The sequence below is a fragment of the Sinorhizobium fredii USDA 205 genome (genome assembly GCF_001461695.1).
In the GTDB taxonomy this organism is placed as follows: domain Bacteria; phylum Pseudomonadota; class Alphaproteobacteria; order Rhizobiales; family Rhizobiaceae; genus Sinorhizobium; species Sinorhizobium fredii.
On record NZ_AUTC01000115.1, the window covers coordinates 1 to 56,860 of the forward strand.

Annotated in this window: 55 protein-coding genes and 1 pseudogene (1 of these 56 cut by a window edge); 38 read left to right on the top strand and 18 right to left on the bottom strand. The window is 63.7% G+C overall.

Translation table 11 applies throughout. The features are described 5' to 3' along the window. Window positions 1–666, bottom strand: a 666-nt coding sequence (locus N181_RS11680; protein WP_425353306.1) for a DUF7133 domain-containing protein, incomplete at its 3' end; no start/stop codon positions are given. Window positions 667–740: 74 nt separating this feature from the next. On the opposite strand from N181_RS11680, the gene N181_RS31590 reads away from it, so the two are divergent. Continuing rightward, window positions 741–950, top strand: coding sequence for a TetR family transcriptional regulator (locus tag N181_RS31590; protein WP_272949688.1), 210 nt, complete (start codon window positions 741–743; stop codon window positions 948–950). A gap of 114 nt (window positions 951–1,064) precedes the next feature. On the opposite strand, the gene N181_RS11685 is transcribed toward N181_RS31590, so the two are convergent. Beyond that, window positions 1,065–3,140, bottom strand: a complete 2,076-nt coding sequence (locus N181_RS11685; protein ID WP_037395919.1) for a tripartite tricarboxylate transporter permease — start codon at window positions 3,138–3,140, stop codon at window positions 1,065–1,067. A 196-nt stretch (window positions 3,141–3,336) separates the two neighbouring features. Between N181_RS11685 and N181_RS11690 the strand changes: the two genes are divergently transcribed. Continuing rightward, complete coding sequence (locus N181_RS11690; RefSeq protein ID WP_037395918.1) at window positions 3,337–4,287, top strand: LysR family transcriptional regulator; 951 nt, start codon at window positions 3,337–3,339, stop codon at window positions 4,285–4,287. A gap of 91 nt (window positions 4,288–4,378) precedes the next feature. After that, complete coding sequence (locus tag N181_RS11695) at window positions 4,379–5,200, top strand: alpha/beta fold hydrolase (RefSeq protein ID WP_080577540.1); 822 nt, start codon at window positions 4,379–4,381, stop codon at window positions 5,198–5,200. Between the two features lie 166 nt (window positions 5,201–5,366). On the opposite strand, the gene N181_RS11700 is transcribed toward N181_RS11695, so the two are convergent. The 7 genes from N181_RS11700 to N181_RS11730 are packed head-to-tail and all read right to left on the bottom strand — an operon-like array spanning window position 5,367 to window position 12,058. Beyond that, on the bottom strand, window positions 5,367–6,623 hold the full coding sequence (locus tag N181_RS11700) for an AbrB family transcriptional regulator (RefSeq protein ID WP_234885906.1): 1,257 nt from the start codon (window positions 6,621–6,623) through the stop codon (window positions 5,367–5,369). Between the two features lie 2 nt (window positions 6,624–6,625). Then, the gene (locus N181_RS11705; protein ID WP_050984067.1) at window positions 6,626–7,390 is read right to left on the bottom strand and encodes an isochorismatase family protein; all 765 of its coding nucleotides are present in this window, start codon (window positions 7,388–7,390) and stop codon (window positions 6,626–6,628) included. After that, window positions 7,383–8,219, bottom strand: coding sequence for an ABC transporter permease (locus N181_RS11710; RefSeq protein ID WP_037395917.1), 837 nt, complete (start codon window positions 8,217–8,219; stop codon window positions 7,383–7,385). The genes N181_RS11705 and N181_RS11710 overlap by 8 nt, the downstream gene beginning before the upstream one ends. A 9-nt stretch (window positions 8,220–8,228) precedes the next feature. Next, window positions 8,229–9,020 (bottom strand): ABC transporter ATP-binding protein, encoded by a 792-nt coding sequence (locus N181_RS11715; protein ID WP_080577546.1) that lies wholly within the window; start codon window positions 9,018–9,020, stop codon window positions 8,229–8,231. A 23-nt stretch (window positions 9,021–9,043) separates the two neighbouring features. Further along, window positions 9,044–10,015 carry an ABC transporter substrate-binding protein gene (locus N181_RS11720; protein WP_037395914.1) on the bottom strand — a complete coding sequence of 324 codons (972 nt, stop codon included), beginning with the start codon at window positions 10,013–10,015 and terminating at the stop codon, window positions 9,044–9,046. A gap of 40 nt (window positions 10,016–10,055) precedes the next feature. Then, window positions 10,056–11,252 carry an LLM class flavin-dependent oxidoreductase gene (locus N181_RS11725; protein WP_037395912.1) on the bottom strand — a complete coding sequence of 399 codons (1,197 nt, stop codon included), beginning with the start codon at window positions 11,250–11,252 and terminating at the stop codon, window positions 10,056–10,058. Then, a complete protein-coding gene (locus N181_RS11730; RefSeq protein WP_037395936.1) occupies window positions 11,249–12,058 on the bottom strand; it encodes an alpha/beta fold hydrolase in 810 nt (269 codons plus the stop codon). The genes N181_RS11725 and N181_RS11730 overlap by 4 nt, the downstream gene beginning before the upstream one ends. A 272-nt stretch (window positions 12,059–12,330) precedes the next feature. Between N181_RS11730 and N181_RS11735 the strand changes: the two genes are divergently transcribed. From N181_RS11735 to N181_RS11825, 19 genes are all read left to right on the top strand, one after another. Continuing rightward, on the top strand, window positions 12,331–13,203 hold the full coding sequence (locus tag N181_RS11735) for an alpha/beta hydrolase (protein WP_050994651.1): 873 nt from the start codon (window positions 12,331–12,333) through the stop codon (window positions 13,201–13,203). Window positions 13,204–13,237: 34 nt separating this feature from the next. Beyond that, window positions 13,238–14,149: a LysR substrate-binding domain-containing protein gene (locus N181_RS11740; RefSeq protein ID WP_037395910.1), complete on the top strand. Its 912-nt coding sequence runs from the start codon at window positions 13,238–13,240 to the stop codon at window positions 14,147–14,149. Window positions 14,150–14,255: 106 nt separating this feature from the next. Continuing rightward, window positions 14,256–14,891 (top strand): NADPH-dependent FMN reductase, encoded by a 636-nt coding sequence (locus N181_RS11745; RefSeq protein ID WP_037395908.1) that lies wholly within the window; start codon window positions 14,256–14,258, stop codon window positions 14,889–14,891. Between the two features lie 73 nt (window positions 14,892–14,964). Next, window positions 14,965–15,735, top strand: coding sequence for a DUF899 family protein (locus tag N181_RS11750; protein WP_037395906.1), 771 nt, complete (start codon window positions 14,965–14,967; stop codon window positions 15,733–15,735). Window positions 15,736–15,887: 152 nt separating this feature from the next. Continuing rightward, complete coding sequence (locus N181_RS11755; RefSeq protein ID WP_080577538.1) at window positions 15,888–16,769, top strand: MBL fold metallo-hydrolase; 882 nt, start codon at window positions 15,888–15,890, stop codon at window positions 16,767–16,769. A gap of 52 nt (window positions 16,770–16,821) precedes the next feature. Beyond that, window positions 16,822–17,097: a LysR substrate-binding domain-containing protein gene (locus tag N181_RS11760; protein WP_037469714.1), complete on the top strand. Its 276-nt coding sequence runs from the start codon at window positions 16,822–16,824 to the stop codon at window positions 17,095–17,097. A gap of 505 nt (window positions 17,098–17,602) precedes the next feature. Next, a complete protein-coding gene (locus tag N181_RS11765) occupies window positions 17,603–18,343 on the top strand; it encodes an NYN domain-containing protein (protein WP_037395932.1) in 741 nt (246 codons plus the stop codon). A 379-nt stretch (window positions 18,344–18,722) separates the two neighbouring features. Beyond that, window positions 18,723–19,430: a helix-turn-helix domain-containing protein gene (locus tag N181_RS11770; RefSeq protein WP_050994650.1), complete on the top strand. Its 708-nt coding sequence runs from the start codon at window positions 18,723–18,725 to the stop codon at window positions 19,428–19,430. A 129-nt stretch (window positions 19,431–19,559) separates the two neighbouring features. Beyond that, window positions 19,560–20,435: a hypothetical protein gene (locus N181_RS11775; protein WP_037395900.1), complete on the top strand. Its 876-nt coding sequence runs from the start codon at window positions 19,560–19,562 to the stop codon at window positions 20,433–20,435. Between the two features lie 174 nt (window positions 20,436–20,609). Further along, window positions 20,610–21,179: a hypothetical protein gene (locus N181_RS11780; protein WP_037395928.1), complete on the top strand. Its 570-nt coding sequence runs from the start codon at window positions 20,610–20,612 to the stop codon at window positions 21,177–21,179. Between the two features lie 42 nt (window positions 21,180–21,221). Then, entirely contained in the window at window positions 21,222–21,683 is a 462-nt protein-coding gene (locus N181_RS11785; protein ID WP_037395898.1) for a hypothetical protein, read from the top strand. Window positions 21,684–21,788: 105 nt separating this feature from the next. Then, a complete protein-coding gene (locus N181_RS11790; protein WP_037395896.1) occupies window positions 21,789–22,022 on the top strand; it encodes a hypothetical protein in 234 nt (77 codons plus the stop codon). A gap of 341 nt (window positions 22,023–22,363) precedes the next feature. Then, window positions 22,364–22,804, top strand: a complete 441-nt coding sequence (locus N181_RS11795; RefSeq protein WP_037395894.1) for an acetyl-CoA carboxylase biotin carboxyl carrier protein — start codon at window positions 22,364–22,366, stop codon at window positions 22,802–22,804. Continuing rightward, the gene (gene accC, locus N181_RS11800; RefSeq protein ID WP_037395892.1) at window positions 22,804–24,186 is read left to right on the top strand and encodes an acetyl-CoA carboxylase biotin carboxylase subunit; all 1,383 of its coding nucleotides are present in this window, start codon (window positions 22,804–22,806) and stop codon (window positions 24,184–24,186) included. Before N181_RS11795 ends, accC begins: the two co-directional genes overlap by 1 nt. Then, entirely contained in the window at window positions 24,183–24,641 is a 459-nt protein-coding gene (locus N181_RS11805; RefSeq protein ID WP_037395890.1) for a hypothetical protein, read from the top strand. Before accC ends, N181_RS11805 begins: the two co-directional genes overlap by 4 nt. Further along, a complete protein-coding gene (pxpB, locus tag N181_RS11810; RefSeq protein ID WP_037395888.1) occupies window positions 24,638–25,348 on the top strand; it encodes a 5-oxoprolinase subunit PxpB in 711 nt (236 codons plus the stop codon). Before N181_RS11805 ends, pxpB begins: the two co-directional genes overlap by 4 nt. After that, window positions 25,345–26,343 (top strand): 5-oxoprolinase subunit C family protein, encoded by a 999-nt coding sequence (locus N181_RS11815; protein ID WP_037395886.1) that lies wholly within the window; start codon window positions 25,345–25,347, stop codon window positions 26,341–26,343. Before pxpB ends, N181_RS11815 begins: the two co-directional genes overlap by 4 nt. Before the next feature lie 39 nt (window positions 26,344–26,382). Continuing rightward, entirely contained in the window at window positions 26,383–27,150 is a 768-nt protein-coding gene (locus N181_RS11820) for a 5-oxoprolinase subunit PxpA (RefSeq protein ID WP_037395884.1), read from the top strand. Window positions 27,151–27,193: 43 nt separating this feature from the next. Further along, entirely contained in the window at window positions 27,194–28,396 is a 1,203-nt protein-coding gene (locus N181_RS11825) for a pyridoxal phosphate-dependent aminotransferase (protein WP_037395882.1), read from the top strand. A gap of 73 nt (window positions 28,397–28,469) precedes the next feature. On the opposite strand, the gene N181_RS11830 is transcribed toward N181_RS11825, so the two are convergent. Further along, entirely contained in the window at window positions 28,470–29,375 is a 906-nt protein-coding gene (locus tag N181_RS11830; RefSeq protein WP_037395880.1) for a LysR substrate-binding domain-containing protein, read from the bottom strand. Window positions 29,376–29,656: 281 nt separating this feature from the next. Here N181_RS11830 and N181_RS11835 point away from each other — a divergent pair, with 281 nt between their 5' ends. The 6 genes and pseudogenes from N181_RS11835 (at window position 29,657) to N181_RS11860 (ending at window position 34,336) form a co-directional block, all read left to right on the top strand. Beyond that, window positions 29,657–30,427 (top strand): SDR family oxidoreductase, encoded by a 771-nt coding sequence (locus tag N181_RS11835; RefSeq protein WP_037395878.1) that lies wholly within the window; start codon window positions 29,657–29,659, stop codon window positions 30,425–30,427. Beyond that, window positions 30,420–31,127, top strand: coding sequence for an amino acid ABC transporter permease (locus N181_RS11840; RefSeq protein WP_037395876.1), 708 nt, complete (start codon window positions 30,420–30,422; stop codon window positions 31,125–31,127). The genes N181_RS11835 and N181_RS11840 overlap by 8 nt, the downstream gene beginning before the upstream one ends. Further along, complete coding sequence (locus tag N181_RS11845) at window positions 31,124–31,882, top strand: amino acid ABC transporter permease (protein ID WP_037395874.1); 759 nt, start codon at window positions 31,124–31,126, stop codon at window positions 31,880–31,882. The genes N181_RS11840 and N181_RS11845 overlap by 4 nt, the downstream gene beginning before the upstream one ends. Then, entirely contained in the window at window positions 31,879–32,643 is a 765-nt protein-coding gene (locus N181_RS11850; RefSeq protein WP_037395872.1) for an amino acid ABC transporter ATP-binding protein, read from the top strand. The genes N181_RS11845 and N181_RS11850 overlap by 4 nt, the downstream gene beginning before the upstream one ends. Window positions 32,644–32,676: 33 nt before the next feature. Next, window positions 32,677–33,512, top strand: a pseudogene (locus N181_RS11855) (ABC transporter substrate-binding protein). Window positions 33,513–33,661: 149 nt separating this feature from the next. Then, complete coding sequence (locus tag N181_RS11860; RefSeq protein ID WP_037395868.1) at window positions 33,662–34,336, top strand: 4-carboxy-4-hydroxy-2-oxoadipate aldolase/oxaloacetate decarboxylase; 675 nt, start codon at window positions 33,662–33,664, stop codon at window positions 34,334–34,336. Between the two features lie 251 nt (window positions 34,337–34,587). Here N181_RS11860 and N181_RS11865 read toward each other — a convergent pair whose 3' ends face one another. Beyond that, on the bottom strand, window positions 34,588–35,664 hold the full coding sequence (locus N181_RS11865; RefSeq protein ID WP_037395866.1) for a class I SAM-dependent methyltransferase: 1,077 nt from the start codon (window positions 35,662–35,664) through the stop codon (window positions 34,588–34,590). Between the two features lie 159 nt (window positions 35,665–35,823). On the opposite strand from N181_RS11865, the gene N181_RS11870 reads away from it, so the two are divergent. Further along, window positions 35,824–36,876: a GlxA family transcriptional regulator gene (locus N181_RS11870; protein WP_037395864.1), complete on the top strand. Its 1,053-nt coding sequence runs from the start codon at window positions 35,824–35,826 to the stop codon at window positions 36,874–36,876. A gap of 61 nt (window positions 36,877–36,937) precedes the next feature. On the opposite strand, the gene N181_RS11875 is transcribed toward N181_RS11870, so the two are convergent. Further along, a complete protein-coding gene (locus N181_RS11875; protein WP_080577532.1) occupies window positions 36,938–38,689 on the bottom strand; it encodes an adenylate/guanylate cyclase domain-containing protein in 1,752 nt (583 codons plus the stop codon). Window positions 38,690–38,953: 264 nt separating this feature from the next. Here N181_RS11875 and N181_RS11880 point away from each other — a divergent pair, with 264 nt between their 5' ends. Both N181_RS11880 and N181_RS11885 read left to right on the top strand, forming a co-directional pair. Continuing rightward, a complete protein-coding gene (locus N181_RS11880; RefSeq protein ID WP_050994649.1) occupies window positions 38,954–39,526 on the top strand; it encodes a DinB family protein in 573 nt (190 codons plus the stop codon). Window positions 39,527–39,588: 62 nt separating this feature from the next. Continuing rightward, window positions 39,589–40,143, top strand: a complete 555-nt coding sequence (locus N181_RS11885) for a dienelactone hydrolase family protein (RefSeq protein WP_060563393.1) — start codon at window positions 39,589–39,591, stop codon at window positions 40,141–40,143. Window positions 40,144–40,174: 31 nt separating this feature from the next. Here the strand turns inward: N181_RS11885 and N181_RS11890 are convergent, their stop codons facing one another. After that, a complete protein-coding gene (locus N181_RS11890) occupies window positions 40,175–41,509 on the bottom strand; it encodes a pyridoxamine 5'-phosphate oxidase family protein (protein ID WP_050984068.1) in 1,335 nt (444 codons plus the stop codon). Further along, window positions 41,506–41,982, bottom strand: coding sequence for a hypothetical protein (locus N181_RS11895; RefSeq protein WP_244427713.1), 477 nt, complete (start codon window positions 41,980–41,982; stop codon window positions 41,506–41,508). Before N181_RS11895 ends, N181_RS11890 begins: the two co-directional genes overlap by 4 nt. 129 nt (window positions 41,983–42,111) lie before the next feature. Here N181_RS11895 and N181_RS11900 point away from each other — a divergent pair, with 129 nt between their 5' ends. Then, window positions 42,112–43,656 carry a flavin-containing monooxygenase gene (locus tag N181_RS11900; RefSeq protein ID WP_050994648.1) on the top strand — a complete coding sequence of 515 codons (1,545 nt, stop codon included), beginning with the start codon at window positions 42,112–42,114 and terminating at the stop codon, window positions 43,654–43,656. A gap of 173 nt (window positions 43,657–43,829) precedes the next feature. Here the strand turns inward: N181_RS11900 and N181_RS11905 are convergent, their stop codons facing one another. Further along, window positions 43,830–47,438, bottom strand: coding sequence for a hydantoinase B/oxoprolinase family protein (locus N181_RS11905; RefSeq protein ID WP_037432470.1), 3,609 nt, complete (start codon window positions 47,436–47,438; stop codon window positions 43,830–43,832). A gap of 105 nt (window positions 47,439–47,543) precedes the next feature. Here N181_RS11905 and N181_RS11910 point away from each other — a divergent pair, with 105 nt between their 5' ends. Together N181_RS11910 and N181_RS11915 are read left to right on the top strand one after the other, a co-directional pair. Continuing rightward, on the top strand, window positions 47,544–48,128 hold the full coding sequence (locus N181_RS11910) for a winged helix DNA-binding protein (protein WP_037432467.1): 585 nt from the start codon (window positions 47,544–47,546) through the stop codon (window positions 48,126–48,128). A 149-nt stretch (window positions 48,129–48,277) separates the two neighbouring features. Next, the gene (locus tag N181_RS11915; RefSeq protein ID WP_037432465.1) at window positions 48,278–48,730 is read left to right on the top strand and encodes a potassium channel family protein; all 453 of its coding nucleotides are present in this window, start codon (window positions 48,278–48,280) and stop codon (window positions 48,728–48,730) included. A 34-nt stretch (window positions 48,731–48,764) separates the two neighbouring features. Here the strand turns inward: N181_RS11915 and cax are convergent, their stop codons facing one another. The 3 genes from cax to N181_RS11930 form a co-directional block, all read right to left on the bottom strand. Continuing rightward, complete coding sequence (gene cax / locus N181_RS11920; protein ID WP_037432464.1) at window positions 48,765–49,910, bottom strand: calcium/proton exchanger; 1,146 nt, start codon at window positions 49,908–49,910, stop codon at window positions 48,765–48,767. 204 nt (window positions 49,911–50,114) lie between these two features. Beyond that, complete coding sequence (locus N181_RS11925; protein WP_037395854.1) at window positions 50,115–51,080, bottom strand: DUF2950 domain-containing protein; 966 nt, start codon at window positions 51,078–51,080, stop codon at window positions 50,115–50,117. 21 nt (window positions 51,081–51,101) lie between these two features. After that, window positions 51,102–52,502 carry a DUF3300 domain-containing protein gene (locus N181_RS11930; RefSeq protein WP_060563395.1) on the bottom strand — a complete coding sequence of 467 codons (1,401 nt, stop codon included), beginning with the start codon at window positions 52,500–52,502 and terminating at the stop codon, window positions 51,102–51,104. A 268-nt stretch (window positions 52,503–52,770) separates the two neighbouring features. Between N181_RS11930 and N181_RS11935 the strand changes: the two genes are divergently transcribed. The 4 genes from N181_RS11935 to N181_RS11950 form a co-directional block, all read left to right on the top strand. Next, window positions 52,771–53,559, top strand: coding sequence for a pseudouridine synthase (locus N181_RS11935; RefSeq protein WP_037395831.1), 789 nt, complete (start codon window positions 52,771–52,773; stop codon window positions 53,557–53,559). Between the two features lie 202 nt (window positions 53,560–53,761). After that, entirely contained in the window at window positions 53,762–54,739 is a 978-nt protein-coding gene (locus N181_RS11940) for a tripartite tricarboxylate transporter substrate-binding protein (protein WP_037395829.1), read from the top strand. Window positions 54,740–55,082: 343 nt separating this feature from the next. After that, window positions 55,083–55,544 (top strand): tripartite tricarboxylate transporter TctB family protein, encoded by a 462-nt coding sequence (locus tag N181_RS11945; protein ID WP_037395846.1) that lies wholly within the window; start codon window positions 55,083–55,085, stop codon window positions 55,542–55,544. A gap of 10 nt (window positions 55,545–55,554) precedes the next feature. After that, on the top strand, window positions 55,555–56,860 hold the 5' portion of the coding sequence (locus N181_RS11950; protein WP_037395827.1) for a tripartite tricarboxylate transporter permease. It continues 200 nt past the right edge of the window; the window shows 1,306 of its 1,506 coding nt (coding positions 1–1,306); it begins with the start codon at window positions 55,555–55,557; its stop codon lies off the right edge, out of view.

Genomic DNA, 56,860 nt, shown 5'->3' on the forward strand with positions numbered 1-56,860 from the left:
GCTGAGCGAACCGACGCCGATGAAAAGCTTTCGTCCATCGCCGCTCGCAAGCAGGCTTCGCGTCCAATGCCCGCCGGCCTTGAAGTCCGTAACCTTTCGCCCTGTCGCGCTGATACGCGTGTCGCCCGTTTTATACGGGAACGCAACCACCCCGTCTGTGTTGCCGACATACAACGTAGCGCCCAGCAACGCCATGCCAAACGGCTGATTGAGGCCGTCGAGAAATACCGAACGTATTTCGGCCACGCCGTCGCCATCCGCATCACGCAACAGCGTGATGCGGTTCGGACTTGCGCCCACTGCGGCGGCGCGCTTCATTGTGCTGAACATGGCGTAGTCGAAGGCAGATTTGATGCCCCCCGGCTCGCTCAGTGCCTCAGCGACCAGTACGTCGCCATTCGGCAACACGTGAATCCAACGGGGATGTTTGAGCCCGGCCGCAAATGCGTTCACCTTGAGCCCGGCTGCCGCAGTCGGCTTTTGCTCCGCGGTCCATCCCTTGGCTGTCGGCATCTTCAGGGTCGGAATGCCCTGCGGCTTGGCTCTCGGGATTTTCGGTGCGCTGCCATAGGCCGGTTCCAGAGAATCACCGTCCTGGCGCCGCAAAAGGATTACCACGGCGCCGATCAGTGCGACCAGTCGACCGAAAATGTCTGATAGGCCCATGTATCCTCCTAACCCTGATACGCACGCTACCCGAAGCGCCTGCGGGTTGGTATCCTCAAACGGCATTGTTTTTTGTGGACACTTCGCCGGGTAGAGCGCGCGCTACCTCCGTCGCTCAGGCCTATCTCGCGACGGGGATGTTGGAATTGCGTGAAAAGGCTTCGGTATCCGGTGGGGCCGTGGCGCATCATTTTCCGGCAAAGCGCGAACTCGGATTGGCGGTTATCCGCGATCGAGTGGCGGAGACCGTGCAGCGCACATGGTCTGAGCCGCTTCGGGCCTGAAGCGGCCCTCTGATTAGGCCACGAGCCTGCAGCGACCTTTGTCCTTCGGAAGAAGGCAAAGCAAAAGGCCGGAGCGTCGCCGCTCCGGCCCTTTCGAGTGCGTTCCGGGCTGCGTCAGATGATGTCGGAGACCATGGTGCGCAATTGCGGGAAGGCGTCGCCCAGATAGGACTGCGGCCATGGCATCACGAGCAGCTTGTCGAACAGGATAAACATGGCGGTCCAGATGACGAGCGAGATCACCAGCGTCCGGATCCAAGGCTGCCTGCCCTCGAAGCGCATGTAGCTGATCATGTAGACGAGCAGCGTCGGCAACAGGCCGATCAGCATCGTTCCGACATAGACCGAGAACACCCAGGCGGCCATGACGCCCATGCGCGAATAGAGCGCCGGGTCCGACATTGCCTCCAGCGGGTCGGCGTCGTGAGCCCGGCGAGGCTTGATGATCACCTCGCCGGCACGCTGCCGCATGTAGACGCCGATCCCCGCACAGATCACCACGATGAGGCCGACCGCCGAGACGGTCTGCGGCATGAGCTTGGCGGCAAGCGCCCACTCGGTCGAGGTGGCGAGCGCGGTGGAAAAGAGGATCGCAGCGAGGACCCACATGCCCGGCAGCATGATCCGGTCGACCGCGGAGACCGGGCCGGCTGGCTCCCTCGGCGCCGCCGGTTCGCTGACGGCCGCACCAACAGCAACCGGAACGGCTCCGCGGCGCTTCATGAAGAACCGGAGGGCGCTGTAGATGAAGAAGACGACCGGGATCATCAGGATGAAGATCACGCCCGGGCGATAGAGCCAGTCGGAACCGTAGCGGCTGGTCGAGATGAACAGATACTGCTCCACCAGATCGCCGAGCACCAGGCCGAGAAGCACCGGGGCACGGGCCCAGCCGAAGCGCTTCATCGCCCAGCCGATCACCGAGAAGATCAACAGGACGATGATGTCGCCGATGTCGCGGGTCGCCGAATAGGCGCCGATGAAGACGATGGCGAGAACCGTCGGCACCAGGATCGCGGCCGGCACCAGCGCCAGCTTGGCAAGCTGCGACACGAACGCGAAACAGATCAGGACGCCGACGATATTGGCGATCATCAGGCTCCAGACGATGGTATAGGTGATGTCGAGCTGCTCGGTCAGCAGTTTCGGACCCGGCTGGATGCCGTGCATCATGAAGGCGCCGAGCAGGATCGCCATGGTGGCGCTGGCCGGAATGCCGAAGGCGAGCGTCGGGATGAGCGCGCCGCCCTCGCGGGAATTGTTGGCCGCCTCGCAGGCAATGACGCCGCGCACGTCGCCGGTGCCGAAGGTCTTGGTGCCGTCCTTGACGGATTTCGCCGCCGAACCATAGGCGATCCAGTCGATCGCCGGGCCGCCGAGGCCGGGAACGGAACCGAGGATGGCGCCGAGCCAGGAGCTCTGGAAGACGAGACGGATATTCTGAATCGCGTCTTTGACGCCGCGGAACTGGTCGCGCAGGATGCTTTCGCTCTTGTGCATCGCCACGGCCTGGCGTGCCGCGCCGAGCTCGAGCAGCTCCGGGACGGCGAACAGCCCGAGCACGAGCGCCTCGAGGGGCACGCCCTCCCACAGATAGAGCGAGTCGAAGGTCCAGCGCAATTCGCCGGTCTGCGCCTCATCGCCGACCGAGGCGATGACGACGCCGAAACAGGCCGCCACCAGGCCCTTCATCATATTGCCCTGGCTGACGGCGGCGACGAGCGTCAGGCCGAGAATGCAAAGCGCCAGCAGTTCCGGCGTGCCGAAGGCCATCATGAACGGCCTGAGGATCGGAATTGCCAGGCCCAGCAGGATCGCCCCGAAAATACCGCCGATCAGCGAGGCGGTATAGGAGGCGCCGAGTGCGCGTCCGGCTTCGCCGCGGCGCGCCATCGGATAGCCATCCATCACCGTCGCCGCCGAACCGGCCGCTCCCGGCACGCCGATCAGGATCGACGGGATCGTATCGGCCGTCGGCGTCACCGCCCACATGCCGATCAGGAAGGCCAGCGCCGTATAGGGGTCCATCGTGTAGGTGAACGGCAGAAGCAGGGCCATGCCCGCCAGACCGCCGATGCCGGGAATGACCCCGATGAAAAGGCCGAGCACGCAGCCCAGCATGATGATCATGAAGCGGATCGGGTCGAATATGACCGTGAACGCCATCATGGCCTGTTCCAGAAGATGCATGAGTCCTCCACCGCCTCGCTGTCCGCAAGGCTCATTCTACGGAAACAGCGGCGCGGGCGTCCCTTCCTCCCGGAAGAAAACAAAAATGGCGCGCGACCTGTTCCCTCGTCAGCGCTTGTGTAGTACTGTATTCTTGTATGACAATGTTGGACTGACCGGGCGACCGTGGCAAATTCAAAAAGCGAAGAGTAATATCATGCCGATGAATTTGGCGAATATCGACCTGAAGCTTCTCGTCGTCTTCGATGCGATGATGGCGGAGGGCAGCGTCAGCCGCGCCGCTTCACGTCTCGGCATGTCGCAGCCGGCGCTGTCCAACGCACTCAATCGCCTCCGGCTGCTCCTCAACGACCGGCTTTTCCTGCGCACGGCCGAGGGCATGCGGCCAACGCCGCGCGCGATCGAAATCTCAGGTCCGATCCAGTCGGCCATGCGCCAGATCGAGGAGGCGCTGGAGCCGACTGCCTTCGAGCCCCAGGACCCGGATTGGACCTTCAGCCTCGCCGTCTCCGACCATGCATCGGTAGTCCTGCTGCCGCTCTTGATCGAGCACATCGCCCGCATTGCGCCCCGGGTCAGTGTCAATATCCAGTCGCGGCCCAACGAGGAACTGCCGGTCCTGCTCGACAACGGCGAGATCGATCTCGCCGTCGGCGTGATCCCGAACCTGCCGCGCCGCTTCAAGCACATGGCTCTCTTCGAAGACCGCTATCGTTGCATGATGCGGCAGGGCCACCCGCTCGCCGGCCGCCCGATCACGCTGGAGGAGTTTCTTAGCGCAGACCAGCTCTCGGTCAAACCGGGTATCAGCGACATCAGCCGCGTCGACCGGCTGCTTGCCGAGGCCGGCCTGAAGCGACGCGTCGCCACGACCGTCCATCAGTTTCTTGCGGCGCCCGCGATCGTTTCCCGTTCCGATCTCATCGTGCTGGTTTTCGAGAAGATGGTGCCCATCTTCGACCCGTCCCGTTTTTATTTCTGTCCCGTCCCCGTGCCGAACATGCAGGTGGCGGCCACCGCCGTCTGGAGCGACGTGCATAGCGACCTTCCCGCCCATAAATGGCTGCGGCGTCAGCTTGCCGTCGTCGCGCGGCAGCTTGCCGCAGAGTATGGCGGCGACGACACGGCCATCTCAGCCGCCGGCTGAAGGCGAAACCAATGGACTGTTGTCTCACGCGCAAGTCTCATTTATATGTCTGTCATACAATATGACATCAATAGACCCGGAGGATATCAACGTGAGCGACAACACCAACAGCATCGCCGTGACCCGCGACGGCACAAGGCTCTCCTACCGGCTGGTGAAGGGTAACGGGCAAGGCCGCGTCGTCCTGGTGCACTCGCTTGCCATGGACAAGGCCTTCTGGGAGCCGACTGTGTCGGCCCTTGACGGTTTTGCCGATGCGCTGATCTTCGATTGTCGCGGCCACGGCGCCTCGGACCAGCCGGCAGGTCCCTACAGCGTCGAGCTCTTCGCCAATGACGTCGCCGACCTGATGGATCATGTCGGCTGGAGATCGGCCGTCGTCGCCGGCGCATCGATGGGCGGCTGCGTCACGCTGGCCTTTGCCGCTCACTATCCCGAGCGTGTCGAGGCGCTCGGCCTTTTCGACACCACCGCCTGGTACGGCGAAAACGCCCCGAAGGCCTGGGCCGAGCGCGCCGACAAGGCGCTGGCCGAAGGCATGGCGGCGCTCGTCGGCTTCCAGAAGACCCGCTGGTTCAGCGACGGCTTCCGCGAAGCCAATCCGGATGTCGTCGAAAAGGCGATCGGCGTCTTCCTCAACAACGAGCTGCCGGCTTACGCCGCGACCTGCGCCATGCTCGGCAATGCCGATCTCCGCGCCGCCCTTCCCCAGTTCGATTTCCCTTGCCGCGTCGCCGTCGGCACCGAGGACTATGCGACACCGCCGGAGATGGCCCGCCATATGGCCGAGAGCATTCCCGGCGCCTCGCTCTTCATCCTGGAGGGCGTGCGGCATTTCACGCCGCTCGAGATCCCATCCACCATCGCCGGGCACCTCAAGGAATTGGTCAAGGCTGGCGCTCCAGGGTCGTAAGGCCTCCAGGGGAACAACTCGGTCCTTCCGTCCGATCGCAGGGACGAAGAGTCTGTTCAGCCCAAGGACTTGGGCTGACTAGATTCCTCTGACCAGCACAGGTATGAGGCTGGGGGGCCGCGAGGATGATCGCTCGGCGGAGGTCGCAACCCTCCGCGCGATTTCGTTACCCATCCTTCTTGGCCAGCTTGCTGCGCTTCAACAGTCGGGCGAGAAATGTCGCGGAGACCGCGACGAAGAAGACGCGCAGCACGTGATGCGTCGCGACGAAGGCGACGTCGACGTGCAGCGACAGGGCCATGAGGCTGGTTTCGGTCAACCCGCCTGGAGAATAGGCGAGCAACAGGCTCAGGATCGGGCTTCCCGTCAAATGCGAAACAAGCAGCGCGCAGCTCGTGCTGGCCGCCACGAGGAAGGCTGTCGATCCGACCGACAGCCGCAAGATATGCAGGATGCTGGATTTCTTCACGCCCGCGAAGCTGCAGCCGAGGGCGCTGCCGAGGACGAGCTGGGCGAAAGCGATAATCTCCCAGGGTGCATGGAATGCCGAGACGCCGGCCAGATGGATGGCGGCGCTCACCAGCATCGGTCCCATCAGGAAGGGCGACGGCATCGACAGAAGCCGTCCGAGAATCGCGCCGCACAGGCCCGTGCCGAACAGCCACAATTCGGCGCTGACCGGCGCCTCCAGGATCGACGCGCCGGAGCGGGTGGTGCCGGTGAGCGCCTGGCCGCCGACGAAGGAAAGGACGAAGGGCAGCGTCAGAACCACGAGCATGATACGGCTCGAATGGACGAGCGCGATCGCCCTTGTATTCGCGCCATAGACATCCCCGAGCGCCGTCATTTCGACAAGCCCGCCCGGCATGCCGGAAAAGAATGCGGTCCAGTGATCGAAGCCGCCGACGCGCCGGAAATAGAAATAGCAACAACCCGCCGTCACGGTCACGAAGAGCATCAGAATGCCGAGGCCCGGCAGCCAGTCGATCATGCTGAAGGCCATGTCCGGCGTGAAGCCGGAGCCGAGCACGACGCCGACCAGCATCAGCATCGGCGGCCGGACGATGCCGGGCACGGCAACCGGCATGTTGAAGAGCGACGCAATCAGGCAGGCGACCAGCGAGCCAAGCATCCAAGGGAGCGGCAAGTGGAAATAGAAGAAGACGCATCCGCCGACGAAGCCGATCGCCAGAGCCGACAAAAGCTTGCGATAGGGGAATTTGCTTGGCAAAAACCGAGCCAGGAATGATCGCATCGGCTTTCCTCCAGCCTCCTCTCGTCGCAAGGGCCCACCATACGGAAGCGAGGTGGCAACGTCCGAGATCGTCGTGGTCATCACGCCGCTGTCTCTTGCCAGGAAATCCGCCATGTCCGATGTATCGGTCCCGTGATCGTCGCCGCGCATATCCTGAACGCCAGGCATCGTCAGGCCTTGCCAAGGCTGCCGGCCGGCAGATCGAAGAGGCCGGATTCCAGCCCTTCCATGAATGTCCGCACCTCGCCGCTCGGCAACACGTCGGCATATTTTGAATTCATGTCGAAGAGGCTCATCGCATGGCTTGCCTGGCAGCGCTCGAAGCAACCGTCCTCGACCACGGTGACGCGCAAGTTATGGCTGAAGGCATCGACGACCGTCGCCCGAACACAGCCGCTCGTCGCCGTGCCCATCACGATCAGGCTGTCGCATTTCAGGAGGAAGAGATAATCGATCAGATTGGTGCCGTGAAAGGCACTGGGCTTCTGCTTGTGGATGACAATATCGCGGGGTGCCGGCGCGATCTGCGGCATGATCGTGTTGCCGTCGAGTTCGGCCGTCGGACGCTCCCGGCTGCGGCTGTTCTTCCAGAGCCAGGAGCCGCGGTCCCATTTGTCCTCCCGCTCCCCGCCGGTCGTGTAGATGACCGGCAGCCCCTTGGATCGGGCAAGTTCGATGAGGTCGGACACGATCGGAAGCGCGTCCCATGCCTCTTCGCCGCCGGATTGACGCCAGCGCAGGATCGCATTCTGCACCGGCTCCCGCCGGTCGCCGCAAAAGGCGTAGTTGACGTCGACGACCAGAAGCGCCGGCCTTGTGCCGAAGCCTTGGCGGGCTCCGTAACCCGCAATACCGATGACCTCCCGGTCACGTTCCGTCAGGAACTGGTCCCAGACGCGTGCGCGTGGGTTTTCCGCTTTCGATCCCTCACGCATGTTCGCCGGCAATCTCGCTCTGCCACGGCGCGACCTTGCGTTCGAGCCAGGCGACCAGACGGTCAAGCACGACGGCCAGGATCATGACGCAGATGATCGGCACGAACATCTCGGCGGTCCGGAAGCTGTTCGCCGCATTGATGATGATGCCGCCGAGACCGGAAATCGCTGTCAGGAACTCCGCAATGATCATGGCAATGACCGCCTTGCCGATCGCGAGCCTCAGACCGGCCATGATGTAGGGCAGCGTCGCCGGCAGGACGATCTGGCGCATGATCCGGCTTTGCGGCGCGCAGAATGCCGTCCCGACTTCGACCAGCGTTTTCGGCACCGCCTTTACGCCAACCCAGGTATTGATGCAGATCGGGAAGAAGGCGAGCAGGAAGATGATCACCATCTTCACCGCGAAGCCGAGCCCGAACCACACCATCAGCAGTGGCACGAGCGCAATCAGCGGCGTTGCGTAGCCGGCCATGACGTAGATGCCGAGCGCGGCTTCAGCCACCCGGTAGCGTCCGAGCAGAAGGCCCGCCGGGACGCCGATCAGCGCAGCGAGCAGGTAACCGGCAAAAAACGGCTGAATGCTCTGCCAGAATGCCTTCGCCAGCGTGCCGCTCTCCATCATCACGAGGAAAGAAGAAAAGATCTGCGACGGATAGGATCCGAACAGGGGATCGATGAAGGGAGCCGCCGCCTGCCAGAGACCGATCAAAACGACCAAGGAAACGGTGGTGATTGCCCAATCGGGCATCGACCAGGCCTTTTCCACCGCCACGGACGTCTGCTCTTTCGCTGTCTTCGCGCGGGTTGTTGTTTCTGTAATGCTCATGGATTCCTCCTAGGCGGCCAGCTCATGGGGTTTCGCCGGCTCGTGCAGGGCCTCCCAGATCATGGTGCGCTTCCTGGCGAACTCGCTTGCGGAACGTATGAGGCGCATGTCGCTGCGCGGCCGCTCGAGCTCGATCGGGATGATCTCGCGCAGGTGCCCGCCGACCATGACGACGACCCGATCCGCCAGCAGCACCGCCTCGTCCAGATCGTGGGTGACGAAGATGACCGTCTTCCCGGTGCGCTGATGGATGTCGAGCAGTTCCATCTGCAACGTCTCGCGCGTCTGCGAGTCGAGCGCCCCGAAAGGCTCGTCCATCAGCAGCACTTCCGGATCGATCGCCAGCGCCCGGGCAATGCCGACGCGCTGCTTCATGCCGCCGGAAAGCTGGTGCGGACGGTGATCCTTGGCATGGCCGAGGCCGACGAGGTTGAGGAAACGCTCGGCGCGCTCGTCAATCTCCTTCTGCGGCAGGTTCTTCATCTCCAGGCCGAACTTGATGTTTTCCACGGCGCTCCGCCACGGCAGCAACTCGGCATGCTGAAACACCATGCCGCGGTCGAAACCGCAGCCGGCGATCTGGCGCCCGGCCACCTTAACGGAGCCGGAACTGGCGTTTTCGAGGCCCATGATGATGCGCAGCGCCGTGGTCTTGCCGCAGCCGCTCGGACCGGCAAGCGCGACGATCTCCCCTTTGTCCACGTTGAAAGACAGGCTGTCCAGCGCCCTTGCGTGGCGCTGGACACCCTTGACCTTCAACGCAAATGTCTTGGAGACGTTCAGAAGTTCGACATGTGCCATGATCGGTCCAGACATCCTTGCGTTTAGTTGGTGGCGACCAGCTTCAGGGCTTCCTGACGCGGTCCTTCGTCGATGAAGGTCTTGATGTCGTAGCTTTCCTTGATGCGGCCGTTGCGGTGCATCATGTCGACGTTCCACTGAAGCTTGTCGGCCATGATCGGCAGATCCGGTTTCACCGCGTCGTACTTGACGACCTCCTCGAAGATGAATTCCGGCGACTTGTCGTCCGGCGGCAGCTTGGCGACCTCACGGGCGTAGTCGGCCGTCTCCTTCGGGTTCTCGATCGCGTATTTGTGGCCCGCCATCTGCGCGGCGAGGAACCGCACCAGCTGGTCGTGCTTTTCGGCAATGACCTTGTCCGAGGTGACGACGCAGATGCGCAGCAGGTTCGGCGTCGCCTCCGGGGCGCGGGCGATGACGTTGACGCCACGTTCGGCGGCCTCCGGCTCGAACTCGCTGGAGGTTGCGGTGGCGTCCACCACGCCGGCCACGACCGCGCGGAACCGGTCGCCGCCGCCGCCGGCATTGGCGAAGGTGACTTCGGACGGATCGAGGCCGCCCCAGCGCAGCGCCTCGCGGGCGAAGAGGTCCGGGGCGCCGCCCGGACCGGAAATGCCGACGCTGCGTCCTTTGAGGTCCTTGATCGTCTTGATGTCGCCCTTGGCGTAGAGATCATAGGTCATGCCCGGCCAGTTGCAGCCGACGAACTTCAGACTTGCCCCCTCCGCCATAGCGGCGATCGCGGTGAGCGGCGTCGTCGCATAGCTGTCGATCTCGCCGGCCAGCAGCGCCTTCACCGGCACCGTGCTGCTGGCGAATTCCACCGTCTCGAGATCGAGCTCGAACTTCTCGGCGAATTTCGACGGCATGAACTGGATGCCCGCATCGCCCTTGGCTTCGACGACGCCATGGCGCCAGGCATCGGCGGCGTGAGCGATGCCGACTCCGGCGAAAACGACCGCACCGGCGGCGAGCGTTCTAAGGATATGTTTCATGTGTTCCTCCCTTGATGAATGGGGTCTCCGCCCCTGATGATCAACCTGCGAGCACGTGCGCTCGCTCCTGCTCGGCGCCGGATGCTGCGTCGTCCGGAAAGGCCTCCTTCAGTCGCGGATAGACTTCGCGGGCGAAGGTGCGGATGCCATGAACCGTGTCTTCATGGTTCAGGAAGCCCGCCTGCCCCATCAGCAGCATGTGGCCGAAGCCGCCGACCTTGTCGTAGAAATGCTTCACCTGGTCGAAGACCTGGTCGGGCGTTCCGGCGAACATGATGCCGGCCTCGATTGCCTTTTCGACGTTCAAATCCTTGATCGACGCCGCGAGCTGGGGCATGGCGCCGCGCAGGAAGCGGACGTTCACGTCGACGGGCACATAGCCGGGCGGGTTCTTGTAATGGACCGGCACCTTGTTGGCCTTGAGATACCAAAGCAGCTGTTCGGCGCCGGCCCGGGCGCGCGCCGGATCCGGGCTCGTATAGAGAAGCGGCGCATAGGCGAGCCGATTGACGGGTGTCACCTGACCGCGGCCGGCCTCGCGCCACCCCTGGCGATAGGACTCGTAAACCCTTGGCGTGCCACCGAAACCGGTCAGGAAGGTCGCCTGGACGAAGCCGCGCGACCCGACGCGCGCCGCGCCGCCCGGGCTCGTGGCGCTGACCCAGACCGGCGGATGCGGGTCCTGATAGGGACGCGGCCAGATGTTGACATTGCGATGGTGGAAGAACTGCCCTTCATGGCTGAAGGGTCCGTCGCGGGTCGTCCAGGCCTTGATGATCAGGTCGAGCGCCTCCCAGTGCCGTTCGTTGGTTCGCACCGGATTGCTGTTTGCCGCCGCCAGTTCATAAGGGACGCCGCGGACGAAACCGACTTCGAGGCGACCATGCGCGAGAATGTCGGCAAGCGCCATTTCTTCGGCCACGCGAACAGGATCCCTGCGGTTCGAGATCGGATTGCCGAGGAGCAGCAGCCGCGCCTTGGAGGTGAGTCGCGCCAGGGCGGCAAGCACCAAAGGTGCCGCCGGGTCGACGCAGGTGGGGGTCTGGTGATGCTCGTTGAGCATGATGTCCAGACCCTCTTCCTCCGCGACGAGCCATTCGTCGATATAGCGATCGTAGAGGGCCGCGCCCTTCTTCGGCTCGTAGAGGCCGTTGGGCAGAGTCACCCGGATCGACTCGTAGTCGGTTTCCGGCGGCAGGTCCGGGTAGGCGTTTTCGCTGAAGAACCAGGCTCTCATCCGGCGTTCCTCCAAAGGGTCTTGGTTGTCTGAGGTTCGGCGAGAAAGGCCTCGACCCGCGCGGCAAAGGCCTCCGGCCGCTCTTCGGCGAGGTTGTGGCCGGCGGCTTCGATTGTCTCGACCGAGGAATTCGGGATGAGCCGGGCGAAGGAGTTCGCATAGTCCGCCGAGACGAAACCGTCGGAGCCGCCGCGCAGGATCAGCGTCGGCGCGGTCACACGCTGGAGACGATAACGAAGCTTGGGATTGTGCATGTAAGGCTCCCAGGTCAAGAGCGTCAGCGTCTCGCGATTGCGCACGATCGTGGTGAGCTTCTCGTCTGAATAGGCCGAGGCATCGAACCGGAATTTCGCCGCATCGTGGTAGAAGAGGCTTGCGACCTGCTCCTGAGACAGGGCGAAGATGTCCGGCACGTCGAGGCGGTCGACCGGACCGACCTTAATGCCGACGGGCGCCGCGAGCACGATCCGGCCGAAACGTTCCGGCGACATGGTACCCATTTCCGCGGCGACCCAGCCGCCGATCGAGCAGCCGACCACGTCGACCTCGTCGAGCCCGAGGTAGTCGAGCAGAGCAAGATGCACGTGGGCGATGTCGGTGACACAGTCCAGCCAGTCGGGGAGCGAGGATTTTCCGAAGCCCGGATGGGAAGGAACGATCACCCGGCGCGTCCTCGCGAGCGCCGCCACAAAGGCATCATCCGGAAAGAAGCCCTGGCCGCCATGGAGATACAGGAGCGGAGCGCCCTCGCCCATTTCGTGCCATTCCAGCTCCACATCTCCTGTGTGAAGAAAATGATGTTTCACGACCAAACATCCTCCCTGCATGTCGTTTGAAGCGAGGCAACTTTGCCAAAACGCAATTCCCCAGGGCAGATGCAAATTAGCGTCCAGTGATAAACACCGGTTATCGCGGCCCTCCCGGACAGGCCGCTTCCAGCCTTTCCGAAACCATTGAAAGCATTGACGGATCGGAGGATCCAGGAGCCTCGATCGATCGCCAATACAGCCGGTTTCAGGGAATGGTTTTTTGTCATATGTTATGTTAAGCATACAATAACACGGGAGGAAATCGAAAAATGAACGCACATACCAGCGAGCAGCACGGTGGATATGCGGTCGAGACGACCGCCCTGGACTTCGTCGATAGGCACGGAACGCCGTTGTCGGGAACGCTCTATCGGCCCCTCTCCAACGGCGCACTTCCGACGCTCATCGCCGTTCACGGCGGTGGATGGCGCCTCGCCCCGAAGTACAACTACCAGCACATCGGCCCTTACCTCGCAGCGCGCGGCTATGCCGTTTTTGCCCCGACCTACCGCCTCGCGAAGGCTGAGTTGCCCTCCTATCCGGCAGCCGTTCACGACGTTCGGGCCGCCGTTCAGTTCATTCGCGCCGAGGCAGAAAACCTCGGCCTCGACGGCAGCCGCCTCGCTCTTCTCGGGGATTCGTCGGGCGCGCATCTGGCCGCGCTTGTGGCGCTCGCCGGCGACCTGTCGCTGTTCAAGGCGATTTCCCCGAACGGCGGCCTCGACCGATGGAGCGCCGGCGTTAAAGCGTGCATCCCGGTTTACGGCATTTTCGACCTTGCCGCCCAATGGCAGCACGACCAGGCCGTGCGCTTCGACGACCACATCGTCGAACGGTTCCTCGGGGAGCGCCTCGTCAACGACCGGCGCCCCTATTTCGACGCCTCGCCTCTCTCGCATATCTCGGCGAAACGCCGGGACACTGCCTTCCTCGTCGCCTGGGGCACCGGCGACGACGTGGTCGATCCCGCAAGCCAGAGCGAGGCTTTCGTGCTCGCCCTCAAACGGGCCGGCATTTTCGTGCGCAGCGTGCCGGTCCCGTCCGCACCGCATTACTGGATCTCGGACCCGCTTGACGAGGCCGGCAGCTATTCCGGCTTTTTCGCACCGCGGCTGCTGCGATTTCTCGAAGCGAAGCTCTAACGTCTCGGACAACCCCAGGGAGGACGGCTCGTTGATGATCCAGCTCCGCCACATCAAGGCCTTTCTCGCGGTCGCCGACACCGGCAGCATCCGCACCGCCGCGCTCCGCCTCAACGTCTCGCAGCCGGCGCTTTCGAAGACAATTCAGGAGCTTGAGGAAATCCTCAGCGCGCCGCTCTACACCCGCTCGGCGCATGGCAGCATGCCAACCGAGTTCGGCCGCGCCTTCCTGCATCGGGCCCGCATCATCGATACGGAATTCTCCCGCGCCCAGGAGGAAATCAGCCAGATGGTGGGCGCGAAAGGCGGCAAGGTTGCCGTCGGCCTCTCGGCGATCGCCTCGTTGCTGATGGCCTCCGAGGCCCTGGAACGCTTCTGGAAGAAGAACCCCAATGTCAATGTCCGCATCTCCGACGGACTGCTCGACCGGCTGGTCGGCGGCGTTCGGCAGGGCGAGTTCGATTTCGCGGTGGGCGGCGTTCCGCCTTCGTCGCTCGGCCACGATCTGACCATCGAGCCGCTCTTCGAGAACCGCATCGTTCCGGTCGTGCGGGCCGGACACCCGCTCGCAGGCGCCAAGTCGCTCAAGGAGCTCGCCAGGGCGAACTGGCTCTTCACCAATGACCAGCCGGCCTTCATGGCGCTGATGAACCAGCATTTCGTCGAGCACGGCGTGCCGCCGCCTCGGGTGCTGCTAACCTGCGAATCCTTCTCGGCGGTGCTCGACATTCTCCCCTCGACCGATCTCGTCGCCGCCCTGCCGAGAAGCTGCCTCACCCATCCGCTGGTCCGCGACCGGATGGTTGGCCTGGCGCTCGCTGACGGCGGCTCGCACACGATGGTCGGGCTCGTCACCCGCGCTGGGGTGCCGCTGACCCCGCTTGCCGCGAACCTCGCCAAGGCGTTCCGCCAGATCGGCATGCGCTACAACAATCTCCCCCAATGAAGGCGGCAGTGATAACGACGGGTTATGACAGCCGGATCATCGTAGTCTGCACAGCCTCCGCCTCCGCGCCTAGACTTGATTTCAGTCAAGCAGAGGAGGACTTGCGATGTTTGGAGAGCCTACCGAAAAGAATTCCGATGCCCCGCTGATCGTCGGCCTGGGCGGCACGACGCGCGAGGGATCGTCGACGGAGCTCGCACTGCGCTACGCTCTAAAAGAGGCGGAGCAGGCCGGCGCCCGCACGATGCTTTTCAACGGCGAGGCCCTGATGATGCCGATGTTTGCGCCGGAGGTACCGCACCGCACCGCCGAAGCGCAAGCGTTCATCGCGGCGCTGCGCGCCGCCGACGGCATCATCATCGCCTCGCCCGCCTATCACGGCAGCATCTCCGGCCTCGTGAAGAATGCACTCGACTACACGGAAGACATGCGCAACGACGCTGCCGCCTATCTCGACGGACGCGCCGTCGGCTGCATTACCTGCGCCTATGGTCCGCAGGCCGCCGGCACGACGCTGGTCGCGCTGCGCTCGATCGTGCACGCGCTGCGCGGCTGGCCGACCCCGCTCGGCGTCGGCATCAACAGCGCGACCTGCCGCTTCTCGCCGGAAGGCGAGCCGAGCGAAACGGCCATCGCCGATCAGTTGAGGATCATGGCCACGCAGGTCGCCAAAGGCGCCTTTGCCATGCGGGCCGGGCTTGCTGCAGCCAGGAGGCCGGACCGCCTCGTCGCGGTCGCATGAAGCTCTGCTGCGCCGCCGCAGCGCATTCGCAAAGCCGTGCTATACTCCCGCCCAGTCTTTCAAGGAGGCAGCCATGGGCGTGCGCTTTCCCAATGAAAGTCCGCAATACCGTCAAGCGCGCGACAGGCTGCTGCAGCGCGAAGCTGCACTGAGGCGCGAAATGGAGGCCGTGGCCGCCGAAATCCGTGCGCTGCCGCCAGGTGGGCGGATCCGGGAGGACTACGAATTCGACCACATCGACGCCAAGGGAGCGCCGGGCAAGGTGAAGCTGTCCGAGCTCTTCCGGCCCGGCACCGAGTCGTTGATCCTCTATCACTACATGTTTCCGCGCCACCGCAGCGACGAACGACGCGGCCCGACCAGCGGGCCGATGGCAGGGCTTCCGATCGAGGACGGACCGTGTCCCTCTTGCACCGCCCTGCTCGACAATTGGGAGGGCGCGGTCCCGCATGTCGAAGGCTTCGGAGTGAACATCGCGGCCGTGGCCAAGGCGCCGATCGAGCAAGTCGCGGCCTTCGCCGTGCATCGTGGCTGGCGCAATCTGAAACTGCTTTCGGCTGCCAATAACAGCTTCAAGCGAGACTACCATGGCGAGGACGAGGACGGGCAACAGGTGCCGATCCTCACGGTATTCCACAAAGGTGGCGATGGCATCGTTCGGCTGAGCTGGGCCTCCGAGCTGTTGTTTATGCCGTCCGATGAGGGACAGGATCCTCGACATGTCGGCACGGTCGAACCGATGTGGACCCTCCTGGACCTCACGCCCGGCGGGCGGCCGAATGCGGACGAGCAAATTGAAGACGCGTACTATCCGACCAAGGCGCCGGGTCGCCATACGGTTTAAGGACGCCCGACGCCGTGGCTGACGACCGCGCGCTCGATCGTGGGCATTGCAGGCCGCGGCGTCGCGAAACTTGTTTGCAAGACATTCAACTTCCTTCGGGCCGTAGCCTCCGGTAATGATCCCTTCCGTGAGTTGTTGCCTTGAGAGCCCCCATGACAGACATGACCGCGACGCTTCGCATCCTTGAGCCGCACCCGGGCGTGTTTGCCTATTACGACGGCCGCGTCGAGGGGCGGAGGCTTTATAGTGCGGGACCGAACTGGCTCGACGACGGTGCCTATGGATTGGGTATCGCCTCCTATGCCATCGTCGATGCGGCCGAAGCACTCGTCTACGATACCCATATTTCGCTTGCCCATGCGCAGGCCGTGCGGCGCCATATCGAGGGGCTTGGCGCAAAGTCCATCCGGGTTGCCCTCAGCCATTGGCACGACGACCATATCGCCGGCAATGCCGTCTTTGCCGACTGCGAAATCATCGCGCTCAAGCTGACCGCCGATGCGCTTGATGCCCATCGCGAGCAGCTCGCCACGAGCACGCCGCCCATCAGCCCGCTCGTCATGCCCAACCGGCTCTTTGAAACGCGGTTGAATCTTCGGGTCGGAAACCGCCGCGTCGAACTTCACCATTTCGACATTCACAGCGCCGACGGCAATGTCCTCTGGTTGCGGGACGACGGAATTCTATTGGCCGGCGATACGCTTGAAGACACGGTCACCTATATCTCCGAAGCGCAAAACACGGCGACGCACATTCGCGAACTGGCGCGCCTGGCGACCTGGCCGATCGAGCGCATCTTGCCGAACCACGGCGCTCCGGATCGGATTGCGGCGGGCGGATATGACACGCGCTTCATCGCCGCCAATCGGCGTTACCTCGAGCGGTTGACGGATGAAGCGCGGCAAGGCGAGGCCGCCGCCCTCGCACCGCTGAGGGACTTCATCGCACCGGAACTGGCGACGGGGGCCGTTTCCTATTTCGAGCCCTATGAAGCGGTGCATCGGAAGAATATCGCCGCCCTGTCAGCAATATGAGCTTGTCCACCGGTCGCAATCAGTCTCTTCGATAATGGCTTGGACCAAGGGGATGGACCTCGGCTATATCAGTCTTGCCATGCAGGCCGCCGCTGCCGATCAGGGGGTGGCGATCGGCTGGCATCGCATGATCACCCCGATGCTGGCGCGGGGCGAGTTGATGAGGCTGACCGACCTAATCTTCGCCGCCCCCGGCACCTATTACCTGACCTGGAACCGCACCCGCAAACTTTCGCCCGCCGCCCTGTTGCTGCGGGAGTGGATCCATGAACAGGCGGCAATCGAAAGGGCCCAGCCAGGACCTGAGAGCTGTTCGATCGAGCCATGAGCGGGGTAACTAGCGTCGAAGGGCGTTCGTCTCGTCCTTGATTGTGTAGGGTAATTTGTCCCCAATGGGTCCTACAGCAGTCGTGACCCGGATAATGCGGCCATCCTTTGACAACCAAGGCGCTTCAGAAGGTTGATATTTGCTATGGCAGAAGAAAACGAACAGCTATTCGTCGCATGCTCTCGCTGATCCAGATCGTATGGTCAGTTTCGGTGATCACAACAGCAACCGCCGTGGGAGCCTACATCGGTTGGGACAACCACGGACTTGTCGGAGCGCTGGCGCTTGGATTCGTTGGCCTCGTAGCAGGCGGCTTCCTTAGTTCACCGTCGCTTCTTTTGCAGGTCATAACTTAAACTACGTTCGGCCTTGAGCTGTGAAAGCACGCCGAGTTTTTCAACGGCATCAGCCATTTCAACCAGCGGTCTCGACGAAGGACCGGTTGCCAGAAATGATCGGCTAGTCGATGCTGGAGGTTGGAGCTGAGAGACTGGAGTTCTGCTGCATGCCTGAAACCCGCTCGCCGCGACTTGCCGTGCTCATCGACGCTGACAATACGTCCGCAAAAATCGTTGACGGTTTATTCGACGAGATAGCCAAGATTGGCGAGGCAAGCGTTCGGCGCATTTATGGCGACTTCGCCAGCGGTCGCTCAAAAGCTTGGACCGACGTCCTCGCAAGGCACGCGATCATCCCCCAGCAACAATTCGCCTACACCACTGGCAAGAACGCTTCCGATATCACCCTTGTTATCGACGCTATGGATCTCTTGCACAGTGGCCGCTTCGACGGCTTTTGCCTCGTATCCTCAGATAGCGATTTTACTCGCCTTGCCTCGCGGATCCGTGAGCAAGGCATCGACGTTTTTGGTTTTGGCGAGCAGAAAACGCCTGAAAGTTTTCGGCAGGCGTGCCGTAGATTTATCTACACCGAGAACCTACTCCCTCCGGTCGCTTCAAACGGGGCCGACGCCACACAAGCGACGCCCTCACTTCAGCAGCCAAGCGCGGCGACCCCCATCATCAGGAAAGTGATCGCTCAGATGGAGAGTGAGGATGGGTGGGTGCCGCTCGGCGCAGTTGGAACGCAGCTTGCAAATCTGGCATCTGACTTCGATCCGCGGACATATGGCTTCAGGAAGCTCAGCGATCTGGTGAGGAAGACGAACTCCTTCGACATAGATCACGCGGAAGGCAAGCCCCTGCGCATCCGGGTCAAACAGCCATCTCCGAAGAAAAAGCGCTGAGGGGCGGAAAACCGCCCACAGCTTTCAACCCCGCCGCGGTCATCAAGCGCTATCGGATCGGCCTGGACTGGCTGGCCCGGCTGGGAGCTTTCTGACATAGCTCCGACCCCACATGCGGTCCTTGAGACCGTGACAATCGGCTTCTGCCTGATCGCCCATCGGGCTGCCGGGATTTAATAGATTTTTTCACATTTCCGGTCGCCGACCTGTCCACCTGATTTGCCGCCGCGGCCCCGCGCCGCCCGAGACAGTCGGGCAGATATCCGTACCTGTTTCTTCACCCAAAGGTTGCTATATTCTTCCATTTCAGACGCGATGATTGCAACAATGCACATATCCTTGCGCCATTGGCGGGCCAGAATCTCAGGGTGTCTTCGAGGTGCATGCTCCCATTCTGGCTGCATATCTTGGCTCGGACCCGGTAGCCGCGAGTTCTCTGTCGGAAATTGCAAATCCGCTGCGGCGCGTCGACATCGTCGATCACCGCTTCCTGCGGCCGGGACGCTCGGCGCAAATCCTTATCGTCGATTGCCGCGAACCGAAGCCGGACGATTACCGGCGCGGCAATCTTTCCCCCGAACTGATGCAACTGGCTCTCGTCTCTGAAAACAGCCTGTACCGCAAGGCGATTTTCGCCAGCGGTTATTCGGACTACCTGCTGTGGCCGCTGATCGAGCAGGAAGTTGTCAGCCGGATTGCCGCCTGCATCGCTCAGATCGAGCGCGGTTCCGCCGGGGTGTTCTTCTCGGGCGACCCGCTCGTTCAGAAGTCATGCGATCTGCTGGCGCAACGCGTCGGTCGGCAGACCGCGCTCAGCGAACTGGCACGGATGGTCGGCACCAACCGGACGACACTCGTCAACCGCTTCGAGGCATCCTTTGGTTGCGGGCCGATGACCTGGCTGCGCCACTACCGGATGGCCGAGGCGGCAAGACGCTTGCGCAGCGGACACGAAAGCGTCGCCGAGGTCGCGGATTCACTGGGCTACGGAAACAGCAACAATTTCTCGACGGCGTTCAAGGCCATCCATGGGCTGTCGCCGCTGCGCTATCGCAAAATGGCATTGCGCAGAGAAAAGCCTGTCTGACGCAAAGGTGGAGACAGGCACAACCTGATATACAGCCAATGAGAGCGGAGGATCGGTCCAACACACTCATTGGTTTATGACCTTGCGACTCTCGAAGCAACGTTCAGATCTCACAGCAGGAGGACAAACATGTCGAGCGTATCCGCAGTGAATGTCCAGGAACATGAACAGAGCTATTCGGACCAGAGCTACGGCGCAGCGCGCACCTTCTTCTACGCCAAGCCCCTGATGCTGGCCAAGACCGATGCCGATGCCCCCAGCGACGACCAGATCGCCAATGACCAGGGCACGGTCCAGTTCCACCTCATTGGCCAGAAAACCGACGATCCAAAATACAGCAGCATCATGAATGAGAACCAGGACAATCTGCTGGCGATGGGCGGGCTGATCCACGACTATATGCATACGCATTATCCCGATATCGACTCGAAAAAACTCGACATAAACACCTGGTCGAAAGTCGTCGGGAACATTCCCGACCTGTCGATCGGCGCGCAGAAACAGAAGAGCTACTCGAACAAATTTGCCGGCACGTCCGTTTCAGGCACGTTCCTCACATTGATTGCCAAGGCGATCATCACCGACGGGGCATCCCTGCTGACGGATTTCCAGTCCTTCCTGACGGAGATGGGCAACCTGACCTTCAGCGTCAGCAGCAAGGCGCAGCAATACAAGGCGCTCACATGCACCTATCAAAGCTACCTTCTCGATAACGGCGCGGGCGGATATTTCGACTATGGCGCAATCGTTCTCAGGCAGATCGAGTTCAAGGAGTACTTCCTTGAGCTGAAATCCTCTTGCTCATCGACGCAATTCGTCAACGTCGACATGGATTATACCGAGGTCACCAACCTCATTCAGACCCGCCGCATCCGCAAAGGCGGCCCTGACTACAAGAATTTCCAGGAGCTCATAAACAAGAACTCCACCGAGCAGTTCAAGAAGGCCAAGAACTTCTTCAACGGCGGCTCCACTCCGCAGCAGGACATCAAACCGCAGGTCTGATCTCCGGGCCTCGACCGCGATCAACGCAGCTCACCTAACAAGAGTGCGGCTTGGACGAAACGCGGCCGCTCCGAAGGCGATAGAGCAATCCGGCAGGCCTTGCCGCGTGCCGATGCTCTGTCGCGCTGCAAGGCGCCGGCGCTCTTCGCTGCCGCTCCCGGAAGGAAGCCGAACATGAACCCATTCGCGAAAACAGCCGCGGGTCTTTTTTCGGTGGTCGGACCCGAGAGCAACGATCCGCTCGAAGCGGAGAGGATTTGCTCTGCCCTGATCCAGAAACTGTCGGAAGACCCATCACGCAACCTGGACCATCGCACCTGGCAGAATGCCGTGCAGATGGTCCCGAACCAGGTGGAAAGCGCGACGACGTCGCAAACGCTGAACCGCACGATGCCGCTTGGGGATTTGCCCGGCGCCCTTGCGTCGATCTGCGCCAATGCGGTCGGCGGAGGCAAGCCGCCAGCGAATCTGACGAAGCCGATCAGTTCCTATCTGAGCAAATACGGGGAACCGACGGCATTCAACTGCCTCATCCTGGATCAACGCGATAGCGCGGTGATCCACTTGTACCTGACCTGCCTGAATGTGGCGGACGGTCGAGGTTCGAATTTCAGCATCACCGCCACGCTGCTTTCGGCATCGCTGAACCTGTCTGACAAGCAGACGGCGTCCAGGCTCGCCGAGCTTTTCGGCCGCTACGGCCCGCCGAGCGACCCACCCTATTACCTGCGCATCCCTTCCTGATCCGCATGTCCGCTTCAACATCGAAGTTAATGGAGGATACCGATGATCATTGCAGCCTGCACCGACGATCTCATGGTCGAGGACATCGCCCGCGACGCCGCCAAAGGCAATCACCATGTCTTCGGCAATTGGTACAAAGTCTTTGACCGAGAAATCCCCGATCTTCACCCGACGGAGGATCTGTTCATCGTCGCCCACGGCGCAGCCTTCGGGGACGAAGGCCAGCCCGTCATCGGCAGCAAGGGTGATGATTTCTATCTGACCGCACGCGACCTGAACAAGAACCTGACGATCTTTCCCGAGGGGTACTCCGGCGGCGTCTATGTCTATGCCTGCCTTTCGGCTGCTCCGGGCGCCGGCGGCCTGAGCTTCGTCGAGTCCTACAAGAAGCTGATTAGGCCAAGCTTCCCCAAGATGAGTGCCTGGGGCCAAACCGGCAAGCCCAAGGGCCCCTTGCCGCTGCCGACGGACAAGTCCTGGGTCGAAGCACGCGACAAGAAATAGCTTTGTCCGACCGGGGCCCGAAGACCGGACGCTGCCGAGCTTGCTTCGGCAGAACCGCTTCATTGCAATTCACGTCATAGTCGACGCCAGATGGAGGTATGAACCATGTCTGATTGGGAACAAGTCTTCGTCAATCATGCCAACGGAGGAAACTATCTGCTTCAAAACGGAACCGGGAGCGGTGGCGAGAACGAATTCGCCTGCGGCAAATTTCCTTCCAATAGTCGCCCGAGGAAGGGCGACCAGTACCATATTACTGCAACGCCCAAGCACGAGATCTTTGCGATGAATTGGACTGCGACTTGCACATTCTCGGGAGAAACGTCCGAATTCAAGTAGCACACCACCAAACACTTGGTGGGACACCGCCTGCAGCGCGAAAACTGCAGGCGGTGCTGCCGTGAACGACGGCTGAGACAGCCCCCTGCTCCCCGCCCGGCCGCGGCATCTCACGCAATTCCTTTCATCCGGAGGGTGCCGTACAGATTGGCGCTGTGCCAGTTCAGGGCGCCGCTGCATCTGGAGCTCCATCCGGCCGGCCATAGAAACTTTGTCTGCCCCCATCAATGGAGCCCTCGTGTAACACTCCAAATCGCTTCATGTGATCGTTGAACCGCTCGGTCATCGGTCGATTCTGTCGTCCTGCGGACGACCCGGGAGCGATGAGTGGGTGGGACCTGATGGATCTGGAAACGATCAGAACGCTTATCGAATTCGTCGGCCGTTCGGGTGTGTCCGAACTGGTGGTGGGCGAGAACGGTACCATCGTTCGGATATCGAATGATCGGTCCAAACGCACCGCAGCAGATCCGAAACCGCAACGCGGCCGTCAAGCAGAAACGCCCGCCGTCGATCAGGGCGACAGGCCTCAAACCCAGCCGGCCGATGGCCGAACGGTGAAGGCGCCCGTCTTCGGCGTCCTTCATCGCGCGCCCAATCCCGGCGCGCGTCCCTTCGTCGAAGAAGGCGACGTCGTCGAAGTGGGGCAGAGCCTCTGCATCGTCGAGGCGATGAAGGTCTTCAACACCGTGTCCGCCCACAGGGCCGGCCCGATCACGCAAATCTTCGCGAGCGATGGCCAGGAAGTCGAAGCCGGACAGCCGCTGATGGAGATCGGGTGATGTCGGCCGTTGAGAAGGGAGAGATCGGGCACCGCTTCGACACGGTGCTGATCGCCAACCGCGGCGAAATCGCCCTGCGTGTCCAGCGGGCCTGCCGGGAACTGGGCCTGCGGACGGTGATGATCTGCTCCGATGCCGACCGGGATGCCCCCTACCGGACAACAGCCGATGAGTTCATCTGCATCGGACCCGCCGCTCCTGGACAAAGTTACCTCAACCAGGCCGCGGTCCTCCTTGCCGCACGGTCAAGCGGCGCCGGTGCAATTCACCCCGGATACGGATTTCTCTCCGAAAACGCCGGTTTCGCGCAAGCCGTCGAGGCCGCCGGTCTCATCTTCGTCGGACCGCCAGCCTCGGCAATCCGCACGATGGGCGACAAGATCGCCGCTAAGCGCGCAATGATCGAAGCCGGCGTACCCTGCGTGCCGGGGCCGGATGAGGCGCTTCCCGACGATATCGCCTCCGTTACGGCGATCGCCAGCGACATCGGCTACCCCGTGATCATCAAGGCTGCAGGCGGCGGCGGCGGCAGGGGCATGCGCGTCGTCCACCATGCTTCTGCCCTGCAGGATGCTGTATCGGTGACGCGCGAAGAGGCGAGGAGAGCGTTCGGCACGCCGGAACTCTACATGGAGAAGTTCCTCCAGCACCCTCGCCACGTCGAAATCCAGGTGCTTTGCGACGGCCACGGCAATGCCGTCTGGCTCGGCCACCGCGACTGTTCGATGCAGCGCCGCCACCAGAAGGTGGTCGAGGAGGCACCCGCCCCCGGCGTTCCCGACGAGATCGCTGCCGAAGTCGGCGAGCGCTGTGCGGATGCATGCCGGCAGATCGGCTACCGGGGCGTCGGCACCTTCGAGTTTCTCTTTGAGAATGGCGAATTCTATTTCATCGAAATGAACACGCGCCTTCAGGTCGAGCACCCGGTAACGGAGATGACCTCCGGCATCGATATCGTCTGTGAGCAGCTTCGCGTTGCGCAGGGGCTGCCCATCACCATTGCGCAAGCCGATGTGCGGGCGCATGGCCATTCCTTCGAATGCCGGATTAATGCGGAAGACCCGTTCACCTTCGCCGCATCGCCCGGCAGGATCACTGCCGCCGAATTTCCGAGCGGCCCCGGCGTCCGCGTCGATACCCATGTGAAGGCCGGCTACAAGGTATCGCCCCACTACGACTCCCTGATCGCCAAATTGATTGTCCACGCGCCGACCCGGGTCCAGGCCCTTCGCCGCATGCGGCTCGCCTTGGCGGATACCAGGATCGAAGGGATCTCGACCAACCTGGCGCTTCATAAAGCGCTCTTCGAGGACCCTGCCTTCTGCACCGGCGAAACCGATATCCATCACCTCGAGAAATGGCTGGACGAGCGAAAGCAATGACGAAGGGTCGGAAGCGAAAGAGCGGCTCGATCACCGAGCAGATATTTGATCCGGCGACCCTGGAGAAGATTGTAGGCTGGCTCGAGGATGCCGGCGTCGACTCGATCGAGATCGAGACGGAAGGCGGCCGGCTCATGCGGATCGAGGCCGGCATAGGCGCCTCGTCGGATGGCGCCGGCCGGGACCCGGATGCTTCGGTTTCGCAAGACGGTGCAAGGCCTGCCAAGGCACCGATCGCCGGGCACTTCCTGCCCGTGCATCCGGCCCGCGAAGCGGCGGAAGCGACCATCGGCAGCGCCGTCCTGGCGGAAGAGATCATCGGATTCGTAGGGCTCGGACCGCTCATCATGCCAATCCACGCCGAAGATGCTGGGACCCTCAACGATTGCGTCGCCGAACCCGGCAGCCTGGTCGGATATGGCGACACCGTTTTTCTGATCGAGCCCGCACAATGACCTTCGCGCAAGAAAAAGCCCTGTCGACGCCGGCATCCGTTTCGACGGCCTCCGCCGAACAGCCGAAGATCTCCGTCATCGGCACGAGTGCCTACCTCATAGAGGCCCCGGGGGCGTTCGACCTTGCCGCACAGAGGCGAATCTGGGCCCTGGCGCATGCGGTCGAGCCGTGGCCCGAAATTCGGGAGCTCGTCCCGGGGGTCACGAACCTGCTCGTCATCCTCAAGCGGACGCCCGAGGAGCCGGAGCAATTCGAGGCGCGTTTGCGGCACGAATGGGATTGCGCTCGCAGCATCGACCTTACCGGAAAGACGGTGGACATTCCCGTCACCTATGGCGGCGAGCATGCGACGGACCTTGCCGCCGTCTGCGATTACACGGGACTGACCGATCGGGAGGTCGTGCGCCTGCATTGGCAAGGCAATTACACGGTCGTCGCGCTCGGCAGCGCGCCGGGCTTCGGATATCTGCACGGGCTTGATCCGCGCATCCACATGCCGCGCAAGACTGTGCCGTCGCTCAGAATGCTCAAGGGCACGGTGACGATCGGCGGCATGCAGACGGGCGTGTCGGTTCTGACCGGCCCGAATGGCTGGAACTCGATTGGCTTCGCCGAACTGCCGATGTTCGACCCCATGAAAGACCCGCCGGCGCTGCTGGCACCCGGCGACAAGGTCCGCTTCGTTCCCGAGAGGATCGAACTATGATCGAGGTTCTTCAAACCGGCCCCCTGAACACCGTGCAGGATCTCGGCCGTTTCGGCTTTCGCAACGCCGGCGTGACGTCGAGCGGCGCCATGGACCGGCTGGCGTTGTCGGTCGGCAACCTGCTCGTCGGCAATGACAAGGGGGAGGCCGCTCTTGAAGTGCAGACCTTTCCATTTCGCCTTCGGTTCGACAGGGACACGACCGTCGCGATCACCGGCGCCGATTGCGACGCGCGTCTCGACGGGCGACGGCTTCCGCCCTGGTGGGCGATAGCGGTTTCGGCCGACCAGGTTCTCGAACTCGACACGCCGCGACGCTCGGCCCGCGCCTATCTGAGCTTTGCCGGCGGCATCGATGTCTCGCCGGTGATGGGGTCGCGCAGCACCTCGCTGCGCGGCGGCTTCGGCGGGCTGGAAGGCCGCTTTCTCGCGGCGAACGACCGGTTGGACATTGGCGGCGCAGGCACATTCGCGCTGCCGCCCCACGGTTTCGGCGCCAAGCCGCCCGAGGCGGCGCTGGCCGAACACTTCCCGACCTCGGATGACGGCACGCTGCTCGTTCGCGCCATTCCCGCTGGGGAATACGCTCTCTTCGGCGCTGAGGCCGAACGGTTCTGGACACAGACCTGGAAAATTTCCTCGCAAAGCGATCGTACCGGCTATCGGCTCTCGGGGGAGCCGATCCGGCTTGCCTCGCCCGTGGAGCTGCGCTCGCACGGCGTTGTTCCCGGCGTCGTCCAGATGCCGCCGTCTGGCGAGCCGATCGTCCAGATGAGCGACGCCAACACCGCAGGCGGCTACCCCAAGATCGCCGGTGTCATCGACGTTGACCTTTGGCGGCTGGGCCAGGCGCGGATCGGCGGCCGCATCCGCTTCGTCCAATCGACTGTCGCCGAGGCGCGTGCGGCCGAGCGGGCGGTGCAAGCCTATCTCGAGGACATCCGTAGCACCGTGCCCATGCTCGGCCAGGCACTGGCAGGCATGGTGCGCCGATAGCTTTCCGAGGCTGATCAAGCCAAGACAGAAGAGGCAACGATGAAAATCGATCTCAATTCGGACATGGGAGAGGGTTTCGGACCCTACCGGCTCTGCGACGATGCGGCCCTCATGGATGTGGTGTCGTCGGCCAACATCGCCTGCGGCTTTCACGCCGGCGACCCTGACACGATGGCGCGGATGGTGCGGCTCGCAAAGGCCCGCGGCGTCGGTGTCGGCGCGCACCCAGGCTTCCCGGACCGGCTGGGTTTCGGGCGGAGGGAAATGACCGTCGAAGCGGACGAGATGCGCCAGCAGGTGCTTTACCAATTGGGTGCATTGACGGCGATCGCCAAGGGTGAGGGCGTCCCGGTCGCTCACCTCGGTTTCCACGCCGCGATGGGCAACATGATCAACCGCGACCCGGCGCTCGCCGACCTGATCATGCAGGCCATCCGATCGGTGGATCCGGAGCTCATCGTCTTTGCAATGCCCGACAGCGAAATAGAGCGGGCCGCCACGCGGGCCGGCTTGCGGAGCCTGACGCTCTTCCTGGCCGACCGGGCTTACGATTTTAAAGGACAGCTCGTATCGCGCAAACTGCCGAATTCCGTCCTCAAGGACGAGGCCACGGTTCGGGCCCGGGTTCGCCAGTTCCTCGAAAATGGAACGGTGACGACGATCGACAACCGGACGATCGAGGTCCGCGCCCGCTCGATCCTCGTCCACAGCGATACGCCGGGCTCTCTTGAACTCGCCCGGATCGTCCGCAGCGAGATCGAGGCGGCCGGAGCAACGATCGCACCGGCGAGAGACGTCCTCGCTTAACGCCGAAACCGACACCTTCAACGAACCCGAAAGACAGGAAACCATGCCCACGCTCGCTGATCGCCTCAAGAACGTCTCCGTATCCGCCTCCGCCGCAATGACGCAGCGTGCCAGAGATCTCGCGTCGCGGGGCGTCGATGTGGTTTCTCTGTCCTCGGGCGAGCCGGATTTCCCCACCCCCTCGCACGCAATCGAGGCAGCCCATGCCGCCGCGCTCGCGGGCGATACCAAATATCCGCCGCTCGACGGCACGCCGGCCCTCAAGGCGGCAATCGCCCGCAAATTCAAGCGGGACAACAATCTCGAGTACGAGCCCGGCCAGATCCTCGTCTCCGGCGGCGGCAAGCAGGTGATCTTCAATGCGGTGCTTGCGACCTGCAATCCGGGCGACGAGGTTGTCATCCCGTCTCCGGCCTGGATCAGCTACGCCGACATCGTCCGCTTCGCCGGCGGCGTGCCGGTTCCCGTCGCCTGCAGCCACGAGAACGGCTTCAAGCTCAGCGCCGAGGATCTGGAAGCCGCCATCACACCGCGGACCAAGTGGCTGTTCCTCAACTTCCCGAACAACCCGACCGGCGCAGCCTGCTCGCGCCAGGAGATGGCGGCGATTGCCGAAGTCATGCTGCGCCATCCCGATGTGTGGATCATGACCGACGACATGTACGAGCACCTCGTCTATGACGACTTCGAGTTCTGCACGATCGCCGAGGTGGAGCCGCGGCTCTACGACCGGGTCCTGACGGTTAATGGCGCCTCCAAGGCCTATGCCATGACGGGTTGGCGGCTTGGCTTCTGCGGCGGGCCGAAGGCACTCCTTTCCGGCATCAGCAACGTCAACGGCCAGAACAGCGGCGGCACGTCGACGATCACCCAGGCCGCGGCCGTTGCCGTGCTCGACGGGCCGCAGGATTTGCTGAAGGAGCGCGCGGCGATCTACCGCAAGCGGCGCGACTTCGTACTCGAAAACCTCGCCGGCATCGACGGACTGACCTGCCACAAGCCGGAGGGGGCTTTCTATCTGTTTCCGAGCATAGCCGGGCTCATCGGCAAGACGAGCAAGTCGGGCCGCAAGATCGAAACCGACACGGACTTTGTGATGGCGCTCCTTGATGAGCAGCATGTGGCGACCGTGCAGGGCGCGGCCTACGGTATGAGCCCGTTCTTCCGCATCTCCTACGCGACCAGCATGGAGAAACTCGCCGACGGCTGCGCCCGGATCGCTGAGTTCTGCAGTGATTTGAGATAGGGCCGGGAAAAGCGGGTGTCGACACCCCCCTCTGCGGAAGGGCAGAGGGGGTGCAGTCCCGGGCCACCCTGCGTCAATGCTTCAGCCGCTCCGTCAGCTCGCGCAGCAGCTCCTGAACAGCCAGGGCCGGCTCCGAAAGCGGTGCGAATTCCGACACGCACAGGGAGAGTGTCTCTTCGATCTTCGGCGAGATGCTCCGACAAATCATCGGACCGGCCCCCTCCGAGACAATTCGATCGGCGACAGCCTTGGGCATGATCGTCGCACCAAGACCGCTGCTCACCGCACGGGTCAGCGTGCGGATGACCTCGACCTCGCCAATGACGGCCAAATTCGCCCGGCTTCGCGCGAAGGCGGTTTCGACCGCGCGCCGCACGAAGTTGTAGGCTGGCGGCATCAGGAAAGGCAGCGGTTCCAGCGCCGAAATCGGCACCGGCGTGTCGCCGGCTTCAACCCCGAAACTCTCGTGCGCAACGAGGTAGAAGTCCTCGCGGAGAAGCGGATCGAAGCGCACGCCCTTCATCGGGCCGGCGCCGTGGATCAGGGCGATTTCCAGCCGGTTGTTCATCAGCATCTGGCTGTAGGTCTGCCCGACGCTCTCGGTGAGGTGGAGGACGATGCCCGGGTAGCGTCGCCTTGTTTCCGCGAGAAGCTCCAAGGACAGGGTGGCGGCGCTGCTGAACGGCGTCAGCCCCACGGAGACGCGGCCGGCAAGCTGCTTTCCGGCCGCCACGACATCGGCATGCGCCTGCTCCATCTGCCGCAGGATGATCTGCGCGTGCCGATAGACCTGGGCGCCTGCGTCCGTCATGACCACGCCCTGCTGGCTTCTTGTCAGCAGCTTCGTTCCGAAGTGCTCCTCCAGCGCGGCGAGCTGCTGACTGAGCGCCGGCTGCGCGATGTGGAGAATGTCCGCGGCCCTTGTAATGCTCCCGGTGTCGACAATGACGACGAAGGATTTGAAACGCCTGATATCCATTGGTGAAATATCGCTCACTGTTGCAGCCAGTCCGAATGTTACAGCCTGGCTGTTAGCTTGTAACGTCTCCTCTCCCAAGCCGAGTTTGAGAGTGAAAAAGCGTCCCGGGTCGCCGTGGAAGCAGGTCCGCCGCGCCTGGATGTTACAGAGTAGATAAGCGAAATCAATTATATAGCGACTTCTCGCCACCTTCATAAGATAGGCTTATCCCTCCAAAGATAATCGGAATTATCGCCGCCTCGAAAGGTCCGCTAAGGTTTCTCAAACAAAGGGGATCGCTGATGCCGTTTTCCGATTACAGAACCGCGCTTGTCACCGGTGCTTCCTCCGGAATTGGAGCGGCGATCGTCGAGCGCTTCTCAGCCGAAGGGCTTGAAGTCCACGCGATCGCCCGCAGCGCCGAGCCGCTGCGCAAGCTCGCAGAACGCACCGGTTGCGTCGCGCATGCGATCGACGTCACCGACCGAGCCGCCCTTGAAGAACTCACGAGCCGCGTCCCGTTCGACATTCTCGTCAACAATGCCGGCGTCGACCGCCCCAAGAAGTTTCTCGAAGCCGAGGATGGCGACATCGATCTGCTTGTCGACGTCAATCTTCGCGCCGTCCTCCATTTGTGCCGCATGGTGGTTCCGGGAATGGTGGCGCGTGACCGCGGCCATGTGATCAACATCTCGTCGATCGCCGGTACCTACAATTTCGGCGGAAACTCCTCCTATCATGCGACGAAGGCAGGGGTCAGCATGCTGTCGAACCAGCTGCGCATCGATGCCTTCGGCAAGCGTGTCCGCGTCACCGAAATCTGCCCGGGACGGGTCGCGACCGACATTTTCGCGCATGTCCATGGTGACAGCCCGGAAATCCGCGAACGCTTCATCGACGGCTTCGAGCTCCCCGAAGCAAAAGACATCGCCAATGCGATCGCCTTCGCGGTCGCCGCGCCGGTCGCCGTCAACATCGGCCACATCGAGATCACGCCTACACTTCAAGTTATGGGCGGCCTGCAGACGGCAAAGCCACAGTCTCCGAAGAGCGGGGATCAGAGCGGTGAGTAACTTCGACCTTTCCGAGATCCTCGGCAATCCCGAATACGTCGCGATGCTGCTGCTCGGCATCAAGATGACCTTCGTCGTGGCGATTGGCTCCTGGACTCTTGCGATGACGCTGGCGCTGCTGCTGCTCGGCCTTCGCTACGCGCCCGGTCCGGTCGGCAATGCGTTCGTCACGGCTTATGTTTCCTACCACCGCAACGTCCCGACGCTGGTGCAGCTCCTGCTCTGGTATTTCGGCATCTTCACGCTGATGCCGGACCCGGTCACCTTCTGGCTGAACGACCACAATGCCGAGGCGATCTTCGCGGTGATCGGCCTGGGTCTCTGCCAGGCGGCCTATTTCAGCGAGGACCTCCGGTCCGGCATGCGGGCGGTGAGCCCCGGCCAGATGGAAGCGGCCCGCGCTCTCGGCCACAGCTACGTTTCGGCGATGCGTTTCGTGATGGTCCCGCAAGGGAGCAGAAACGCGCTGCCGGCCCTGATCAACCACAGCGTCTCCCTGTTCAAGAACAGCAGCCTTGCCGTCGCGATCGGCGTGGCGGAGCTCACCTACGCGGTCAAGGAGATCGAAAACTTAAGCTTCCGCACCTTCGAGAGCTACCTGCTGGTAACTGTCCTCTACCTCGTCTTCTCGCTGATGATCATGGCGCTCGGCGCCTATGTCGCCCGCAGAGCGGACCCAGTCAGGAGTGGACGAGCATGATCAGCGACATCATCGCCATCATCCGCGATTATTGGCTGCTTCTGCTCATCGGGCAGTATCCGAATGGTCCACTTGGGGGGCTTGCGGCAACGCTGCTGCTTTCCATCCTGGCCATCGCCTTCGCCTTTCCGGTGAGCATTGCCCTGGCGCTGGCCCGGCTTTCGAACTCACCCTTCCTGAACTGGCCGGTAACGGCGCTCGTCTACTTCACCCGCGGCGTGCCGTTGCTGATGCTGATCCTGTGGGGCTACTTCCTGGTGCCGCTCGTCACGGGAGCCAATGTCCCGAGCTTCCTCACCATGCTGGTGACGCTCGTCGTCTACCAGGGCGCGTTCCTGAGCGAGGTGGTCCGCGGTGGCATCGTGGCCCTCGGCCACGGCCAGATGGAAGCGTCCCGGGCACTCGGCCACAGCTATCTCGGCGCCATGCGCTACGTCATCCTGCCGCAGGCACTCTACAATGTCATCCCGAGCATCATTTCGGTCTTCGTTGCGACGATCAAGGATACGACGCTCGGCTACGTGATCAACGTGCCCGACCTGACCTTCGCTGCCAGCCAGATCAACAATCAGCTGCTGACGCAGCCGTTCCAGGTCTTCTTCATCCTCGCGGCCGTCTACTACGTGATCTGCTGGTCGTTGAGCCGGGTGGCCATCGTCACGGAGCGCCGGATCACCCGCAAGCGCGCCGGTACTGCGTCTCAGGCAACCGCAAAGTCCCTTAAACTCGCAGCTCTTACGGATCAGCCATCATGAACACGATCGCGCCCTCGAAGAATTCGCCAATGATTGCGCTGACCGGCGTCCACAAGAGCTACGGTAACTACGAGGTCCTCAAGGGAATCGACGCCGAAGTGGCGCGTGGCGAGGTGGTGGTCATCTGCGGCCCGTCCGGCTCCGGCAAGTCGACCTTGATCCGGACCGTCAACCGGCTGGAGGAAATCGGCAGCGGCTCGATCAGCTGCGATGGCAACAACATCCATCAGCCGATGCCTGCCAAGGAACTCAACCGGCTGCGCAGCCGCATCGGCTTCGTTTTCCAGAGCTTCAATCTGTTTCCGCACCTGTCGGCCATCGACAACATCGCGATGTCGCCGATGCGCGTGAAGGGACTTCAGCGCGACGTCGCCTATGCCAAGGCCACGAAGCTCCTCGAACGCGTCGGCCTGGCCGACAAGGCCAATGCTTTCCCTGCTCAGCTCTCCGGAGGTCAGCAGCAACGCGTTGCGATCGCGCGCGCCTTGGCGATGGAACCGCCGGTGATGTTGTTCGACGAGCCGACGAGCGCGCTCGATCCGGAAATGGTCGGCGAGGTCCTCTCCGTCATGAAGGGCCTGGCGGCCGACGGCATGACGATGATGTGCGTCACCCACGAGATGGGATTCGCGCGTGATGTCGCGGATCGTGTCTGGTTCATAGATCAGGGGCAGATCGTCGAATCCGCCCGGCCTGAAGATTTCTTCTCTCGCCCCCAAACCCAGCGAGCGCAGCGCTTCCTGAGCGAATTGCGGCACTAACCAAAAGAACCAACCCCAGAGGAGACCTAAGCAATGAAATTGAAATTATGGACACTAGGCGCCGCGCTCGCTGTGACCGCGATCGCCGGTCCGGCAAAGGCAGACAAGCTCGCAGAATCACGGCCGCAAAGGTGATCCGTTGCGGCACCTTCGCCGACGTGCCGCCCTTCGCCGCGCCGGACCCGGCAACGCGCGAGATGGCGGGCTTCGACGTCGATCTCTGCAACGCGATTGCCCGCGAACTCGGCGTGAAGGCCGAGATCAAGCCGCTCTCCGTCGAAGCGCGCGTTCCCGAAGTCAAGCTCGGCCATGTCGATATCGCCGTGGCCAATCTTGCCTATACGCTGAGCCGCGCCGAACAGATCGAGTTCAGCCACCCCTATTATCTCGCCAAGGAAATGCTGATCGTAAAGGCCGATGATCCCGGCCAGAAGAAGGCGGATTTTGCTGGTGTCCGGCTCGCCTCGACGAAGGGCTCGACGTCCGAGCTCGCCATCCGCAAGAACGAGTCGAAGCCCTTGACGTTCCAGGATACCGGTTCGGCCTATCTGGCCGTTCAGCAGGGAAAGGCCCGTGGCCTGGTCGCCAACACGATGACGACGACCAAGATCGTCAACGAGTCGAAGACCAAGGGCGCCGAGATGCGGATGATCGAAGAGCCGATGCTTTTCCAGCCGATCGGCATCGGCATGAAGAAGGACGAGCCGGCCCTGACCGCCAAGATCAACGAGATCCTGGTCTCGCTCGACACGTCCGGCGAGATCAACAAGATCTGGGAGAAGTGGCTCGGACCGAACACCGAGTACAAGATGACCCGCACCGACAAGGTCGTACCGATCACCGAACTGAAGTTCGAGCCGATCCCGTAATCACTCTACGGCGATGAATGTCGCTTCCCAGGATGCGGCCTGAGCTCAGGCCGCATCCTCTCCCGCGCGCGCCCCGCCTGCGGGAAAAATGCCCGGAGCATCGATCAAAACAATACCGGCAGCCGCCTGCGGCCCCAAGGAGACTTCAAATGATCAAACTGAAGCAGAGCTTTGAACGCCCCAGCAAGGAGCAGATCGAGGCGATCGGCAGGTTTTCGCCGGCTACTCTTCATGAAGCGCAGGGCCGCAGGGGTGCTTTGTCTTCCCGCCTGAAGCCGATCGACTACCGCATGAAGCTCTGCGGCCCTGCCTTTACGGTCAAATGCGCGCCGCGCGACAACATCATGCTGCAGGTCGCGATCAACTACGCCCAGCCCGGCGACATCATCGTCGTTTCCGCCGGCGAGTACGAAGAGGCCGGCTCGTTCGGCGACGTGCTTGCCAATGCCTGCCTGGCCAAGGGCATCGGCGGTCTGGTGACAGACACGGGCGTTCGCGACACATTGCAGTTGCGGGAGCTTGGCTTCCCGGTCTTTTCCCTGAGCGTCTGCATCAAGGGCACCGTCAAGGAGACGCTGGGCGCCACCAACGAACCGATCCTGATTGGCGACGAAATCGTCCATCCGGGCGATATCGTCGTCGGCGACGCGGACGGCCTGGTCGTCGTCCGGCGGCAGGAAGCAGGCGAAGTTGCGAAGCTGGCCGAGGCCAGGGAAGACGCCGAAGCCGGCTACATCGCCGCCTACAAGGCCGGCAAGTCGGTCGTCGAGGTCAGCAAGCTGGAAGCGGTGCTGAAGGCCAAGGGCCTGGTGGTCGAAGACTGACGGGCGGGTCGTGGCGGGTGCAGCAACGATTTGAGAGCCGCTACGCCGGCTCCCACATGCATGTCAGGCCCAAAAGCGCGCCGCGTGAATACGTTCGAGGGCGACGCGCCTCCGATGTCCATGACTGTGCCCGCAGCCTCCTGCCGAACCCGCAAGGCCGGGCTCAAAGTGCTACAGCGACCTTTGTGCGTCTAAGACGCACGGCGCTGTAGTGTTCGGCGTCCAGCCTTTGGTGGATCCGGGATCCGGGCTCAGAGCCGCGCCTCCAGGATTAGGTTGAACGGCGTCTCCAGGGCGCGGCGGAAACGGCTGAAGCCGGCCTTGCGGAACACATCCTCGAGACGAGCCTCTCCGGCCTGAGCGCCAAGCACCAGGCGGCCGCCGTCGGAGATCGCGTGGGCGCAGCAGATCGTCGTCGACGCCGCGTAGTAGATGCGTGCCACCGGCGAGACGTTATCCTCGACCCGGTCGTTGGCGAAGGGCTCGACCAGCATGATGCTGCCGCCCGGCGCGATGGCTTTCGCGGCATGCGTGGCGGCGGCGACCGGATCGCCCATATCGTGCAGGCAATCGAAGAAGCAGATGAGGTCGTAGCCCGTAGCCGGATAATCGTCGGCCCGAGCGGTCGCAAAACTCGTCCGTTCGGCAACGCCCGCCAATGCAGCGATCTTCCATGCCTCCGCCACCGATTCGAGGTGCGTGTCGAAGCCGCGGAATTCCGAGGCGGGAAAGGCCTCGGCCATGAGGACGGTCGAGTGGCCGTGACCACAGCCGACATCGGCGACGCGCGCGCCCGCCTGAAGCTTCTCGACCACACCGTCAAGCGCCGGCAGCCATTCGGAAACCAGGCTTGCCTTGTAGGCATTGCGATAGAAGGCGGCGACGCCGCAGAACAGCTTTCCGTCATGGTCGCCCCAGGCGACGCCCCTCCCGGTGCGAAAGGCTTCCACGGCCTTTTCCTCGTCCGACCACATCGACGCCGGCACGGCCCAGGCGTTCGGAATGAAGAAGGGACTGTCCTCGTCGGCAAGGACAAGCGCCTGTTCCGGCGCCAGCTCATAGGTGTCGCTGATCGCATGGTAGCCGACGTAGCCGCCGGCGACCTGCGAGCCCAGCCATTCGCGCACATAGCGTTCGGCGCAGCCGGCGCGGCCCGCGAGCTCGCGGGAGGTCAGCGGACCGGCTTCCGCCAGTTTCTTGTAGAGCCCGAGCCGGTGGCCGAGGCTCACCATCACGCCGCCGTATCCGGCCGACAGGTCGCCGATGGCGCGCGCTACGAATGCATCCAGTTTCGCGGCGTCGACGCTCTTGTCTTGGGTCTGTAACATCTCGTCTCTCCTCTACGCGCGCCGATGAATTTCGGCCACGCGCCGAGGATCGCAGCGATCGCGGTTGAGCGGCAGAGCCGAACGGTCCACAATCGGGCCGTTTAGGCCATGCGACGCGCCTGTTTTACGGCGTGGCGTCACGCCACCGGGGAATTCGCAATGCCACGTCAGAGAGCCGAGACCGGTCCGGACCCCGTTCATGTGAGCCTCGTGGCCATCCCCGAGGCGGTGGTTTCGACGCTGACCGGCATTTTCGACGTGATGAACGCCTTCGCCGTGATGGCACCGGCCGGCCATGCGCCGCTCGAGCCGCCGCCCTTTCGGGTTGAGATCGTCGGACTGGAACCGGGTCCGCTGCAGCTCGCCAGCCATGTGCCGATTTCGGTCCAGCGCAGCATCGCGTCGCTCGAGACGACCGACATCGTCATCGTCCCCTCGGTCCTGCTCGGAGCAGAAGGCTGGCAAAAGGGTCGGCACCCGGAGCTCGTCGACTGGCTGGCCGCCATGCATCGGCGCGGCGCGCTCCTGTGCTCGGCCTGCTCGGGCCTCTTCCTGCTCGCAGAAACCGGCCTCTTCGATGGCGTCGGCGCGACGGTGCATTTTGGCTATGCCCGCGCCTTCGAGGCGACCTTTCCAGCCGTGCCGATCCGTCCCGAACAGGTGCTGGTCGTCGCCGGCAGGCGCGAGGAGCTGATCAGTTCGGGCGCCTCGATGACCTGGCACGACCTGGTCCTCTACCTGATCGCCCGCCATGCCGGCGCGACCGCCGCCCAGGCCGTCGCGCGGCTCTTCGCGCTGCAATGGCACCAGGATGGGCTGGCACCCTATATGACCTTCGAGGGACGCAAGGACCACGGCGACCTTACCATCGGCGCCGCGCAGGATTGGGTCGCCACGCATTTCTCGGTCGCCAATCCGCTGGAGGAGATGATCCGTTGCACCGGCCTGACGGAGCGCACATTCAAGCGCAGGTTCACCGGCGCGACGGGCCTCAGCCCGATCGCCTATGTGCAGCGCCTGAGGATCGAGGAGGCCAAGCGCCGGCTCGAGCGCACCGAGGCCCCGGTCGACGAGATCAGTTGGCAGGTCGGCTACGAGGAGCCGGCCTTCTTTCGGCGGCTTTTCAAGCGCGTCACCGGGCTGACGCCCGGGAGCTACCGGCGGCGCTTCAAGATCCCGGAATTCGCCCAGCCGCACCGAGGCGGCCGGTAGCCTGCCGGCCCTGTCGAAGCGAACGAAATGGCCCCCGATCACCCCAATCGGCCACGCCGGATCACGCGACGAGACCCGCCTTGCGCAGGCCTTCGGTAAATTTCCCGGCGTCGGAAGGATTCTGGAAGGGCAAGCGGGCAATATGCTTCGCGTGCTCGTATTTCGGATTGATCTCCATGAGCTCCTCCCAGATCCGCCGGGCCTCGTCGAACCGGCCGAGATGCCCCAGGGTCGAGGCGAGAAAGGCGCGCGACAGATCCGTCGTCGGGTTGACCTCGATCCTGTCGCTGAACAGGCCTGCCGCCCTTTCGTAGTCGCCATCCACGAAATAGGCGGTGCCTAGGAAATGCAGATATTGCTGCTGCACGGCCGGATCGAGGCGCATCGCCCGTTCGATATCGGGGATCGCCAGCTTCGGCTCCCCCGTATAGAGGCGCAAGACCCCGCGCATATTGAGGGCGGAGGCGAAATTGGGATTGAGCGCCAGGGCGCGATCGGCCGCTTCCGCCCAGCGCCGGTAGTTGCTCCTGAACATCGCGACCAGGGAAACCACGAAGTGATTGTAGGGATCCTGGTCGTCCTTGCCGATCGCCGCGTCGGCGAAACGCTCGGCCGCGTCGAGCGAGGTCTCGGGCGTGGCGCTCCAGTGGTTCTGGTAATCGAGGACATAGGCGAAGCCGAGGCCGGCATAGGGGGCGGCATAGGCCGGGTCGAGTGCGAGCGCCCGCCGGAAGCATGCCGTTGCCTGCTCGAACATGTCGCGATCCTTCTTGACTGCGCGCAGCATTTCCCGCCCGCGCAGGAACAGGTCATGGGCGTCGACGTCCCGTGTGCCCGCCTCGGCACTGCGCGATTTTTCCTCCTCGCTGAGCGTCACCTTCAGTGCCGCGACGATCTGCTGCGTGATGTCGTCCTGGACGCCGAAAATATCGGTCAGATCCCGATCGTAGCGCTCGGCCCAGACATGGCCGCCGCTCGATCCGTCGATCAACTGCGCCGTGACGCGAACCCGGTTTCCGGCCTTGCGAATGCTGCCTTCGAGGGCGAACTTGACGCCGAGCTCGCGGCATACCTGAGGCACGCTCACCGGCTTGTCCTTGTAGACGAAGGCCGAATTGCGCGCGATGACGAACAGGCCGGAGACCTTGCTCAAGTCGGTGATGACGTCCTCGGTTATCCCGTCGCTGAAATACTCCTGATCGGCATCGCGGCTCATATTGTTGAAGGGGAGCACGATGATCGATGGCCTGTCCGGCAGCGATCTCTCCTGCTGAACGGCGCCGCGGTCGGGCGCCGCGGCGTCGCGCAGCCAGCGCCAGACCCGCACTGGACGATCGATATTCTTCACTTGCTGTTTGCCGAGATCCTCGAAGCGGAGTTCGAGGCGATCGCGGACCTGGTCATGAACCGCCCCGGATACATAGACGCTGCCCGGCTCGGCCATCGTCTCCAGGCGGGCCGCGACATTGACGCCATCGCCAAAGATGTCGTCGCCGTCGATCGCCACGTCGCCCAGATTGATGCCGACGCGGATCTCGATCCGCTGCCGTTCCGGCAGGCCGGCATTGCGTTCGGCGAGCGCCTGCTGCATCTCGCTGGCCGCCCGCACCGCCTCCACGACGCTCGGGAATTCGGCGAGCAGGCCATCGCCCATGAGCTTGACGACGCGCCCATGATGCTCGGCGATTTTCGGCTCGATCAGGTCACCACGCAGCGATTTCAGCGCCGCGAGCGTGCCGTCCTCGTCGATCCGGATCAGACGCGAGTAGCCAACGACATCAGCGGCCATGATGGCGGCGAGGCGGCGTTCCAAAACCCTACCCTCCCACTAGATCACGATGATTTGGGTCTGATCGACCCAAAATCATTTAACGGATTCCAAATGGTTGGAGCGGGATGCGGGCGGAAAACCGCGCACACTTTTCCTCATCCCGCTTGAGAAGAATGTAGAGGATCGTCGGCCAAGAATCCATGCAAGTCTCGGCTGCGATCGGCCGTCCGGCATGCACCTTCCCGTTGACTTAGCCCGTTGCAGCCGCCACAAAGCGTAGGCCCGAGGATGCGAGGATATTGAGCCATGGACAGCGCGGCCCTTCCACCGGATCTCATCTGCCGCCCGTATCGGCAGCTTGCGCGCAACGCCCGCCTCGCCAATGCGCGACTCGATCGCGCCTGCATGGCGCTGCGGCCGGGCGAATGGGAGGCGACGCGGACGTCTTTCTTCCCTTCGCTCAAGGAGACGATGGTTCACCTTCTCAATGCCGATCGGTACTACATCGACACGCTTCGAGGTGACCGGCCCGGCCCACTGAACCCGGCGGGCGGCCGCGCGACGGCCGTGGAATTCGCAACCGAACGGGCCGAAGTCGACGACTGGCTCGTCCAATTCTGCGAGACGCTGACGCCACAGGCGCTTTCCCGGCAGATCAGCATCCCCTGGCCGGACCGGACGCTGACGGAAACCGTCGCCGATACCCTCCTCCACGTCTTCCTGCACGGCCAGCACCATCGCGGCCAGGTCCACGCCATGCTCTCCGGCACCAGCGTTCCGCCGCCGCAGATCGATGAATTCATCCTGGCTGACAATGGCGAGGCGCGGGTGGAGGATCTCGCCGCACTCGGATGGAGCGAGGCCCGGCTGACGCAATAGGCTAAAACTGTTGCCGTCCGACATGCAGAACCGACACCGCCAACGACACGAACGGTATGAGAATGGCGACCGTGATCCTCTTCCATTCCGTCCGTGGCCTGCGCTCGCTCGAGCGGGGTGCTGCCGAGCGCCTAAGCGCGGCAGGACACTCGGTCGTCACGCCGGACCTCTATGACGGCCGTGTGGCCGGCTCGGCCGACGCGGGCCTCGCCTTCGGCCGGCGAAGCCTCTGCGACCGGGCCGAGCGGGCGGTTGCCGGCCTGCCGACCTCGGCGGTGCTCGGCGGCGTCTCGATGGGCGCGGCCGTCGCCGCAAGCCTCTGGGCAAAGCGTCCCGAGGCCGCCGGCGTGCTCTTCCTGCACAGCATCGCCGAAATTCCGGCCAATGCCCGAAGCGACGTACCGGTTGAGGTCCACCTCGCCGATCCGGATGTCTACGAGCCGACCGATGAGGTCGCCGCCTGGAGCGCCGCCGCCGGAGAGACGCCGATCGCCCTGGAGGTGTTCACCTATCCCGGCGCCGGACACCTTTATACTGACCCGACGCGGCCCGATTTTGACGCCGAAGCAGCCCGCCTCACATGGAGCCGCGTCGAGCATTTCCTTGCCGCCCTCTGAAGCGCCCGCTACAGGGAAGGGATCGCTCGTCTCACACGCCGTCCCGGCTCAATCGCACTCGCCCTTCCACTTCGACGGCAATGCGCCCCCGGCCGAGGCGTACGAGGCGGATCGGCAATGCCTTTTCCTCCAGCCTGCGGCGCAGGAGCAGGAGGCGCGTTTCGAGGTTGTCCTTGAAGTCGGGCAACCGCAGCCCGCCGTCGAGCCGGATCTCCCGGTTCGTGAACTCGCTGCGCCCATTTGCCAGATGCTGCTCAAGCATCCAGGCGAGCAATCGTCCAGCCACGCCCTTGATCACATACGTACTGTCGATGAAGACGCTGTCGTCGAAGCGGTGATGGGCGACGTGAATGCCCTTGTCGGTAGCCGGCGAAGAGGGCCGCGCTCGACGTTCGGACTCCGCTTCCTCAGAGGTCCGCTCGCTGAAGGCCAGCGCCAGCGCCGCGTGCAGAGCGATGATCGACAGCGCCGTTTCGTCCTCCCGCGTGAAGACAAGCCGCGCCCGGCTCTCGAAGAACAGCGCGCCACGGACGATGCCGGCAACGGCAAGCGGCACTGCGATCTGGCTCATTGCATCCGGCATGCCCGGCACCACGATCGACCGGGTACGATTCTCCTCGCTCGAGGAATCGCGCACGGCCGCATTGAAGCGGCGAATGCGGCTCATGTCGCTGACCTTGACGATGTTCCCGCTGGCGGCCGCCGCGCCGATGACGCCGTCTCCCACTTCAACCTCCGAGCCGATACCGGAAGGTGCGTAGCCCAGGCTGCCGATGGTTACGAGCTGTTGTCGCTCCTCGCAAAGCGCAAGGAACAGGCCATGTTCGAAGCCGAGCCAGGTCTTGAGGCCGTTCAGCGTCGCGTCGACGATGCCTTCCGCGTCGGTTTCGGCTGCAATCAAATCCACGACGTGGGCGGCGGCGGCCAAACGGTTTCGCTGTGGCGACGCTTTTCGTTCGGGCTCTATCGTCGATCGGGCGGCTTCGATCCTGAGGACGCGGAAGACATCGAGGCCGCGCAGCCGCATGACGCCGGCCATGCCGACCTGTGCGCTGGTGGCGTCGAGCTGCAGCGAAAGATGGTCAAAGAGCGGCCCGGCATCGAGCGAATAGGCGAAGGTAAGCTCAAGCCGGAACTGGGCGCCGTTGCTGGCATCGACAACGATCAGCGTCGCCCGCGGGTTCATCCGGATATTGGCGGATGTCTTGCCGAAGAACTGGTTGGAAAGGGCGACATGTTCGTCGTCCACCCTGGCGACATGCGAGAGATAGGAGATGTTGGGAACGCCGTTCCCGTCGGCGGTCGCGATGATCGAGGGCACAACGCCTTCGAAGCAGGCTTCGAGATCAAGCAGGCTCAGCGTCAAGCGGCGGCGCTCCAAAGTCTGGTGCCGGCCTTCGCGCCGGGCGTCTGCAGGAAGATGTCGGAGACTTCGATGCTGACGAGAAACGGGTCGCGGTTCGACAGCCACGGCGCGATCATCTCGGCGGGTATGCCGAGTCGCATCAGCGTGGAGACCATGTCGACCAGGTAGCGGCCGGAGCGATCGATCTCGTCTGGTTCGGCGGATCGGAGCGTCGCCTCACCCTTGACCTGATAGGAAACATAGTCCGCTGGACGCGAGAAGGTGACAGCAACGCGTCGGTTTGCCTTGAGATTGGCCACGGTTCCCGGCCATTGCCAGGCCGACATCACCAGATGGACCATGCGCCGGTCGGCCGACGCCCAGGCCCCTGCCCCGCGACCGATTTCCGGCTTCAGCGCCTCGTCCGCCGTCCCGACGATCTGCATCACCGGGCTCTGGATGAAACTGGCCAAGTCTTCCTCAATCATCGGCATTCGCCCCCCGTGGTTCGCCCATACAGCAGTTAGGCAGGTTTTAGGATTCCACGCCACCCTTTAGGAAGCTTTTAGGAAACAGCCTCCCGCAACAAGACTAGAGAAGACGGCAGCAAAGGAGGCCCTACCATGCAAGACGATCATCCAGTGAAAATGCCCGAAACCGCCGTCGCCGTGATCGGCGCGGGTCCCGGCGGCCTTGCCGCAAGCCGCTGGCTCGGCGCCCACGGCCTGGTGCCGGCAATCATGGAAGCCGCGCCGCGCCTTGGCGGCCAATGGAACGCCGCATCCGTCACCAGCGCCACCTGGCCCGGCATGCGAACCAATACCAGCCGGATCATGACCGCCTTTTCCGATCTGGACCATGCTCCGGGCACGCCCACCTATGTCCGGCAGGAGGAGATGCTGAATTATCTGGAGCGCTATGCCTTCACATTCGGCTTGCTGCCGCATCTGCGTCTCGGCACCCGGGTGGAGTGGCTCGAGCGGACGGCGGAAGGGGCGTGGCTGATCCGCTCGATCTCCGATCAAGGGACGCGCGCCGAGATCTTCCGGCAAGTCGTCATCGCGACCGGCCGCCACAACCTTCCGCAGGTGCCGGAAATTCCGGGACTTTCGTCCTTCGATGGTGCCCTCGGCGTTGCTCATACCGCGCAATACGCCGGTGCGGAGCGATATCGCGGCCGAAAGCTCGTGGTGGCGGGCTGCTCCATCAGCGCGCTGGAAATCGCTTCCGACCTCGCCCTCGGCGGCGCCGGGAATGTGGTTTCGACCAACCACCGCCAGCGCTACATCCTGCCGAAGTTGATTGCCGGGGTGCCGACCGATCACGTGATGTTCACCCGCGCCGCCGCTCTTCTCGGCGAGGTCCTGCCGCCGGAGGAGCTTGCGGCGGGAATGAAGTCCACGGTCGTCAAGGCCGCCGGCAGGCCGGACCAATTCGGCGCACCGGCAGCTGCGGAAAACATCTTCGCCGCCGGGATTTCCCAGTCGCAGCATTTCCTTGCGGCCGTGGCCGAGGGACGCATCGCCGTGCGCCCCTGGATCGAGCGCATCGAGGGACGCACCGTGCGCTTCTCGGACGGCTACACCTTCGAGGCCGATGGGCTTCTCTTCGGCACCGGCTTCCGCCTGTCGCTTCCCTGGCTCTCCAAGGAGATCGCCGAGACGATCGGTCATGACGGAAGCCACCTCGACCTCCACGACCACACGTTCCATCCGGACCTGCCGGGGCTTGCCTTCCTCGGCCTCTACGATCTGATCGGTCCCTATTTCCCGGTGCTGGAACTGCAAGCCCGTTGGATCGCCTATTGCCTCGCCGGCCAGCTGCCCCTGCCCTCGCCCGAGACGATGCGGGCGGGTGTCGAGAAGGCCCGCGCGATGCGCTCCGGCCCGCCAAGCCTGGCGATGCACGTCGCCGCTCTGATGTTCGCGCGCAATGCCGGCGTCGAGCCGGATCTCGCCGCATGGCCGGAGCTCCAACGCCCGCTTCTGTTCGGGCCGCTCTCGCCGGTCTCGTTCCGTCTGGACGGCCCTGATGCCGATCTCAACGCACCCGTCAAGATGCGGATGGCCGCGGCCGCCTTCGGCGCGATACAGGACGACTGCTTCACGCCGGAGGAGGACTCGCTGCGCCGGCTCGTCGGGCCTCGCGCCACGCGGACGGCCGCGTAAGGGCTGGCTGAAAAGGGGCCAGGAAAGTGGCAGATTCTTGTCTAATCTGCCGCTCATCCGCCTCCTTCTCCCCGCAAGTGGGGCGAAGGGACGATGCCGCGGGCCCTCCCCAGTCCCCTCTCCACGCGCGCGGGGAGAGGGCTAGGGTAAGGGGCAAACTGAAGGCCCCGGCCCTACGTCTTCCCATACCCCCCGCCGGTCGGCGTCACCACCGTGAAGGTTTCACCCGCTTCGAGAACGGTGTGGGCCGAGCCCGGCAGTTCCTCGATCCGGCCGTCATTGCGCCGGACGCGGTTGCGGCCGAGTTCGCCGGGCTCGCCGCCCTTCAGCCCGAAGGGGCGGATGCGGCGATGGCCGGAGAGGATGGCGAAATCCAGCCGCTCGCGGGCCCGGATGGTCCGCTCGGTGCCGTCGCCCGCCGACCATTTGCCGCGGCCGCCGGAGCCCTTGCGGATGTGGAAGTCCTCGAGCACCACCGGGAAGCGCGTCTCGAGGATTTCCGGATCGGTGAGGCGTGAATTGGTCATGTGAGTGTGGACCGCGTCGGCACCGTTGTAGCCCGGCCCGGCCGGCGCGCCGGAGCAGATCGTCTCGTAATACTGGTAGTTGGCGTTGCCGAAGGTGAGGTTGTTCATCGTCCCCTGCGCTGCCGCCTGCGCCTCGACCGCGCCGAACAGGCAATTGGTCACCGCCTGGCTCACCTCGACATTGCCGGCGACGACCGCCGCCGGATAGCGTGGCGTCAGCATCGTGCCTTCCGGAATGACGATGCGGATCGGCCTCAGGCAGCCGGCATTCATCGGGATATCCGCCTCGACCAGCACCCGGAAGACATAGAGCACCGCCGCCCGCGTCACCGGCTCCGGCGCGTTGAAATTGTCGGCCCGCTGCGCCGACGTGCCGGTGAAATCGACCGTAGCCTCGCGGTTTTCGCGATCGATGGTAATCTTCGCGACGATCCGGCAGCCCTGGTCCATCTCGTAGGAGAATTCGCCGTCGCTCAACTGGTCGAGGACGCGGCGCACACTTTCGGCGGCATTGTCCTGGACGTGGCCCATATAGGCTTCGACGACGTCCTCGCCGAACTGGGAAATCATCTTCTTCAGTTCCGCCACGCCCTTCTCGTTGGCGGCCACCTGCGCCTTCAGGTCGTTGACGTTCTGCAGGATGTTGCGGACCGGATAGCGCGCCCCGTTCAAGAGCCTTTCCAATCCCTCCTCTGAGAAGCGGCCGCGGTCGACCAGCTTGAAGTTGTCGATATAGACGCCTTCCTCCTCGATATTGGTGGCGAGCGGCGACATCGAACCCGGCGAAATACCGCCGATATCGGCATGGTGGCCGCGGCTTGCCACCCAGAAGCGGATGTCGCGGCCCGCGTCGTCGAACACCGGCGTGCAGACCGTCAGGTCCGGCAGATGCGTGCCGCCGTTATAGGGCGCGTTGATCAGGAACACGTCGCCCGGATGGATGACCGGGTTCTCGCGGATCGCGGTCGCGACGGACGCATCCATCGAGCCGAGATGCACCGGCATATGCGGCGCGTTGGCGACGAGATTGCCCTTGTTGTCGAAGACCGCGCAGGAGAAATCGAGGCGCTCCTTGATGTTCACCGAATAGGCGGTGTTCTGCAGTGTCACGCCCATCTGCTCGGCAATCGACATGAAGAGGTTGTTGAAGATCTCCAGCATCACCGGGTCGGCCCTGGTGCCGATCGCGGTGCGTTCAGGCAGCGGCTTGATGCGCCTCAGCACGATGTGGTCCCTGGCCGTCAACTCGGCCTGCCAGCCATCCTCGACGACGATCGTCTGGTTCGCTTCAACGATGATCGCCGGACCTGTCAGCCTTTGCCCCGGCTTGATTTCCAAACGCAGCGCCACCGGTGCATCATGAAGCTCGCCTTGCGAATAGAAGCGGGTTTGCCGGCTAACGGCGGTCTCCCCGGCGGTGGTCGCCAAGCCGTCCGCCTCCATCTCGGCGGCTCCGCCGCCGACCGTCTCGACCTCGACGGCATCGATCACCAGCGGCTTGTTCTCGGCGATGAAGCCGAAGCGGCGCTTGTGCAGGGTTTCGAATTCGGCACGCAGGCGCTTCGCCTCATCATGCTCCGGAAAGCTCGCCTCGACGGCCAGCACCGTATCCGTGCCGGCATAGCGGATATGGGCGCGCAGATGCGTGCGGATACGGTCGCGGCCAATTCCCTGGGCATCCAGTTCCGCAAGGCATTCCGTTTGCAGTTCCGTGCCGAGCGCCGAAAGCGCCTGTGGCGCGGCATCATCGAGCGCCACGCCCAGCGCCTTCTGGCGCGTGGCGCGGATATCGGCAAGTCCCATGCCATAGGCGGAAAGCAGCCCCGACATCGGATGCAGCAGGATGCTCGTCATGCCGAGCGCATCGGCGACGAGGCAGGCGTGCTGGCCGCCGGCGCCACCGAAGCAGTTCAGCGCATAGCGCGTCACGTCGTAGCCGCGCTGCACGGAAATCTTCTTGATCGCCTCGACCATGTTGGCGACGGCGATGCGGATGAAGCCGTCGGCGACGTCTTCCGGGCTGCGCCCGTCGCCGATCTCGGCGGCGAGCGCCGCGAAGCGTGCGCGCACCGTTTCAACGTCGAGTCGTTCGTTCTGCTCCGGCCCGAAGATCGCCGGGAAGAACTCCGGCATCAGCTTGCCGAGCATGACATTGGCATCGGTGACGGCGAGCGGTCCGCCGTTGCGGTAGCAGGCCGGGCCCGGATTGGCGCCGGCCGAATCCGGCCCGACGCGAAAGCGCTCGCCGTCGAAATGGAGGATCGAGCCGCCGCCGGCCGCCACCGTGTGGATCAGCATCATCGGCGCCCGGACCCGCACACCGGCGACTTCGGTCTCGAAGGCGCGCTCGTATTCGCCGTCGAAATGGGCGACATCGGTCGAGGTGCCGCCCATGTCGAAGCCGATGACGTGGTTGAAGCCGGCCGCCTCGCCCGTCCTGGCGAGGCCGACGACGCCGCCGGCCGGTCCGGAGAGGATCGCGTCCTTGCCCTGGAACAGGTCGGCGGCCGTCAGCCCGCCGGACGACATCATGAACATCAGCCGGGCGCCGGAGCGGGCGACGTCAAGTTCCTCCGACACCCGCGCCACATAGCGGCCGAGCACCGGCGAGAGATAGGCGTCGATGACCGTCGTATCGCCGCGGCCGACATATTTGACCAGCGGCGAGACCTCGTGGCTGACCGAGACCTGCTCGAAGCCGATGGCGCGGGCGATGCGGGCGACGGCCGCCTCATGCTCGGGATAGCGGTAGGCATGCATGAAGACGATGGCGACCGCCCGGTAGCCTTTGGCCTTCAGTGCTTCGAGCATATTCCGCGCCGCACCCTCATCGAGCGGCCGTTCGACCGTGCCGTCGGCAAGCACGCGTTCGTCGAGCTCAATCACATCCGAATAGAGCGCCTCCGGCTTGACGATTTCGGTGGCGAAGATCTTCTTGCGCTCCTGGTAGCCGATCCTCAGCGCATCGCGAAAGCCGCGCGTCGTGACGAGCGCCATCGGCTCGCCCTTGCGCTCCAGCAGCGCATTGGTGGCGACCGTCGTGCCCATGCGCACCTCGCCGATCAGCCCCGGCGGCACCGGCTCGCCGGCGGCAAGGCCGAGATGCAGGCGGATGCCGTGCACGGCGGCGTCGCGATAGGCGCCGGGATTTTCGGACAGGACCTTGAGGGCGTGCAAGCGGCCATCCGGGTCGCGGCCGATCACATCGGTAAAGGTGCCGCCGCGGTCCACCCAGAAGTCCCAAGTGCCAGCCATCTTCGTGTCTCCTCGCTGAAATGAGCGTTCCGCCGGGCGGATAAGAGCATTTTATTGACAATTTGTCGATAAAATGTTGTCGTTGATCAAATCAGGAGCAGGCAGATGACCAAGAAGCGAGGGCAAATGCCGGAAAAACGGGACTGGGCCGGGACCGACCTGCCCGACCATCTGAAACCCGTCTCCGCCATCGGGCCGATCGTTTCGTCGGCGCATCTTGCCGAGGGCGGCTCGCAGGGGCTCTCCGAAGTGGAATACGGCCTGATCCTCGCCTCGCACGCCTTCCACCGCTGGATGGTGCGCTGCATGGCGGCGGCCGGCGTTCCCGGCCTTACGCCGATGGAGATCATGGTCCTGCACACCATTCGCCACCGCGACCGGGGCAAGAAGCTTTCCGACATCTGCCTCGTCCTCGACATCGAGGACACCCACGTCGCGACCTACGCGATCCGCAAGCTCGAAGCGGCCGGTCTGGTGACGACCGGCAAGCAAGGCAAGGAGAAGACGGTCCGGATCACGCCGAATGGTGCCGAGGCCTGCGGCCGCTACGCCCAGATCCGCGAACGCCTGCTCGTCGCCTCGACCGCCAAGGCGCGGCCCTCGGAAGAAACCCTCTCGGAAATCGCCGCCGTGCTGCGCTTCCTGTCCGGCGCCTACGAGCAATCGGCGCGCGCCGCGACGACGCTCTGACGACGGTCCGGCAATCCGCCTAATCATCCTCGCCGACCTTGGCCGATCGCTTGTTCACCCCCATCATTGCCTTTGCTACAGTGGCGACCAAAGGCTGAAGCTGAGGCAAGCGCGCGCTCCGGGCGCTCCGCCAGCTTGTGGAGGCGTCAGTGATATTGCGGCTGGCCATCGCGGGTGGGCTGATTGCAGCAACGGTCGCCATCCAGGCATTCTTCATGTCCGCCGGACTGCGGGGCTTCCGGCAGATGGAGAAGGATCGGGCTGATTTCCTGGGCCGTTATCCGACTCTCGTCACCGTGGCCTGGGTCATCTATCTGATCATCCCGATCCTGTTCGATGTCTGCCTCTGGGCAGCGTTCTACTATCTTGCTCAGACCCTTCCGAGCTTTGAAGACGCCCTCTATTTCTCGACCGTCACCTTCACGACGGTCGGCTATGGCGACATCGTTCTCGACAGGGACTGGCGTCAGGTCGCGACCCTCGAGGCGATCAATGGCTGGATCATCTTCGGATGGGCGACGGCTCTGATGATGGCAGTCATCCAGCGCCTCTATTTCCGCACCGATCCGCGGGCGATGGATGACGGCGACCCGAAGGGTTGACTGCGATCACCGGCAACACGGCGTTGCAGGGCCGTCACGACGGCGTTCCGGGCGGCAGGAGGAACAATGTCAGGCCAAAGATGGCATAGACCGCCAGCGCCATGACGCCCGCATACCAGGCAGCACGCCCGCCATTGGACAAGAGAGTTGCGGCCATGGTCGCGACCAGCATCATTGCAACCGCCCCGGGCCAGAATTGCAGGGACATCGGCTCCGGACCGACAAAATAGCTGACGAGCACCAGGACCGGGGCCACGAAAAGAGCAATCTGCGCGGCACTGCCCAATGCGATGCTGACGCTGAGGTCAAGGCGATTTGCGCGCGCCGCCGAGAAAGCCGACGTCATTTCCGCGGCCCCGCCCACCAGGGCGACGACGATGAAGCCGACGAAAGCCGGCGTCATGCCGAGATGCTCAGCGGCGATCTGGACGGAGCCGACGAAGATCTCGCTGACCATCGCGACCAGCAGCGTTACGACAATCAGGACGACGGTCCCGACCGGTAGCGGCCAGGGTTTCTCTTCCTCTTCGGCATGACTGCTGCTGGCGAAAAGTTCGCGGTGCGTCCTCAGGGAAAACAGCATGCCGAGCGCGTAGACGGTGATGAGAAGGATCGCCAACCCCAGGCTCAACTGTTGGGAGAAGGCGGCCGCGGGCGCGCGATCCACTTCGCTGATCAGCGAGGGGACCAGAATGGCGATCGTCGCGAGGAACAATAGGCTCGCCTGGAAGCGTGCGTTCACCCTGTTGAATTCCTGCAGGTGATGCTTGAGACCACCAACGAGATAGGCGCCTCCCAGCATGAAAAGGGTATTGGTGACGATCGCACCGGCAATCGATGCCTTGACCAGCAGATACTGCCCGGCCTGCAGGGCCGCGAGCGAGATCACAAGCTCTGTCAGGTTGCCGAGCGTGGCGTTGAGTAAGCCTCCGACGGCGTCCCCGGTCTTCGCGGCTACCGCCTCGGTCGCACGGCTCAACAGTGCGGCGAGCGGCACGATCGCTGCCACCGAAAGGAGAAACAGCAGGGTGTGCGCCTCCGGCGAAACCTGCTCCAGAAGAAAGACGACAGGCACCACCGCGATGAGCGCAAGGAGGGGCGTACGCCGGAGCTCGCCGATGACAGCTCCAAATGCCGAGCGTGGCGGCACGGCGGCGCTTCCTTCCTCGAAATTGTGCATTGACCTTCCTCCGCATGAGCTGCCGGCGCCGCTCGAAGGAGAGGAAAATCCGGTGCGTTTCCGCCCGATACCCCATCCGGTTCCGGCCGTCTCTCGGTAAACGGCGGCGCGGAAGGCTCGCGGCGACGCCCAGCCCTCAGCCTCTCGCCCGCTTACGGGATAGCGGCACAGTGCCGGGGGTGAATGCAAATGTCCGCCGCTCGACTAATCGTTCACCACGGTCCACGTGTCGTCCGGGTCGAAGCGGTCGATGAACGGCACGATCGCCGCGGTGCTGGCCCCGAGATCCCGTTCGTAGACGATGCCCTGCTGGTTGACGAGGAAGGTCTTGACGCCCGTCTCGGCATAATTGACCGGCCAGGCGATCAGCGCGAAGCCGGCGATCATGTTGTCGTTGATGACATAGTCGTAGCGGCCGCCGGCGATGTTGTCGCCCTGCGAGGTCAGGATGCGGTAGCGGTAGCCGAAATAGCCCTCGCCGGCCTTGGCCTTTTCCAAAGCGGCCTCGTTGATCGCGTCGCCGACCGGGCTTGTCCCTTCGCCCTGATCGGCCGGCCAGTAGAGCCCGTCGGTCTGACCCGCGCTGCTGATCAGCTTCTGGGCATATTCGAGGACGCCGTCGGCGTCGCGATCCACGGACGCATAGTCCTTCTGCGCCTCGACATAGGCGCGTACCGTCTCGATCGCCTGAAGCTCGTTTTCGCCGACACGGCGGTTGACGATCTCCTCGAGGCCGACATAGGTGTCGAAGGCCCATTTGCCGTCCTCGCCCTTGACGATCGGGAACGGTAGTGGCCAGAGCCGGTCGCCGATCTCGATGATCTTGCGGCCTTCGAGGTCACGCACCCGGACATTGCGGGCCGCCCCCTCGCGAATCTGCGCGAAGGTTTCCATCGCGTCCTCGCCGGTGCGGACCTTTGCCGCGTCGAGGCCGAGCAGCTTGGCAACGCCGTCGAAATCATTGGCGGCAAGCGCCGATTTGAGCGCCTCCACCGCCTTGGCCGGATCGTCGAAGTCCGGTGGATCCTCCGCCGCGGCGTAGTCCTCGATGTTTTCCGGCGGCTTCACCTGCGCAAATGCCAAATCGATGGACGCCACGGCGAGTGTGAGCCCGATCGCCAGTCCCGGGAGAACCGGTCCCAGGAGAAGAGGATGAAAGAGCTTACTCATGGTCGTTCCCCCATCGTCCGGTTAACGTCTGCCGCCGCGCCCGCCACCGCGGCCACCGCCGCCGCGGCCCATCGGCGGCCTGCCGCCACCGCGGCTCATCTGCGGGCGCCCGCCGCCCCGATGGCCGCCGCCCATGCTGTGGCCGCCGCGCCGTGACGAGGCGACCTCGCGCCGGCCGGAATTGACGTTGCCGAGACCGGAGGGTTTCCTCGGCCGGTTCTGCGCCTTGGCCGCCATTTTCTTCTTGCCGGCCGGCCGGTTGACGGAGGGCTTCTTGCCCTGCGGCCGGTTGACGCTCGGCTTCAGATCGCCGGCCTTCGCCCTTGCCGCCGCCTGCCCGCCGCCCGGACGCGTTGCTGGTCGCGCCGCTGCGTCCCGTCTCGGTTGGGCCTTCAGCCCTTCGAGCGTGCTTTTGCGCACGTCCTTGAGCTGGCCTCCACCACCGCCTGGGCGCGCCTGCGGCCGGTCGCGGTTGATCTCGGCGGCGCGGTTGCGCAGGTTGTTGTCGCCCCTGGCCTTGATGTTGTTCTTGATGTTCGTCCGGTCGAACATGTTGAGCTGGTCGCGGTCGAAACTGATCTTGCTGCGATCGACATTCTTCCAGTCGATGTCGTTCCAGTTGACCTTGCCGTCGAAGTCGATGTTGTTGAAGCACTTGTTGCAGTCGACGTCGATGTCGCCGTCCCAGCGCCCGCCCCAGACGCCCCAGTCGTCCCAGTCGACGATGGCGCCGAAGATCGCCCCGGTGACCGCACCGGCGAAGAAGGCGGCGCCCGGATACCAATAGGCGGGATAGGGGTCGTCGTAATAGTCGATCGGTGCCGGCATGTAACCCGGCTCGTAGAGCATCTCGGGCGGATACTGCGGCACGTAGATCGTCTCGGGGCTCGCCGACTGGATGATGATGTTGTCACCCTCCTCGACCACCTTCACCTTGTCGTCCGTCTTGATGATGTCCTTGGCCACCGCCTCGTCGCGCAATTGCTGGATGGCGATCAACACGTCCTTCTGCTGGTAGGCGATCGCCTGGCCGAAGCTCTGCGTCCACTCGAGATCCTCGCTCATCATCTTGACGATCTCGGGATAGTTCAGGAGCGAGATGACGCTGCCGTCCCAGCTTTCCTTCGGCTTCAGATCGGCGTTCTTCTTGCGGGCCTCGAGAAACCGTTCCGCCTCGATGATCTGCAGGGGAAAGAGCGACGCCGCGGAGACGAGTGCGACCAGTTCGTCCGGATAGAGCGCGATCCGCGCTACCAGCACCTCGAGCTCGTCATCGGTCAGCGGTTCAGGCGCCGCCTCCTGCTCCGCGGGCGGAGCGGGCGTCTGCTGCGCCAAGGCTGTCGAGAAGAGCGAAATGTCGTTGATCTGTAGCAGGGATGATGCGGCCAGGGCGACAAGCCCACCGAGGACTGACTTGTGCATGCTACGCGTCTCCCCCTTAGCATCGGAGAAAGTGTCCGCTTTCAGGAAGCAGCGCCTTTCCGAGACGGCCTCCTCAAACAAGTCTGAAGGAAGAGTACCACTTGTGGTCTTGCTCTCAAAGCGTCAGCAATCCAAAGATTTTTGGATCTGGCCCCTTGACTTCGATTGTATCTGATGGACCAGAGACACCGGGCAGCACCGCGCGTTTTCTCAGGCGCACGGCGGAGGCTGTAGCGATCTGAATGCAGCAATCGCGGAGACTTGACGGGTGAAGCAGCGCCGCCCCTCGACAGACAGAAAACACGCCGAACCGAAGCGCAACGGCGCCGCCGGCAAGCGCGTGACGCTTGCCCGGGCGCTCTCCAAGCTCGGCTACTGCTCGCGCACCCAGGCCGAAAGGCTGATCGCTGAGGGCCGCGTCAGCGTCGGCGGCCGGGCGACGACCGATCTGTCGCACTGGGTCGACATCGACAGGGACAGGATTGCCGTCGACGGCGCTTCGGTCGCTGCCGAGGCGAAGAGCTATTTGATGCTGAACAAGCCGCGCGGTCTGGTGACGACGCGCGACGATCCGGAGGGGCGGCCGACGGTGTTCCAGTGTTTCGGGGAGATCGATGCCCGCTTTCTCTCACCGGTCGGTCGGCTCGACAAGGCGAGTGAAGGGCTCCTGCTTTTCACCAACGACACCGTTCTGGCGCAGCGCCTGCTCGATCCCGCCACCCATCTCGGCAAGACCTACCACGTTCAGGTTCGCGGCCTCTTCGACGAGGCCGCGGCGCGGGCGATGATGGTCGGCGTGAGCGAGGGCGGCGAGATGCTGAAGGCAACCGACGTCCGCGGACTGAGGAGCGGCGACAGGAACTCCTGGATCGAGGTCGAGCTCGACGAGGGGCGCAACCGCCAGATCCGCCGCATGTTGGATGCGCTCGGCTTCGAATGCCTGCGGCTCGTCCGCATCTCGATCGGCGAGATCAGACTCGGCGACCTGCCGAAGGGGGCGAGCCGGCCGCTGAGCGACGCGGAGATCCGATATCTGAAGCGACGCACCGGCTCCTGATCGTTCCGATGGGTGGAAATCCACCCATCGCCAGGCACTTTTGTTTCCAAATCCACCCATCGCCCCGCCGCTCGTGCGGGAAATGCGTGAAACGACCGCGGAGAGCGGTTGTCTGTGGTAAAATCCCGTTTGCTAATGGGTGCAACCAGGACCGGCGGGAGGAACCGTGCCGGCTGGTGGACAAGTCATCCGGGAGGAAAAGATGAAAATTTTGAACGCGCTTCTGGGCGCCGCCGCCGCCGTTTCGCTGTTTGCCGCTTCGGCCAGCGCCCAAACCTATCCGGAGCGCACCATCACCATGGTGGTCCCCTTCTCGGCCGGCGGCCCGACCGACACGGTCGCCCGTCTCGTCGCCGAGTCCATGTCGAAGGATCTCGGCCAGCAGATCATCGTCGAGAACGTCGGTGGCGCCGGCGGTACGCTCGGTGCCGGCCGCGTCGCCCAGGCCGATCCGGACGGCTATACGATCCTGCTGCACCATATCGGCATGGCGACCAGCGCCACGCTCTATCGCAAGCTCGCCTACGACACGCTAAACGCCTTCGAATATGTCGGCCTCGTTACCGAGGTGCCGATGACGATCGTCGCCCGCAAGGATTTCGAGCCGACCGACCTCAAGGGCCTGATCGAATACGCCAAGGCCAACAAGGATACGGTAACGGTCGCCAATGCCGGCATCGGCGCGGCGTCGCACCTTTGCGGCATGATGTTCATGAGCGCCATCGAGACGCCGCTCACCACCGTGCCTTACAAGGGCACCGGTCCGGCAATGACCGATCTGCTCGGCGGCCAGGTCGACATCATGTGCGACCAGACGACCAACACCACGAAGCAGATCCAGGGCGGCACGATCAAGGCCTATGCCACGACCTCGCCGAAGCGCCTGAAGATCTTCCCCGACCTGCCGACGGCTGAAGAAGCCGGTCTTGCCGGCTTCCAGGTCGGCATCTGGCACGGCGTCTATGCGCCAAAGGGTACGCCCGCCGAAGTCACCGACCGGCTCTCCAAGTCGCTGCAAAAGGCGCTGAAGGACGAGAACGTCGGGGCTCGCTTCGCAGAACTCGGCACCGAACCGTCGAGCGAGGCCGACGCGACCCCGGCGGCGTTGAAGGCCAAGCTTGAAAGCGAGATCGCCCGCTGGAAGCCGGTGATCGAGGCAGCCGGCCAGTACGCCGACTAATTGGCTCCCGCGAGCCGCCGCCAATCTGTTCTCCAACCGGGAGCGGGACGGCAGCGGCATCGCCTCCGACCGGCCGCGCTGTGGGGCAGCGGCCGGTCGGAGAAATCGACCGGCGGCCCGCAGCGTTGACAGCCGTCAACTTGCGCGAGGCCCGCTACGGCGCGCCGCGTCTTTTCAGACGCACGAAGTTTCGCTGTAGCACTTTGAAGTCCTTCATGTTCTTATCCTTGGACCGGCTCCGATTTCAAGGAAACATGCAGGAGCTTGAGCCGGCAAAATGCGAGGACATCGCCAAGACATCAGAACGCTGGCGGCCGCGTTCGAACGACAAAATGGGGACAAGATGAAAGCCATCTCCTTCGATGCCACCAACGCGCTGTGCGGGAGTATCCTGACGGCCGTTGGCCTTTTCTTCGCCTGGCAGTCCTTCGGGCTTGAGCTCGGGACCGCCTTCCGGATGGGTCCCGGCTACTTCCCGCTGCTGCTCTCCGTCGTGCTGACGGTGCTCGGCGTCATCATCCTGGTGCAGTCGGCCCGGGTGCACCACGAGCCGATGGGGCCGATCGCCATCCGCGGCATGCTCTTCATCCTGCCGGCGCCGATCTTCTTCGGCTTGACGGTGCGCGGACTGGGCTTCGTGCCGGCCGTGTTCTTCACGGCACTGATCGCCTGTTTCGCCTCGCATCGGATGAAGCCGCTCTGGGCGGTGGCCGTCTCGCTGGGGCTGGCGATCTTCTCGGTCGCGGTCTTCAGCTACGGCCTCAACCTGCCTTTCGAACGCTTCGGCCCCTGGGTCCGGTTCTAGGAGACGGATGATGGATCTCTTCAGCAATCTTGCCCTCGGCTTTGCCACCGCCGGTTCGCCGGCGAACCTGCTCTTCTGCCTGATCGGCGTTCTGCTCGGCACGCTGATCGGCGTCTTGCCCGGCATCGGCGCCACGGCGACCATCGCCATGCTGCTGCCGATCACTTTCCAGCTCGAGCCGGTCTCGTCGCTGATCATGCTCGCCGGCATCTATTACGGCGCCCAATATGGCGGCTCGACCACGGCGATCCTGATCAACATGCCGGGCGAATCCTCCTCCGCAGTCACCGCGATCGACGGCTACCAGATGGCCCGCAACGGCCGCGCCGGCACGGCGCTGGCGGTCGCCGCGCTCGGCTCGTTCTTCGCCGGCACGGTCTCGACCTTCCTCGTCGCCCTCTTCGCGCCGCCGCTCACGGCGATCGCGCTGGAATTCGGCGCGGCCGAATATTTCTCGCTGATGATCGTCGGCCTCGTCTCCTCCGTTGCGCTGGCGCACGGCTCGGTCGTTAAAGCCTTGGCCATGGTGGCGCTCGGTCTGCTGCTTGGTCTTGTCGGCACCGACATCTATACCGGCACACCGCGCTTCACACTGGGCATTCGCGAATATTCCGACGGCCTCAACTTCGTGGCGCTCGCGGTCGGCGTCTTCGGCATCGCCGAGATCCTGCGCAACCTCGAAAGCGAGAAGACCCGCGAAGTGCTGATGGCGAGGGTCAGCGAGTTGCTGCCGACGAAAGAGGATTTCAAGCGGATGTTCGCGCCGGTGGTGCGCGGCACGATCATCGGCTCGGCCCTCGGCGTGCTGCCGGGCGGCGGCGCCATCCTCGCCGCCTTCGCCTCCTATACGGTGGAAAAACGCCTCTCCGACCGCCCCGAGGAATTCGGCCGCGGTGCCATCGCCGGCGTCGCCGGTCCGGAAAGCGCCAACAATGCCGGCGCGCAGACCTCGTTCATCCCGTTGCTCACCCTCGGCATTCCGGCCAATCCGGTCATGGCGCTGATGATCGGCGCGATGATCATTCAGGGCATCGTGCCCGGCCCGAACGTCGCGGTCGAACAGCCGGCGCTCTTCTGGGGCATCATCGCCTCGATGTGGATCGGCAACCTGATGCTCGTCGTCCTGAACCTGCCGCTGATCGGGCTCTGGGTGAAGCTGCTGAAGATCCCCTATTTCGTGCTCTTCCCGATCATCATGGCGTTCTGCTCGATCGGGGTCTACAGCGTCAATTCCAACGTCTACGACCTCTACGCGGTCGCCTTCTTCGGGCTCATCGGCTACCTGCTCCTGAAGCTGCGCTGCGAGCCGGCACCCC

What these genes read in the sequence shown, in the direction of transcription:
- N181_RS11930 (WP_060563395.1), bottom strand. Translation starts at nt 52,502, where the DNA reads ATGCACAAGTCAGTCCTCGGTGGGCTTGTCGCCCTGGCCGCATCATCC.
- N181_RS11790 (WP_037395896.1), top strand. Translation starts at nt 21,789, where the DNA reads ATGTCTGATTGGGAACAAGTCTTCGTCAATCATGCCAACGGAGGAAAC.
- N181_RS11805 (WP_037395890.1), top strand. Translation starts at nt 24,183, where the DNA reads ATGACGAAGGGTCGGAAGCGAAAGAGCGGCTCGATCACCGAGCAGATA.
- N181_RS11735 (WP_050994651.1), top strand. Translation starts at nt 12,331, where the DNA reads ATGAACGCACATACCAGCGAGCAGCACGGTGGATATGCGGTCGAGACG.
- N181_RS11700 (WP_234885906.1), bottom strand. Translation starts at nt 6,623, where the DNA reads ATGCCTGGCGTTCAGGATATGCGCGGCGACGATCACGGGACCGATACA.
- N181_RS11860 (WP_037395868.1), top strand. Translation starts at nt 33,662, where the DNA reads ATGATCAAACTGAAGCAGAGCTTTGAACGCCCCAGCAAGGAGCAGATC.
- N181_RS11830 (WP_037395880.1), bottom strand. Translation starts at nt 29,375, where the DNA reads ATGGATATCAGGCGTTTCAAATCCTTCGTCGTCATTGTCGACACCGGG.
- N181_RS11925 (WP_037395854.1), bottom strand. Translation starts at nt 51,080, where the DNA reads ATGAGTAAGCTCTTTCATCCTCTTCTCCTGGGACCGGTTCTCCCGGGA.
- N181_RS11750 (WP_037395906.1), top strand. Translation starts at nt 14,965, where the DNA reads ATGGGCGTGCGCTTTCCCAATGAAAGTCCGCAATACCGTCAAGCGCGC.
- N181_RS11795 (WP_037395894.1), top strand. Translation starts at nt 22,364, where the DNA reads ATGGATCTGGAAACGATCAGAACGCTTATCGAATTCGTCGGCCGTTCG.
- N181_RS11725 (WP_037395912.1), bottom strand. Translation starts at nt 11,252, where the DNA reads ATGAGAGCCTGGTTCTTCAGCGAAAACGCCTACCCGGACCTGCCGCCG.
- N181_RS11945 (WP_037395846.1), top strand. Translation starts at nt 55,083, where the DNA reads ATGAAAGCCATCTCCTTCGATGCCACCAACGCGCTGTGCGGGAGTATC.
- N181_RS11885 (WP_060563393.1), top strand. Translation starts at nt 39,589, where the DNA reads ATGGCGACCGTGATCCTCTTCCATTCCGTCCGTGGCCTGCGCTCGCTC.
- N181_RS11865 (WP_037395866.1), bottom strand. Translation starts at nt 35,664, where the DNA reads ATGTTACAGACCCAAGACAAGAGCGTCGACGCCGCGAAACTGGATGCA.
- N181_RS11895 (WP_244427713.1), bottom strand. Translation starts at nt 41,982, where the DNA reads ATGCCGATGATTGAGGAAGACTTGGCCAGTTTCATCCAGAGCCCGGTG.
- N181_RS11715 (WP_080577546.1), bottom strand. Translation starts at nt 9,020, where the DNA reads ATGGCACATGTCGAACTTCTGAACGTCTCCAAGACATTTGCGTTGAAG.
- N181_RS11870 (WP_037395864.1), top strand. Translation starts at nt 35,824, where the DNA reads ATGCCACGTCAGAGAGCCGAGACCGGTCCGGACCCCGTTCATGTGAGC.
- accC (WP_037395892.1), top strand. Translation starts at nt 22,804, where the DNA reads ATGTCGGCCGTTGAGAAGGGAGAGATCGGGCACCGCTTCGACACGGTG.
- N181_RS11815 (WP_037395886.1), top strand. Translation starts at nt 25,345, where the DNA reads ATGATCGAGGTTCTTCAAACCGGCCCCCTGAACACCGTGCAGGATCTC.
- N181_RS11910 (WP_037432467.1), top strand. Translation starts at nt 47,544, where the DNA reads ATGACCAAGAAGCGAGGGCAAATGCCGGAAAAACGGGACTGGGCCGGG.
- N181_RS11835 (WP_037395878.1), top strand. Translation starts at nt 29,657, where the DNA reads ATGCCGTTTTCCGATTACAGAACCGCGCTTGTCACCGGTGCTTCCTCC.
- N181_RS11740 (WP_037395910.1), top strand. Translation starts at nt 13,238, where the DNA reads ATGATCCAGCTCCGCCACATCAAGGCCTTTCTCGCGGTCGCCGACACC.
- N181_RS11880 (WP_050994649.1), top strand. Translation starts at nt 38,954, where the DNA reads ATGGACAGCGCGGCCCTTCCACCGGATCTCATCTGCCGCCCGTATCGG.
- N181_RS11775 (WP_037395900.1), top strand. Translation starts at nt 19,560, where the DNA reads ATGTCGAGCGTATCCGCAGTGAATGTCCAGGAACATGAACAGAGCTAT.
- N181_RS11785 (WP_037395898.1), top strand. Translation starts at nt 21,222, where the DNA reads ATGATCATTGCAGCCTGCACCGACGATCTCATGGTCGAGGACATCGCC.
- N181_RS11705 (WP_050984067.1), bottom strand. Translation starts at nt 7,390, where the DNA reads ATGCGTGAGGGATCGAAAGCGGAAAACCCACGCGCACGCGTCTGGGAC.
- N181_RS11745 (WP_037395908.1), top strand. Translation starts at nt 14,256, where the DNA reads ATGTTTGGAGAGCCTACCGAAAAGAATTCCGATGCCCCGCTGATCGTC.
- N181_RS11905 (WP_037432470.1), bottom strand. Translation starts at nt 47,438, where the DNA reads ATGGCTGGCACTTGGGACTTCTGGGTGGACCGCGGCGGCACCTTTACC.
- N181_RS11755 (WP_080577538.1), top strand. Translation starts at nt 15,888, where the DNA reads ATGACAGACATGACCGCGACGCTTCGCATCCTTGAGCCGCACCCGGGC.
- N181_RS11900 (WP_050994648.1), top strand. Translation starts at nt 42,112, where the DNA reads ATGCAAGACGATCATCCAGTGAAAATGCCCGAAACCGCCGTCGCCGTG.
- N181_RS11760 (WP_037469714.1), top strand. Translation starts at nt 16,822, where the DNA reads ATGGACCTCGGCTATATCAGTCTTGCCATGCAGGCCGCCGCTGCCGAT.
- N181_RS11850 (WP_037395872.1), top strand. Translation starts at nt 31,879, where the DNA reads ATGAACACGATCGCGCCCTCGAAGAATTCGCCAATGATTGCGCTGACC.
- N181_RS11765 (WP_037395932.1), top strand. Translation starts at nt 17,603, where the DNA reads ATGCCTGAAACCCGCTCGCCGCGACTTGCCGTGCTCATCGACGCTGAC.
- N181_RS11685 (WP_037395919.1), bottom strand. Translation starts at nt 3,140, where the DNA reads ATGCATCTTCTGGAACAGGCCATGATGGCGTTCACGGTCATATTCGAC.
- N181_RS11780 (WP_037395928.1), top strand. Translation starts at nt 20,610, where the DNA reads ATGAACCCATTCGCGAAAACAGCCGCGGGTCTTTTTTCGGTGGTCGGA.
- pxpB (WP_037395888.1), top strand. Translation starts at nt 24,638, where the DNA reads ATGACCTTCGCGCAAGAAAAAGCCCTGTCGACGCCGGCATCCGTTTCG.
- N181_RS11820 (WP_037395884.1), top strand. Translation starts at nt 26,383, where the DNA reads ATGAAAATCGATCTCAATTCGGACATGGGAGAGGGTTTCGGACCCTAC.
- N181_RS11720 (WP_037395914.1), bottom strand. Translation starts at nt 10,015, where the DNA reads ATGAAACATATCCTTAGAACGCTCGCCGCCGGTGCGGTCGTTTTCGCC.
- N181_RS11825 (WP_037395882.1), top strand. Translation starts at nt 27,194, where the DNA reads ATGCCCACGCTCGCTGATCGCCTCAAGAACGTCTCCGTATCCGCCTCC.
- N181_RS11710 (WP_037395917.1), bottom strand. Translation starts at nt 8,219, where the DNA reads ATGAGCATTACAGAAACAACAACCCGCGCGAAGACAGCGAAAGAGCAG.
- N181_RS11940 (WP_037395829.1), top strand. Translation starts at nt 53,762, where the DNA reads ATGAAAATTTTGAACGCGCTTCTGGGCGCCGCCGCCGCCGTTTCGCTG.
- N181_RS11690 (WP_037395918.1), top strand. Translation starts at nt 3,337, where the DNA reads ATGCCGATGAATTTGGCGAATATCGACCTGAAGCTTCTCGTCGTCTTC.
- N181_RS11845 (WP_037395874.1), top strand. Translation starts at nt 31,124, where the DNA reads ATGATCAGCGACATCATCGCCATCATCCGCGATTATTGGCTGCTTCTG.
- cax (WP_037432464.1), bottom strand. Translation starts at nt 49,910, where the DNA reads ATGCACAATTTCGAGGAAGGAAGCGCCGCCGTGCCGCCACGCTCGGCA.